Here is a 57,671-nt window from a genome sequence, read left to right as displayed (position 1 = left end):
CCGAGGTCTTCGGTGCATTGGACGGGCTCGCGCCGGGTCGTATCGACGCCGGCCTGGGACGGGCCAACGGCTCGCCGGCCGCCGATCGCGCGCTCGGGACCGACCGTCGCGTCGAGAACCCCGACGAGGACCACCGCGAGAAGATCGAGGCAGTCGTCTCCCATCTCTACGACGAGTTTTCCGACGGGCACCAGTACAGCGATCTGGAGATTCCACGTTCCGGCGAGGAGCCGCCCGTGCCGTGGGTACTCGGGTCGAGCCCGTCGAGTGCGGCGCTCGCGGGTGAACTCGGTTTGCGGTACTGTTTTGCGGCGTTCATCCGCCCGGGGTTTGCGACACAGGCCTTCGAGGCGTACCGCGAGCACTTCCAGCCCGCCGAAAGCGACGCTGGCCTGGACGAACCTGCGGGAATGGTCGCGATCAACGCCATCGCGGCCGAGACCGACGAGGCGGCGGCACGCAAGCGCGCAGTCGCCGAGGCATCATTCCAGCGGATGGCACGCGGCGTCGTCGGATCGACGCCAACCGTCGAGACGGCGATCAACGAGCTTGGGGGCGTCCCCGACCCGACGCCGGCCACACTCGACGACGGCGAGTGGCCCAGGGCGATCTCGGGGAGTCCGGAAACGCTCGCTGGATTGCTCGACCAGCTTGCCGATCGGGTCGGTGTCGAGGAGGTAATGATCCAGCAGGTCGTCGCCGATCACGACGACGCGTTGCGATCTCACGAGTTACTGGCTGAAGGTATTGGCCTCACGTCCAGGTGACACGGAACGGGACAGCGACCGCCGCTCGCCGACGACGTCGGGAGGCGACGAGCGCGAAGGCAGGTTAATGGGTGTCTGTCACGTACAACCAGTAATGACGACGGACGACGGCGTAGTCGATGCAGTCTTCGAACGGGCGGCCACGCCCATGGTCGTCCTCGACGCTGACGGGACCGTCAGGCGTCTCAACGATCGGGCGTGTCGGATCCTGGGGTACGACCGGGAAGCACTTTGCGGGGCCGACTGGTTCGAGACGATCGTGCCCGAAGACAGCGATATTGGCCTCGAGAGAGTGCTTGAGGCGGTGCGTGAGTCCGGGGACGGCGCATACGACGTCCACGAGAACACGATCGAAACCGCGGACGGCGAGATGCGTTGTATCAAGTGGCACGTCAGCGGCCTCCGGGACGACGGGGACAAGATCACGCAGCTGCTCGTCTCGGGGTCGGACGTGACCGACCGCGTCAAAACCGAGCGTCGACTACGCCGGTACGAACAGGCTATCGAGAGTTCGACGAACGTACTCGCGGCGATCGATCGGGAGTATACCTACCTGTTCACGAACGGCAACTACCGAGAGTTCCACGACCTCGGGGGGCAAGAACTCGCAGGGCAATCGATCGCGGACGTCCTCGGCCCTGATCAGTTTGCAGAGATCAAACCGCTCGTCGACCGGGCACTGGCAGGCGAAACCGTCGCCTACGAGACCGAGCGAGTCGGCCCCGACGGCGAGGGACGCGCGCTCGACGTCAGGTACTTCCCGCTGGTGAGCGAGGAAGACACGATCCAGGGCGTGGTCGCGTCGATGGAAGACATCACCGAGCGCAAGGAACGGGAACGACAGCGACAAGAGACGTTAGAGACTTTCGAGGACATCTTTCACGCGATCAATGACGCCGTGTTCGTCCACGACATGGACGGTCGATTCCTCGCGGTCAACGAGAGCGCCTGTGAGCAACTGGGCTACGAGAAGAGTGAGTTACTCAGGATGACACCGTGGGACATCGATACGGCTGACCGGACGGGAGCCATCGACGATCGGATCGAGACAATCTTCGAACAGGGGAGTTTGACGTTCGAGACCGTCCACGTCACGAAGACCGGCGAGCGGACTCCGGTCGACATCACGTCGAGTCTTGTCTCGTATTTCGGCGAGGAGGCGATCCTGAGTGTCGCACGGGATGTCACCGAGCGCAAGGAACGGGAACGACAGTTGACCCGAGAAGTCGACCGTCTCGAGGAGTTCGCGAGCGTCATCTCCCACGATCTGCGCAACCCGCTGACAGTCGCCCAGGGACGACTCCAGCTCCTCACCGACGAATACGACAATGACGACCACATTGGGGCGATCGAACGGTCGCTCGATCGCATGGAATCCATCATCGAGGACACGCTCGCCCTCGCCCGGGAGGGAAAGACCGTCGGGGAGACCGAACCGATCGACGTCGATTCGATGATCGATCAGTGCTGGGAGACCGTAGCGACCGGCCGCGCCTCGCTGTCCGGCCCGGAGTCATTACAGATTCGAGCCGATCGCGACCGCCTCCAGCACGTCTTCGAGAACCTGTTCCACAACGCGGTCGAGCACGGCGGAGCCGACGTTTCGGTCACCGTCGGGACGCTGGAATCTAGCGAGGGGTTCTTCGCCGAAGACGACGGGCCGGGTATCCCGGCTGACAATCGAGAGCAGGTGTTCGAACCGGGCTTTACGACGCGCGACGAGGGCACCGGGTTCGGACTGACGATCGTCAGGGAAATCGCCGACGCCCACGGCTGGACGGTACGGGCGACCGAAAGCGAGAGCGGCGGCGCGCGCTTCGAGTTTAGAGACGTCGAGATCGAACCGTGATCTGCACCTGGAGACAGGCCCCAGAATCGGCAGGAAGTTTGGGTAAGTGATGCAAGTGCCCATCCAATATTTCATTGACAGCGTCGAATATCGCGTGTATTATTGTCCGAATTCCCCAAAAACGTAAGAGGGGAGCCACCGAACAACCTGATAGCATGGAGCCAAACGTCGGGTTACTGGATCGAAATGTCCGTATCGCAATCGGCATCGTACTCGGGGTCGTCGGAGCTGCCGTATTTGTAGGTCCACTGTCAAGCCTGGGGACGGTCGTCGGCGCTGTCGCACTGGTTGCGGGCGTCGTCATGCTCGGAACTGGATTGACTCGATAGTGTCTCCTGTACCGGCCGCTCGGGGTCGATACCTGCGAACGGTAATTCCTGACCGCGGAGGATCCGGGAGACGAGTCAGTGGATTCACTGGGCGAAGCCTCTGGCTCACGTCGAAATAGTGGCCTGGCAGAGCGTCGACGGGCGTGAGGTTTTTCTCGCGGGGCCGTGAGACATCGATAGATGGACCTGAGGGCGATCCCGGGCGTCGGCGAGAAGACCGCCGAACGGCTGGCCGAGTTGGAAGATCCCGCCGACGCGATCGAAGCCGGTGACGTCGCGCGGGTCGCTCGCGCACCAGGGATCGGCGAGGGCCGGGCCGCCCGGATCATCCGGGCAGCGATTCGACGGCGTCACGACGACGAGGGGAAGTTCCTCGCGACAACGCGCGCCCAGGAAGTCTACCGGGAGATCCTCGGTCTGCTCGAAGACCGGACCGTCACCGACTACGCCGCTGCCCGCCTGCAGACGTTGTATCCCAGCGCCAGCGAGAGTCGGATCGAGGAGGTACGTCAGGTAAGCGAACGGGCGATGGAACGCGATCCCGACGATTCGGTCCTCGCCCCATTAGAGGGCGTCGCCCCACTCGAACGCCCGGGCGACGTTCGCGTCCGGGACCGCTGTCTCGCGACCACTGATGGCGAGACCTACGCCCTGGCACGGGAGGCGATCCCCGAGTTGAGCGTCGAGGTGATCGAAGACAGTCGCGACCTGGCGGAACTCGCCCGCGGGTATTCGACGGTCGTGGCATTGGATGACTCCTTTGTCGGGGTGGACGTCGAGGGCGACGTTCGCGTCGAACCCGACGCGCTCGAGGACCCGGCATCGATCGTCCCGGAGCGCCCCCTCGCCTTTTTTGCCCACAATCGCGAGCGATTGCTCGCTGCGATCGACGTCCATCGGGCGGCCGACCTTGGGGCGCCCTGTGAGCTAGACACGCTCGAAACCGCACTCGATCGGCTGGACGAGGAAGGGACACCGACCGGCGACGACGAACTGGGGCGACTCCAGACGGCCGTCGATGACCTCGATGCCGCGATGAGCGAGGCCGAATCGGTCGCCAACGACCGGCTCAGAGAGGCGATCGAGGCCCAGGACGTCACCATCGAGGGGGCTGACCTGCTGTCGCTCGTCGAACGCGGTGCGGGGGTCGACGAGGTGCTCTCCCGGGAACTGGCCGACGAGTACGACGACGCCGTCGAGGCGGCCCGCGAGCACGTGATCGACGTCCTCGCGTTGCGGGACGTGGCTGACATCGCGCGGCGGGCGTTCCCGGACGAACCCACGTTTCCCGTCGAGCGCGAGGAGAGCGTCGTTTCCCGCCTCCGTGAAGAACTCACGACCGCGCGTGATCGACGAGCCGAGCGGCTCAAGACCGACCTGGCCAACGACCTGGCGTCGATGCGCGAGCCTGCCGAGTCACTCGTCGACGGCGCGCTCGAACTGGATGTCGAACTGGCGATCGCTCGCTTTGCCGCTGACTTCGAAGCGACGCTGCCCGAGCTCGGCGGTGACGGGATCACGATCGAGGGGGGACGGTCGCCGCTGCTTGATGTCGGGATCGCGGACGTCGAACCTGTCGATTATGCCGTTGGGGGCGTACGGCTCCTCTCGGGTGTCAACAGCGGCGGGAAAACTTCGACGCTGGACCTGGTTGCCCTGGTCGTGATCCTTACGCACATGGGGCTGCCGGTACCCGCCGACCGGGCACGAGTCAGGCGATTCGACACGCTCCATTATCACGCCAAGACCCAGGGGACCCTGGATGCCGGGGCCTTCGAGAGCACGCTCCGGTCGTTCGGCGACCTCGTCACCGAGGCCGCCGACGAGCGAGAGACGCTCGTGCTGGTCGACGAGCTAGAGAGCATCACCGAACCAGGCGCGAGCGCGAAGATCATGGCTGGCATTCTCGAAGCCCTCGCTGAGCGCGACCAGACCGCCGTGTTCGTCTCTCACCTCGCCCGGGAGATTAGAGAGACCGCCGATCGCGAAATCGGCGTCGACGGTATTCAGGCACTCGGGCTGGAAGACGGCGAGTTGCAGGTCGATCGGACGCCGCGAAAAGACACGCTGGCCCGATCGACGCCGGAGTTGATCGTCGAGAAACTGGCCGATAGCGAGGGCGAGGGGTTCTACGCGGAACTGCTCCAGAAGTTCGAAGAGTGAGGGTCGTTCGAAGCCACTAGCGCGGGACGGCCCGCGTCGCGGCCGCCTTGAACGCCGCGACGACAGCGACGCCCGGCTCCAGCCCCAGGTTCGCGACACTGGTTTGCGTGACAGTCACCTCGAGGGCCAGATCGGGCGCGATGTCGACGGCCACGTCGGCGATGACCTCGCCCGAATCGATCGCGCTGACGGTCCCCGAAAAGCGGTTTCGAGCGCTCGTATCGGCGGCCGGCGGGGCCGTGTCCGGGCGGTGGAGCGTGATGGCGTCGGCCCGGAACAGCACGTCCACGTCCGTTGCGTCCTCGAACAGCAGCGCGCGAACCGTCCCGGCGGCCGTCTCGACGCTGGCGAGTTCGCCGTCACGGTCGAGGACGCGACCCGCGATCGCCACCTCCTCGGTCCGGGCAGTTCCCTCCATGGCGGCCTGTAACCGGGCAAACTGTCGCAGTAAGTCCCGAGCGTCTTCGGTGAGTTCGCTACCGCCGCCGTCGGCACCACCGCGACAGCGCTCGACCAGCGAGCCCACGGCGTCTTCGAGTTTCGTCACGCGATTGTGAGCCCGCGAGTACGAGCGCCCCAGCGCGTCGGCCGCGGCGTTCAGTGACGCCTGCTCGTCGATCGCCCGCAAGAGGGCGGCATCCTCGCCGTCGAAAGTAATCCCATCGATCTGCAGATGGGCCGAAAAGCCCGCGTCCATATCCTTGACTTCTCTGGGCCAGCCCAAAGCCCTGTCGACGCAGGACGTGGTGGGCGACTCTTGTGTTCGACACAACCGTTATGTCTCAGGGGACATATCGCTGTTATGTCTTCGATGAAACAACGCCGAGGAACGGAGGGGTCAGCGGATCAGGCGGCCGGCAGCCGGTTCTCCCGTCGTGCGTTCCTGGGCGCGGTCGGTGGGGCCGGACTGGCGGGGATCGCGGGGTACGGGCTCTACCAGGGCGGTGAATCGACCGCGCCGGTCTCGATCCTCGCGGCGGGGAGCCTCCAGCACGCCCTCGAAACCGAACTCCGGCCCGCCGTCGACGTCCCCGTTCACATCGAGTGTCACGGCTCGATGACCGTCGCCCGGCTGGTCGCTGAGGGCCAACGTGATCCCGACATCGTCGTCGTGGCGGACCCCGCGGTGTTCGAGGAGACACTCCCGGTGCCCTGGCACGTCGTCTTCGCGAGCAATGCCGTCGTGCTCGCTTACGACGCCAATTCACCCGGCGGGCGGCGGATCGAGGCGGCCGGCCCCGACCGGTGGTACGAACCGCTGCTCGCCGGTTCGGTCGACCTCGGACGGGTCGATCCCGATCTGGGGCCGCTGGGTTACCGGACGCTGTTCGCCCTGGAACTCGCTACCCGGCTGTACGACGACGCGTCGGACCTTCGTGAGCGGATTCCCCAGCGAAAGCAGACCTATCCCGCGACAGGACTGGTGGGTCAGTTCGAAACCGGCGGGCTCGACGCTGCCTTCGCCTACCGGAACATGGCCGTCGAGCGAGGCTATGACTTCCTCACCCTGCCCGATCGGATCAATCTCAGCGATCCCGACCACGTCGAGGAGTGGTATTCGACGACCACCTACCAACTCCCGAGCGGGCAGGTGGTCCGTGGCGGCCTGATCGGCTACGGCGCGACGCTCCGGTCGGATCGGGCGGCGAGTCTCGCCGTCTTTGATGCGCTCACGTCGGGGTCGTCCCTCCAGGGATCGGGTTTTCTGTTCCGCGATCGCTTCCCGACCGTCACGGGCGAGGTCCCAGATCGAGTTCGGCGGGTGCTCGGATCGGGGGTCGGGCGATCGCCCGACAGGACGGATACTGCCGAGCAAACGAACTGACCCATGGCTGGACGCACCATTCGGTCACGGATCGGCCCCCGCAACAGCGACTGGCTGACGGTGGCGCTCCTCGGCGGCGGGCTCCTGGTGGTCTATTACCTCCTCCCGCTCGTTGCCCTGCTGGTCTCGACGCCGCCGGACGCGCTCCTGGCGGGGCTGTCGGACCCGTCGGTCCGGGCGGCCGCGACGACGTCAGTGCTTGCCGCGACTATCACGACAGTCGTCGCCACGATCCTGGGCGTGCCCCTGGCGTACTGGCTGGCGCGGGCCGAGACTCGCTGGAAGAGCGTCGTTCTCGGGATCGTCGTCCTGCCGCTCGTGCTTCCCCCGGTGGTCGGCGGGATGGTCGTGCTCGCGGTTGTCGGCGAGGGGACGCCGCTGGGCGGAGCGGCCGCGGCGGCCGGCCTGCCGCTGACGCGCTCGCTCGCCGGCGTCGTCCTCGCCCAGACGTTCGTCGCGTCGCCGTTCGTCGTCGTCACGGCCAAGGCGGCCTTCGAGCGCGTCGATCGGTCGCTCGAACACGCTTCCCGGTCGCTCGGCAAGGACCGCCTGACGACGGCCCGGCGCGTGACCCTTCCCCTGGCCGGCCCGGGGATCGTCGCGGGCATGACGCTGACGTTCGCGCGGGCACTCGGCGAGTTCGGTGCAACTATGATGGTCGCCTACTACCCCCGGACGATGCCCGTCGAGATCTGGGCCTCCTTCCAGGCGCTCGGCCTCGAGGCGGCCTATCCCGTGGCGATTGTCCTGGTGGCCATCGCGCTGCTGGCCTTGCTCGTGCTCAATACCGTCGCGAGGAATCCCTGGCAATGACGCTGGCACTTACCGACCTGCGGGCGACCGTGGGCACCTTCGAACTCGGCCCAATTGGCCTGACCGTCGGCAGCGAGGTGCTGTCAGTGCTGGGTCCCTCGGGCAGCGGGAAGACCACACTGCTGCAGTCGATCGCCGGGATCGTCACGCCCGAGGCAGGAACGGTCGCCCTCGACGGCCGAGAACTGACGGACCGGCCACTCGAAGAGCGGGGCGTCGGGCTGGTCTTTCAGGACGGCGCGCTCTTTCCGCATATGACCGCTCACGAGAACGTCGCCTATGCCGCGGCCGACGACGACCGCGTGGCCGACCTCGCCGAACTGCTCGAACTCGATGGTGTCCTCGACCGGCGGCCACCCGACCTCTCGGGTGGCGAGGCCAAGCGGGTCGCACTCGCCCGGACGCTTGCGGCCGATCCCGATGCCTTGCTGCTCGACGAGCCGCTGGCGAGTCTGGACGCGCCGATCCGCCGGCGTCTCCGCTCGGAACTGCGGGACATCTTCGCCGACCTGGACGTGCCGGTGATCTACGTCACCCACGACCGGCGGGCGGCGATGGCACTCGGCGATCGCGTCGCGATCGTCCGGGACGGTGTCATCGAACAGGTCGACGATCCCGAGACGGTGATCGATCGCCCGGCCAGTCGGTTCGTCGCGCGCTTCACCGGGACCGACAATCGCCTCGACGGGACCGTGAGCGGGCAAACTGACCTGGGGGCCGTCGTCCGAGTCGGGGACCTCGAACTCCGGACTGACGTCCAGGCGTCATCCGGAACCGCTGTTACGGCGTGTGTCCATCCGTCGCGGATCGAACTGGGACGTGAAGCAGACGGAGACGAAAACGTCTTCGCCGGCAGGGTTCGGCGGCGTCTCTACGAGGGCGACGCCCACCGTGTCGCGGTCAAGCTGGCGGGTGTGGATGCGACGGTCACGGTGAGCGTTCGGCCACAATCGGGGACTGTTCCGGAAAACGGACGAGAAACGGCCGTCTGGATCCCGCCCGACGCGATCCACCTGCTTGACTGAACGGAGGGACGGACAGATGTTTTCGGGAGCGGTCTGACCCGTTTTGTCTGGCCGTTTGCCGGGTTCGAATGTTATCGATCGGGCTCAAGACTTATCTGAATCGATCGTCGGCCCGCACAGCGTCCGGATCGTCGTCCGAGTCCGTGATCCATCCATCCTCGACGGACTCGGGGACGTCGAACGCGCCGACGAACGGCTTGACGTCGAGCAATGGCGTCTCGTCGAGAACGTCGATTCCCCGCACGTCGATCGTGGCGTCAGTGACCGACTCGATCGCGACGACCGAGAGGCCGATCGGGTTGGGCCGGTTCGGGGCGCGGGTGGCGAACAGCCCGCGTTCGGCGTCGTCGAGGAACGGTTCAACGCGAAGTGGAGCGTCCGGCGGTGACTCGTGAAAGTGATAGACGAGGATGCAGTGCGAGAAGTCCGCCAGGTCAGCGAGGCCGTCTTCGTACGCGGCATCGAGCTCGACCCGGCCCGTGGCGTCGGTCCCTGCCGGCTGAATCGGCATCCCCTCGGGCGTCTCGTACGGTGAGTGGATCGTGCCGATCGGTTCGACGGTCAATTGATCGTCCGTCATAACTCATCGATCGACGTCCTGCCCGATCAATGGGCCGCTCCCTGCTTCGTGACGGGCTCTTTCCCGAGTTGGTGAAACAGCATGGAGATTTCTGATAGTGGTGCCAGTTGTTGTGCAAGACTGAGAGCGTATTTATCACAGTACGCTCATTTGTTCCCCGATCCGTTTTCCTGAGTCGGCTGGTAGAACGAACCTGCGAACCACGCGCTACAGGTTTTCACTAATCCACCGGCACCATGCATGAAAATCGTTCGCTCCGGACTGCTCAGCGATCGACTGGAGTGTTCCGGGTGGGATGTCATCCGCTGACTTCATTGGGATTGTCACAATACGCACCTCATCGGTGTCAGGCGACACGTAGCGGAGCTTCAGATGGCTACCAACCCGGCCTGTCCGGACGAATCCGTGGTCAATCAGCACAGACGCAATTTCACGCCCGGAGAACTGTGTCCGAACCATCTACTACATGAACTCGGGAAGTTCCGTATTACCAGGCTCAACGTCGTCAAGCCCCCACTCTTGGAGGTCTTCGTCGGTGACTGGCTCTTCGCCACCCTCATGGCACGCAAGTGCCTCGGCGAGCATCTGGAGTGCGTCTGATTTCGTCTCGCCGAAGGAGGCAACACCAGTTTCCAGATCACGGGCGGTAATCCGCCCATCATCTTCGTGGATGAACTCCACACCTTCTTCGGGAGACTCCTCACGTGTCGCACTTGCCATACGCCGACTAGGCGAACTGAGGGAATAAGTGTTCGGTTGGTGGACTGTGGTGACTGATCTAGCTGTTCAACTTGGAGGTGAGTCTGTACAAGATACCCGTCCTGAATCTTCCATTACTCCACCGATCAGGCTCCATACGAATTCTATGGCTTCACTACGTTCGGCAAGCGTCTCTGGACGACTTACAGATCCATCCCGCCGTTGACGTCGATGACCTCGCCGGTGATGAACGACGAGCGCTCGCTGGCGAGAAAGGCGACCACGTCGGCGACCTCCTCGACATCGCCGATCCGGCCAAGCGGCGTGTCCTCCTCGACCTGTTCGATGATCGAATCGGGAAGGTCTGTGACCATGCTCGTCTCGATGAATCCCGGTGCGACGCAGTTGGCTGTCGAGCCCTCACGAGCGAGTTCGTGCGCCAGCGTCCGCGTGAAGCCGAAGATGCCGGCCTTCGCCGTCGCGTAGTTGGCCTGGCCGAGGTTGCCCCCCTTCGCGACGATCGAGGAGATGTTGATCAGCCGGCCTGACTCGGCCTCGACGATGTCGTCGTAGAACGTCTGGGTGCAGTTGAACGCGCCGTCGAGGTGGACATCCAGGACGGCGCCCCACTGCTCGTGAGTCATCTCCTCGAAGAAGACGTCCTGGTTGATGCCGGCGTTGTTGACCAACACGTCAATCTCGCCGAACGCCTCCTGGACGTCCTCGGCCATCAGGTCGACCTGCTCGGGGTCGGTCACGTCGGCCTGGACGGCGATAGCCTCGCCGCCGGCCGCCTCGACGGCCTCGACGACCGCCTGTGCGGCCTCGTCGGAACTGTGATAGTTGACGGCGACCTCACAGCCGGCCGCGCCGAAGCGCTCTGCGATTCCACGGCCGATTCCCCGCGATGCGCCCGTAACGACGCAGGTTTTCGATTCCATACAATGACGTCGCCCCAGCGGGTGATAGGACTTGGCTGTAGCGCAATATTGGCCAAGGGCTGCGAGGTCGAGGAGTGACCGACGGGAACGAGGAGACATCGGTTTGAGCGAGCGGGAGCGACTGAAAGGAGCGACCCGCGAGCCGCGAGTTACTCTGGAACGCTAGCTATGAACTGTTTTGTAACACATTTTAGCGCGAATTGGCGATCCACGAAGGCATGGACCTCAGCCGCGCCCGACTGCAGTTCTCGTCGCTGTATACGATGCGGTTTGCGGGGAGTTTCGGTTTTATAACAGTCTTGACGCTGTTGCCCGACTACATCGACGCTCTCGGGGCGACCGGGATCACGATCGGGGTATTCGTGACAGCACTGGAACTCGCACGGACCATCGGGATCGTGCCGATCGCGTGGGCTGGGGACCGCTATAGCAAACGCACGATCTTGCTGGTTGGCTTGGTGACAAGCGTTCTCGCGTACGCGGCGTTCGCGGTCATCACCAGCATCGACGGATTCCTCGGCGCACGCCTGCTCCAGGGGCTAGGCATGACAGGTGTCGGGTTACTCGGCCTGGCAGTCATCGGGGATCTCGCTCCCGCGAGCGACCGTGCTAACTACATCGGCAAGTACAATGCGTTCCGGATGGCCGGCGGTGGACTGGCCCCGCTTGCCGCCGGTGGACTGTTCGCACTCACTGGCTTCTCGACGGTGTTCGTCCTGGTCGCGGTCATTATGGGTGCCGTCCTGGCGGCGATCGTCCTGAACGGGTTGCTCGGTGCCGCCGACGCGTTTCGCGAACCGGCGAGTATGGCGCTGTTTGCCGACGAGGGGAAAGGCGAGGGCATCGCCAGTTCGATCGGAATTCGCTCGCTGCTCTGGAAGCCCGGCAGCATCCTCGCGCCACTACTGGCTGGCTGATGGGTACCGCCGGGATCGAATGGGTGTTCTTCCTCGGCGGTGCGGCCGCCTTCACCCGCGTTGGTTCGTTCCTCGCTGCGTTGACGTATCAGCATGGTCGCGGTGCGTTCGCACCCTGGTGACCGCAATATTTCGGGCTGATGGCCCGGATATTATGGCGCTGAGGGTTGTTCGATCTGGACGCGAATCGTACCCTTTGAAAAGGAGCGTCGCAAACCCGAAGCCATGCTAGTTGCCTTCGACTTCGACGGGACCCTCTCGGGGGACGAGATGACGACGTTCCTGGCCGAACGTTGTGGCGTCGTCGAGCAGATGGACACCATCACCCAGCGCGCAATGGCCGGCGAGATCGAGTACGCACAGAGCCTCCGGGAGCGGTGTGGGCTGCTTGAGGGACTGGCCGACGAGGAGGCCGGGGCTGCCTTCGAGAAGGTCCACCTGCGGCCGGGTGCGGCCGACGTGATCGCGGCGTTGAACGACGCCGGGGTCACCACCGCGATCCTGACCGGCGGTTTTGATCGTGGGGTCGCGGCGGCACTTCAGAAGGCAGACGTCACCGTCGATCGCATCGTCGCCAATCGGTTGCCGGTCGCGGAGGCACAGCTCACCGGCGAGGTCGAGGGCCCGTTGATCGAAGGGACCAAGGACGACGCCCTGGCGGATCTGGCCGGCGAGTACGGTGTCGAAATGGACGAGACAGTCGCGGTCGGGGACGGGGCAAACGATTTGCCGATGCTCGAAGTTGCGGGGCTTGCCGTCGGCTTCGACCCGAAGGAGACGGTCGAGCCGGCCTGTGACGTTGTCGTCGAGTCGATGGCCGAACTGCAGGACGTCCTCGACGCCGAGGGCGTGCTCTGAAGGGGGCGACTGGTCGTATAGGGCCTCCGGAAAAGCTGGCCAATAGTATCCCTCGTGGCGATCAAGCGGACACAAGAGATTTTACCGCTGATGTTTGGGGGCAATCCATTAAGCAGCGGGACATCGTTACTCGGCTGTATTGTCTTTCACACGGCGCACATTCCACGATTGAACTTCGCCACTCGAGCAGACGTTCTTACCTGTGATCTGTGCTCTAGCGTCTCCAGATAGAACAAATTCAACGTCTATCTCGAATAGAGGATCTGAGGGACTATGTAAGTGGATTGTGGCATTTCGCACGTCGCCATTACAATCATCACTTACTACACTGCTCAAAGGCCCTCCAATTCCAATTGGTGAGGTGTATCCCGGCCAGAGATAAATCCCAGCCGTATGACCCTCTGCGTCATGACCTACCCCTCTTATAATCGCATTTCGACCGTCGGGGCTACCAGGGTCAGGTACATCCCCTGTTACGAATGCGGTTTCTGGCTGGATCGGGATTTCACCCTCATTCCGTACACTAAGTCGGAATTGGGTCACATACCCGTCTTCAACCAAGGATATATTTTCGACTGTGATGTCGTAGGTAAAATCGAGTGATTGTTCTTGAACTACCGAACCATCTTTGATGAGTGCGATTTCATATGCACCAGGCGAGGGGATCTCGCCTTCCTCTACGTCAGCCCCTCTATCATCCAGTATCTTCATCGTGACCTTCGTCGCACCAGTCGGAACTGAAGAACTGGCGTGGACTTGTCCCTCCGGCCCGATCAGATTGATTTTGTTGATACTGTGGTCATTGACTAGCCCAACAATCACATTGAGATTTCCATAGTGATCCTCGATCTGGCTTTCAATCTCCACGTTTTCAATCAAGTCTGCTGATTGCACCTTCTCATCAGTTGTTGTACTTCCACCAACTGTTTCATCACTACTAGTTGTCTCATTCCCTCCGCTACAACCAGCGAGTCCAGTGGCAAACAATCCCGATACTGCGGTAAGATACTTCCGTCGTGTTTGTTTATCAGTCATATTCTCTCGTATCTTCTCATCTTATTTAAATCCGGGTATGACACTCCCCGTGGCTAACCAACAGATTCGCACAGGTTGGCGTTTGTGTTGGTTAGCTCTCTAATCCCGGAGCTTCTTCCGGTATGGGTGGATATTCCGGTGAAAATAGATCCGCAGAGAGGGTAGCGAGAGTGTCAGTAGGACCCTTCTTGTGCTTTGATATCTTGGATGGCTCCGATGAGGTCCTCATGGGTCACTTTTCCTTCCCGCTCCATCGCTTCCCAAGCGGCTTCGTCGGCTACTCGCTGCATGTCAGCCGCCGTCAGCCCTTCGGAAGCATCTGCAATTTGATTGGATTGAATCGTTTCTCCCGCGACAGGGGCATCAAGGTGATTGTCGAGGATGGCTATACGGGAGGTTGCGTCCGGTGGAGGCACTTCGATTTTCTCTGAGAGGCGGCCACTACGTAGCATCGCGTCGTCAATTTGATCGGCTCGATTGGTCGCCCCAATAATGACGATATCGTGGTCTTGCTCGTTGATTTCGCTCACTTCTTCAAGGAACTGGTTGACCGTGTTCATCTGATCTTGGTGCTGTCCCTGACCACTCCGATTGGGAGTGAGCGCGTCGATCTCGTCGACGAAGACCAAGCAGGGTTGGTGCTCACGGGCCTCTTCGAACAACTGTGCAACGTTCTCGGTCCCTGCACCGATCCACCGCTCGATAATGTCCGACCCTTTCACTTGGATGTAGTTGATCCCGAGCTCTCCTGCAAGGGCTTTCGAGATGTACGTCTTCCCCGTCCCCGGCGGGCCGTATAGGAGGAGCCCATTTTCGACACTCAGCCCGTATCGCTCGTATTTTTCGGGGTTTTCGAGGGGCTCAATCACACGACTGCGGAGTTCACTCTTGAGTTCTTCCATCCCGCCGACGTCATCGAAGTTGGTTGACGGGGGTTCCCGGAGGTACTCGGTACTCGTCATGTCGGTATCGGACTCGTCACTCGTAGTAGAGCTCTTGTCTCTCGATCCGATCTTGGAACCTCCCGCATCCACATCGACACTGGGGTCCCAGTCATCATTGTACCCTGCGCCTCGTCGTTCTTCGTATTCCATTTCTTCCCCGTTTTCTTCGGTACTGGAACTATCGTCCGACCAACCGAGTAGATCGGATGTCCTCACCTGTTCTGGGATGATCTTGGCCGTCGGAAAGAGCAGTAGCCCACCTCCTGCGAGATAGTCGCCGACCGTCACGGCACCGAGAGCGACAGTCCCGATGAAAATCCCTGTCCAGAGAAGGGGGAGAGACGCCCCTACGGTTGACGCGAGCGCAGTAATCCCTTGGCTGGTTGCATAGATCACGCCACCTGCGAAAGCGAACTCGAACCAGTAGGGACCGATTGATCCGAGACGAACGAGATAGCCAAATGCGCGGATCAAGGAACCGACGATGAACAGACTAAGGCCTACCACCGCCAAGAGGGCAACCTTACCTGCGTAGACGATTGTCTCACCACTACGCCGTAACACGTAGCCGATCTTCTGACCTTGGTGGGTGGACCCTGCCCGTTGTTCCGATTTTGCTTTCATGGGATATGTACCTTCTTTGTGACAATCTATCCCGCCCTCCTATTTAAAACCAGATATTATATGTAATAGAGGTCTCAGTTTATCACTCTCAGAGTCCAGAACACTCACTCTAATCTTTCACAACGAGTCGGGCGATGCGACAGTCCACATGAAGACACTCCGATTCTTGCGATAGTGGCTGCCGGAACAGGTCGGTGAGGTCGACCAGCAGATCGGGACGTACATCGATGAGGGAGCAACCGATCTCGAACCGATCGAGATGGAGACATTTCGCTGAGTCCGTTTATCGGCCCCAGCCGGGACGACGACCAGGCGACAGTGCCAAAATGTTTCGACGACAATATCGATGCGATAGATGACCGAGTCCCCGACAGAATCCACTGCGGACGCATCGGAGACCGGAGAGCCGGCTGTCGCCATCCACGAAGACGTGACCTATGCCAGTCGAGACGCTGGCGACCTTCGTCTCGACCTGTTCGTCCCCGAGATCGCCGGGCGGCCACCCCTGGTCGTCTACGTCCACGGCGGCGGTTGGGTGTTCGAGACCCGCAAGAATGCGCCGGATCTGGAACGCTACGCCGCCGAGTGGGAGGTCGCAATCGCCAGCGTCAGCTACCGACTGGCCGAGATTCCGGATGGCCTGGAGATTCCGTTCGACATCGACCCCGAGAACACGACGCCGCGGGGCGTCTTCCCCGACCAGATCGTCGATGTCACAGCCGCGATCAGGTGGCTTCAGGCCCGGGCCACCGAATACGGTTTCGACCCCGATCGCATCGCGACGTGGGGAGCCTCGGCTGGCGGGCACCTCGCGCTGCTCGCGGGGCTGATTGACGATATCTCGGCCGTCGCGGGTAACGTCTACGCGCCCGAGCGTGTCGAAAAGACGGTCGCCCCCGAGCAGTCCGGCGCTGTCCAGGCTGTCGTCGACTGGTACGGGGTCACCGACCTGACCACCGTGCCCGAAGATCCCGAGGACATCGCCTCGTTGCTCGTGGGCGGCCAGATCTCGAAGCATCGGGATCGAGCACGACGGGCGAGTCCCGTCACCTACGTGGACGCGGACGCTCCACCGCTTTTCGTGATGCACGGCCGGGCCGACGAGGTGGTGTCGATCGAGCAGACCCGCTCGCTGGTCTCGAAACTGCGTGACGGAGACGTCCCGGTGACGAGTTACGAGCTACACGAGATGGGACACGTCTTCGGCGCGGACTCGGAACGGACAGCGATGGCACAACTCACCGGCGCGGATCGTCCCACCCAGAGCGTGACGGCGAGTGCCAGCAGCGAGCCGGGGGCGAGCAACGACGTGCTGCTCCCGGCCCACCCACCCGCTGGCCCCGACGCGATCGGGCAGTTCCTCGATCGGACGCTTTCCTGATCCAGCCACCCGATCTGGCGGGACACGACCGGGGATTGTGGCTGGCCCGTGTGAGGACCAACAGACGAGAGAGCCTACACTCGACGTCTGTCTCGGCGAAATACGTCCGGGGGCTCTGCGGGAGCCGTCGGCGATCACCGACGACGTCGAACGTCGTGGTCGCCTCGATATCGGCGGCCGAAGAGCCGATTCGGAGTTCGTATTCGCCGGGTTCGAGACTCGCGCCGCCGCCGACTCGAGTCAGGTGGCCGATCCCGTCACTCAAGCGTTCACGAGCGCGTTCTGCAGCGAGCGTGCCATCGTCGTCGAGTAATTGTGGGCGGTCTTCCGTCAGTGCCTGTGCGGGCAGCGACCCCAGTTGCGCGACTTTTTCAGCGACGGTCATTCGATCGAGCAGGTCCGCGACGCGCTGGTCTGTCGGGAGCGAGACATCGAGATACGGCGGGGCCTCCGTGTCTGTCATACCTGCCTTCTCGACAGCCAGATGCTTTGCTGTTCGGGATACTGTGAGGAACATGGGGGCCCGGGAAAAGAACCTTCATGATCCCCTGAGAAGGACTAATATGGCACCGTCAACACCCAGCGACTGGAACCTCCGGCGGTTCAACGCCGCGATGGCACTGCTTCACTTCCTGCAGGGCGCATTGATGGTGTATCTGAGTACGTCACGGGAGTGGACGATCAATTCCACGTACCTCGAATTTGACACCGCGACTGAAACACTGTCACCCGTCTTGACGTCGATCGGAACGATCGAACTCGCCTATCTGGCCGCCGGATTCCTGTTCATTTCTGCGATCGCCCACGCGCTGATCGCGACCGTGCTCTACGATCGATATGTCGCGTATCTCGACCAGGGGATGAACCCCTACCGCTGGTACGAGTATGCACTCAGCGCCTCGCTGATGATCGTCCTGATCGCGATGCTTGCCGGCGTCTGGGATCTGGGCACCCTGATCGCGCTGTTCGGCCTCGTTGCCGTGATGAACCTCTGTGGGCTACTGATGGAACGGTACAATCGACACACCGAGGAGACCGACTGGAGTGCCTTCATCGTCGGCTCGCTTGCCGGCCTAATCCCCTGGATCGCTATCGCCGTCACCATTGTCGGTACTTACTCCTTCGGGGAGGGGAGTCCACCCGACTTCGTGATTGTCATCTACGTCTCGCTTTTCGTCCTGTTCAACCTCTTCGCGATCAACATGCTTCTCCAGTACAAAGGCGTCTGGAAGTGGCAGGACTATCTCTTCGGTGAGGTCGCCTACATCGTGTTGAGTCTGGTCGCGAAGTCACTGCTGGCCTGGCAGGTCTACTTTGGCGCACTGAACTCGCCAGTGTGATTTTCTTTAGGCCAACCTAAAGCCTCAAGTGTCCGTGGACGAACGGGTGGCTAATGAGTGACGACAGGACTGGCGGGGACGGCTACACCTTTGGGGACGTCAGCGTCGTGATGGGGACGTACAACGAGCGCGAGGCGATCGCCACCGTGCTTGCGGATATCGACGCGGTGACCGACGAGCAGGCCGAAGTGGTCTGCATCGACAGTTCGAGCGACGGGACGGCAGATGTCGCCCGCGAGCACGGCGCGCGCGTGATCGAGCAGGAGCCACAGGGCTACGGCGTGGCCGTCCACGAGGCGATCACGACCCCCGACCGGCCAGTGATCGTCACGACCGACTGTGACGACACCTACCCGATGGAGCGCCTCCCGGACTTTCTGGACGCTATCAACGACGGCTACGACGTGGTCAGCGGTGACCGACTCTCGGGCGGGGCCGAGACGATGCCATGGTTCAACCGCCAGGGGAATCACGCCTTTGCGTGGCTGGCAAGCGCGCTGGTCGGCGAACGTGTCCACGACACGACCACGGGCATGCGAGCCTATCGTCGCGAGGTGATCGAGGCTATCGAGTGGACGGAAAACACCGGCCTCTCGGCGGAGTTGTTGGTCAGACCGTTGTTGCGGGGCTACCGCGTCACGGAGATCCCGATCGAGTACCGCGAGCGCGTCGGCGAGACGACACTGAATCCCGTGACTGGCGGGGCGGCGATCGCCAAGTCGGTCGTATCGGTCTCCCTCGCCGAGCGCTTCGGTCGCGGCTCGTCGACCGAACGGCCCGGCCCGAACCGGGCGACGGAGTGACCGCGGTCGGGACAGCAGACGACGGCAGCAATACATCTCGCCGGAGGGCGTTTATTCGGCGAGCGAGAACGGCACTCAATGCGTGAACTCGTCTTTGCCCTGGAATACGATCCAGGGTGTAATGCCGTCGCGGACACGCTTGCCCAGCATCCTGACGCACACATTCGGTCGCTGTCGCTGCACGCAACCAACGAGCGCCTCTGGCGGGTCGACCACGCCAGTGGGTCGCCTGACGCCCTCGACGCCATCGAGGACGCTTTTAAGTCGACGGACTACTACGCCGACTGCCTGGCGACTGACGACTGCGGAGCGACCCAGACGACGGACGTTCTCGACCGGAACGACGAGACGCTCGTGCTCTATTCGTACTGGGAGCGTGGCCCGGTCTGTGTTTCCGTCCCCCACCTCGCGCTGGATCACCTCGGTGACGGCCTGCTGTTCGATACGCGCCACGAGGGTCGCCATTATACCTGGCGGATTATCCACTCGGGGACCGGCGACGTGGGGGCCTTTTTCGACGCGCTGGAGGATGCGGTCGGTGACTGTGCCGAAATGGAGATGCTCCGGACCGGGACGACGGCCGAACCCGGGGCTGGCGTAGCCGAGGAATCGATGAGTCTCTCGGCCGAACAGGCCGCGGCGCTCCGGGCTGCTGTCGAACACGGCCACTACGAGCATCCGCGCGAGGTGGATGTCGCTGAACTGGCCACCCATCTCGACGTGCCCCGATCGACGCTGACGTATCGATTGCGACGTGCCGAGGAGCACCTTGCGAAAGCATACGTTGCCGATGAGACTCATCCGGACGCGTCTCCGACTGAATGAGGGCGGATCGCGTGGGGGTCCACTCACGGCAGCTAGATCTGACCCAGTGTTTCTGGTGGACCTGAGCGAACGGGGGCGATACCGACTCGGTCGCGTGTCCTACGCGGACTGGAATACGTCGACGAGTCGATCGACGTCCGGGATGTCGCCCTCGATCTGGACATCGCCATCGACGGCGACGGCGGGCGTGTGCATCACGCCGCGGTCGATGATTTCCATCTGTGCTTCGACTTTCTCGACGGTCGCATCGAACTCGCCACCGAGTTCATCGAGTGCTTTGTTGACGTTCTGTTCGGTCTTCTTACATCTGGCACAGCCAGGGCCGATGACTTCGATTTTCATAGGTTGTCGTGTGGATTGCGTGTTGGTTTGGTATCGATTCCTCAGACGAGCAGGCCCCAGATCAGGCCCGCGATGGTGGCTGCGACGGCGACGAGGCTGACATACAGCGCTGTTCGCTTTGCACCCATGGTTTTCCAGATCACGAGCATGTTCGGCAGCGACAGCGACGGGCCCGCAAGCAACAATGCGAGCGCGGGGCCCTCGGCCATCAGGCCGTTGGTGTAGCCAAACAGCGACCCGATGATCGGCACCTCAAGCAGCGTTGGCATGTACAAGATCGCGCCGATGACCGATCCGAGGCCGGTCGAGAGGACGGTCGTCTCGCCGAAGATCCCCTGAGTGAGTAGACCCGGGGCGACTTTGTGGGCGACGAACGTCTCGCCGCCCCGCGTGAGCATCTCTAGAGGCCCCATACCCTGGGCAATGGCCGCAATCGCGCCAATGAGGCCGATGACGAACGTCCCCGCGATCAACAGCGGGAAGATCGTCTTCGTGAAGAACCACGTCTCTTCGAGCCACTCGTCGATCGTCTCGCGATCGAACTCAGCCCAGAGGAGATAGCCGAGGACGCCAAACAGCGGCGCGAGCAGCGGCGCTTTGACTGCCCAGGTGAGCAGTCCCGTCGCGGCGATCAACAGGATCGCGACCTGGCTCCCGAAGAAGCCCCCCGTCACCCACAGTGGACGCTCGCGCTCTGTGATGTGTCCGCCGTCGGTCATGACAGGCTGTGCCTCGGCGCTCTCTTCTCCCTCGCTCTCCCCGAAGACCAGCGCCATCGTCAGGCCGATCACGCCGGCCATCGTCACCGCGAAGAAGGCCCGCGCACCGCCCAGCGGGAGGCTGAGGGCACTCGCGGTGAACACGACGGCGAGCACGTTGATCGCCGGGCCCGAGAACAGGAAGGCCGTCGCGGGGCCGATCCCCGCACCCTTCTTGTAGAGGCCGGCGAACATCGGCAAGATTGTGCAGCTACACACCGCCAGCGCGATGCCCGAAACCGAGGCGATCGAGTACGCCTGGATCTTCGGGGCATCCGCGCTCAGGTACTTCTTCACGAAGTGATCCGACAACACGGCCGAGATCCCGCCAGCGATGAAGAAAGCCGGCACCAGGCACGTGATGACGTGCAGCGTCAGGTACGACAACATCTCGTCGGTTCCGGCCCGGAGTAACTGGATGAGGAGTTCGACGACGGTCACTGACTCACCACCATTTCAAATGTATCTAAAACGCAGACGGATATATGTGTGTTGGTTTCAAAGATGATTGAAACGGTATCGGTGGTGGACGAGGCGGCATCACCTGGCCCCGAACCGAAGAACCGCGATTTCATCTGATCCGACGGCGATGGTCCCATCGCGGCAGCACTCACGACAGCCGGACGCGTTCGGCGACCGCCTGGACGCTCTCGTGATCCGCCCGGGAGCAGGCGATGACCCGGACATCCGAGAGTGTCGCCGGATCGTCTCGATCGATCGCGCAAGCGTCTCCAACTCTTCGAGACGCGTCTGGACGTCTTTGGGCTCGTCGAACGCCGAGTCCGCTATGAGTTCCTCGACGCGCTCGCCCAGCCGCTACAGCGTCTCGCTGTCGAACTCGTGTTTGGGTCTTCGGGGGTTGAACTCTCCGTCGCCGTGGTCTAGCCACCACGTGTACGCGTCGTGGTTGCCCTCGCCAACCGCCCACTCGTTGGTGAGGACGTTGCCCTCGCGGAACCACTCCTGGCTCTTGCCTTTCGCCTTCGCCCAGCGGTCGAGTCTCTCACGGACTTTCAACGCGGTAGGCCATCGTTTGGAATATTCCAACTAAGGCTTATCGAACTGTCTCCCCTATCAGGAGATAATGAACGATGCCGAGTCTGTGGGGCGACCGACCGCTGGAGAGGCCGCCACCGGACAGGCGGTTGCCGCCGAGTCAGCTGGCACAGTTACGGCTCGACTTGCCGTCCCGGAGATGGACTGTCCGTCGTGTGTGAGCAAAGTTGACGAGAGCCTCGAGCGCGTCGCGGGCGTCACCGAAGTGTCTCTCTCCCCCACCAAGGGGACTGCGACAGTGACGTTCGATCCCGAGCAAACCACCGAAGCCGACGTGATCGCGGCCATCGAGAGCGCAGGGTACGAAGTCCTCGACGACGGTCACGAGGACGACGAGACGGTCACCGGCGGCCCTGACGTTGCCCCGCCGACGGAGGTCTGGACGAGTCCGCGGGCGATCAAGACTTGGATCGGCGCAGTCGTTTTGGCGCTTGGGCTGGCCATCGAATTTATCGTTACCGGGGGCAACGTCGAAATCGCCGCTGTTCTGGACTATCCGATTGCTGTCGCTGATGGACTCTTCCTCGTCGCAATCGTCGTCAGCGGTGCGCCTGTCGTCCGCGGCGGGATCTATTCGGCGCGCAACCGGAGCCTCGATATCGACCTGCTGATGGGCGTGGCCATTCTCGCAGCGACGGGGATCGGCTACTTCGTCGAGGCGGCCACCCTGGCCGTCCTGTTCAGCATCGCCGAGCTCCTCGAAGACTACGCGATGGACCGGGCGCGGGATTCCCTGCGGGAGTTGATGGAACTATCGCCCGACGAGGCGAGAGTCAGGCGGGAGGCCGGAGCGACCGGCGGGAACGAGGCCTCCGAACGAGCGAGCGGTGAAACCGCGAGCAGAGACGGTGAAGAAGTAACCATCCCCGCCGAGGACGTCGAGATCGGTGAGACAGTACTGGTCCGGCCCGGCGAAAAGATCCCCTTGGACGGCACCGTCATCGAGGGCGAGAGTGCGGTCGACGAGTCGCCGATTACCGGCGAGAGTATGCCCGTCGAGAAGCGCGAGGGCGACGAGGTGTTCGCGGGGTCGATCACCGCCGAGGGCTACCTGGAGGTCGAGGTCACCTCGACGGCTGGCGACTCGACGCTCGCCCGGATCATCGAACTGGTCCAGGGGGCAGAGGAGAATCGGACCGACAAAGAGCAGTTCGTCGACCGTTTCGCCGGCTACTATACCCCCGTAGTCGTCGTGCTGGCGATGTTAACTGCGGCCGTCCCACCCCTTCTGATCGCCGGCAGTGCAACGCTCGGAATCGGGGGTTTCGAAGTCGTCCTTCCCGGCGGTTGGCGACCCTGGTTCGTCCGCGGGCTGACGCTGCTGGTGATCGCCTGCCCGTGTGCGTTCGTCATCTCGACGCCTGTCTCGGTCGTTTCGGGGATCACCAGCGCCGCGAAGAACGGCGTCCTGATCAAGGGCGGCAACCACCTCGAAGCGATGGGCGAGGTTGACGCCGTCGCGCTGGACAAGACCGGCACGCTCACGAAAGGCGAACTCACGGTCACGGACGTCATTCCGATCGGTGATCGCGACGAGAGTGACCTACTCCGGAACGCCGCGGCCCTGGAACGCCGGAGCGAACACCCGATCGCATCGGCGATCCGCGAGCGGGCAGCCGGGGCGGGAATCGACCCGCCCGAGCCGAGCGACTTCGAGAGTCTGACCGGCAAGGGCGTTCGCGCCGAAGTTGCGGGCGAGACTGCCTACGCGGGCACCCCGGCGCTGTTCGGGGAGCTGGGACTCGATCTCGCTGCACTCGGATTCGACGCGGGGGTCGACGAGCCCCAGACTGACGGCGGTAGTCTCCAGGGCCGGCCGCCGGAGGAATCGGTCGCCGAGCGGGTCGCCAGCCTCGAAGACGAAGGCAAGACGATCGTTGTCCTCGGCACCGCCGGCGAGGTGTGGGGCCTACTCGCGATCGCCGACGAGGTACGACCGGGTGCCCGCCGGGTAGTCCAGCGTCTGCACGAACTCGGTGTCGGCGAGGTCGTCATGCTGACGGGGGACAACGAGGGTACGGCCCGGGCCATCGCCGCGGCGGTCGGCGTCGATGACTACCGCGCCGAACTCCTTCCCGAAGAGAAGGTCGCGGCGATCGAGGCGCTACAGGACGAGTACGGCGAGGTGGCGATGGTCGGCGACGGGATCAACGACGCGCCGGCGCTGGCGACCGCCGACGTCAGCGTCGCCATGGGGGCCGCGGGAACGGATACCGCCTTAGAGACCGCCGACATCGCGCTTCTGGGCGACGACATTGGGAAGCTGCCTTATCTGTACTCGCTGTCGAACCGGGCCGTCGGCGTGATCAGACAGAACATCTGGACGAGCCTGGGCGTGAAGGCCCTCCTTGCGGTCGGCGTCCCGCTGGGGTACGTCAGTGTCGCGATCGCGGTCGTCGTCGGCGACATGGGCATGAGTCTCGGCGTGACGGGCAACGCGATGCGACTGGCTCGGATCGAACCCGACACGGAAGACACTGCCGTGGGCGGCGACACTACGTGACAATTGATTAAATATTAACGCGGTCAAAAGCTATCGAGGGCCGCGCTCTGACAGACCGAACGGAGACCCCTTTTGATGCCCGTTTCGTCGATAGATGACGAAACTGCAAGGGACGCGTTGCTCTGTTGGGGAGACACTCCGTTGCGATAGAGGGGTAGTACATAATCGTTTCGGGGTTGTGACCTGCTATCCCACACCCTCCTCTCGAATATCATTCCCGAACACCTGTGGTACCATGTATGTCAACGACAACTGAATCAGCAGCACAGACCCGGGATTATCCCGGAAACTGGCGGGCAGGCGTAGCTGGTGGCATCTTCGGCGCGATCCTGATGGGGGGACTGATACTCCTCATGAACGCACCGACGCTCAAGGTCGCAATTCCATCGCTGTATACGCTCACACCACCCCCGAACGCCGGGATCGGTCTCGTCGTGCACATTTCCCATGGGGCAGCCCTCGGAGTCGTTTTCGCGGCCGTTATCGGCTTCCTCGACACCAATTCGACGGCGGCGACTGTCGGTGCCGGAGCGGTCTGGGGAATCGTCACCTGGATCGGACTGGCGGCGCTGCTGATGCCTGTCTGGCTCACCGCGGTTGGTTCACCTGCTTCGCCCCCGTTCCCGAACTTCGCGACCCCGTCTCTGTTGTGGCATCTGGTCTATGGCCTCGGACTCGGTGTCGTCTACACACTCACGGCAGACGAAATCTAACCCCGTCCGGTTGTAGATTCATTTCGCACACTCGGCTCTCCGGACAGTATTTTGGTGTGCCACTCGGGCCCTATTGCTCTCTGAAAATCTCCCAGGTTGCGTCCATATCCGCGGCGGCAATCGATTCGACTTTCTCCTGTCTGAGTGTTGCAAACTGCTCGATAGCTTCTCCGACCCACGTCAGAAACACGGCGGTCAACCGCTCTCGAACCGTTTCCGGCGGTAGCGGTCGGTATACGTACACGTGCCCGCCTTGTTTGAGAATGCGTCGCTCGCGGTCTATCACACCGATCTCAGTGAGGTGTCTGAGATGTTCGGCAACGACACTCCGCTCGTGGTCTATTTGCTCTGCGAGTTCCCGGACGGTCATGTCTCCGCCCTCCATAATGCAGAGGCAGACTTCGAGTTCCGTCTCGGAAATATCGAAGACAAGGAATAAGAGTTCTTCCAGTGTCGGAGCGGCGACAGCGTCAGTCCTCTCGCGTCGGTCCATCTGCTGTTCACAGCACTGTACTGGACCGTTCCCGATGGCGACATTCCCGCAGGTCCCACACTCACGTACCTCGGCGGGCTGGCCGTTCATATTGTGTACTGCTGTCGGACCGTAAGGAAGATTGGGGTGGGTCCATTGCCATCACGGTCGTCGTTGCCGACATGGGAATGAGCCTCGGCGTCACGGGCAACGCGATGCGACTGGCCAGGATCGAACCCAACGGCGATCGTGCCGAGGACGGCTGAGATCAGCCGAACTGCTCGTTGAACGCGGCGATCCCGTCGTCGGTGCCCGCGATGACGAGTTCGTCACCCTCCTCGATGCGAGCGTTCGACCCCACGTCCGTCAGCACAGCCCCGTCCCGTTCGATCCCGACGACGGTACAGCCCGTCTCCGAGCGGACACGTGCCTCACCCAGCCGTTGCCCAACGAGACCGAGCGCCGGCGTGCGGACAACCTGGATCTGTGCCTCCAGTGAGAGGACTGCCTCGTCTTCGAGGATCGCCGAGGCGATCATCCGGCCGCTGACAGTCGCCAGCGCGAGGACGTAATCCGCACCGGCACGATACATCTTCTGGATGCTCCGTGACTCCTCGACGCGGGCGACGATCTCGGTGTCCGGACTCTGGTCTCTGATCACGAGCGTTGCGAACTCGGTCGTCGTATCGTCCGGGAGTGCGAGGATAACCGAGCGGGCGTCCTCGACGCCCGCCGCCCGCAGCGTCTCCGGGTCTGTGGCGTCACCGACGTGATCGACGCCCTCCATATCGACGGTGTCGACAACCGTGTATGGAACGCCGGCGTCCGCAAGGGACTCGGTGATCGTCTGCCCCACTTCGCCGTACCCGACGACGATCGTCTCCCCGTACCCGAAGGTCCGGACATCAGCGAGTGTCAGTTCCCTGAGTTCGTTGATGTCGCGTTCGTGGCCGGAGACCAGGAGCACTGTCCCGTTGGTCAGCGGCGCCTCGGGATCGGGCGGCGTCTGGAACTCGCCGTCGAACCACACGCCCAGGACGTTGACGCCGGTCTGTTCGCGGAGCCCGCTCTCGGCGAGCGTCGTCCCGACCAGCGGGCTGCCCCGCTGGAGCGGTAGTTCCACGATCTCGAAGTCCTCACCGATCTCGATGGCGTCACCCAGGTCGGTGTCGAGGCTGGTTGTCACCTTCGCGGCCAGGCTCTCCCCGAGCAGCGGCCGCGGGGACAGGACCTCGTCGGCGCCGGCCAGGCGGTGATACGGCCGGCTGTCCGGTTGCTCGAGGACGCTGATGATCGGCACGTCCTCGGCCACTTCGCCAGCCGCCAGGACGATGCTGGCGTCGACCTCGTCGGAGACATCCGCCACCAGCGCCCGCGCGTCGGCCAGGTTCGCCGCGGTGAGGCCGGTTGCCGTCTCCGGGTCTGCGTTGACAACGTGATACCCTTCCTCGGAGAGGGCGATCGCCTGCTCGCGATCCGGTTCGAGGATGAGATAGGGGACGTCCCAGGAATCGAGTTCGTCGATCAGCGCTTCGGCACGGGACGTGTACGTACAGATGATGACGTGATCGGCGAACCCGTCGGGGGCGCTCTCGGGCACGGTCGTCTCCAGCAGTTCCTCCAGTAGCGGGATCGCGAGCACCGGCAGGGCGGTGATGAGCAAAATGACGCCGGTAAGGTCCATGAAGATGACGAACCCGTTCATCACCGGGGTATGCCAGGGGGAGTCCGACCCATAGCCGGTCGTGGTGAACGTCTCGACGACGATCTGCAGCGACCTCAAGAAGGTTTTCGACTCCCCTTCGAAGACGGCCATTCCGCGCTGATAGAAGACGGCGAAGACGAGGATGACAACCGCCAGGATGAACGCGTACCCGACGGTTCGGCGCTGCCAGGGTTTCATGCAGAGAGCAACCCGCTGGAAGGCCAAGAAACCACCGTGGCCGGCTGAGCAGCTGGCCGACAGCGCTCGGTCGCCCAGGAGCGCCGGCCACCAGTCACTCGGTCGCCCAGGAGCGCCGGCCACCAGTCACTCGGTCGCCCAGGAGCGCCGGCCACCAGTCACTCGGTCGCCGGGTCGGCAGCAGACTCTCGGCCTGGCGCCCGGAGTCGGACAGTGACGACGCTGCCACGAGGGTCGTTCTCGTCGACGGTGAGCGTCCCATCCGAGTACTGCACGATCAAGTGCACCAGCCACAGGCCGATGCCCCGGCCGTGATACAGCGGCTCGATGTCGTGCTCGCCGGTGAGGACGTTTCGCTCCATCTCGGGGATCCCCGGGCCGTCGTCCGCAATGCTGATCTCGACGACGCCGTCGGCCGTTTCGATCGCGACCTGTATCGACGGCGTCTCCCGGTCGGAATGAGTGACAGCGTTTTCGAGCAGTTCCTCGATCGCCCGGCCGAGATGTGCCACCGCGACGACCGGCTGGGAGGCCGGGCAATCGAGAGTCAGATCGACGTTTGGGTGGCGCTCACACAGGTCGGTAACGGCGCTCTCGACGACGGTGACCGCGTCACGTTCGACGGTTGGCCGGGACTCGGCCAGGAAGGTCGTAATCTCGCGTTCCTTGGCAGTGGTGGCCTGGAGTTTCTCGCCGGTCTGGATGATGCGCTCGGCGCCCCATCGGGGGTCGTCGGTCTCTCCGTCTGCAATCGTTTCGGCGTTGCCCAGGATGACCGTCAGCGCATTGTTGAGATTGTGCCGCAGGACCCGATCAATCGTCCGGATCTGTGTCATTCGTGCCTGGCGATCGGACACGTCTCTGATGAGGGCGATGAAGCCGGCGATCTCCCCGTTTTCGTCCCGGCGATAGAAGATGTTCGTCTCTCCCGGGAACACCTGGCCGGACTGCTTCTCGTAGCGAATCGTCTCGACGAACGTCGGGTCCTCGGCGTGTTTGTCCAGCGAGTCACCGATCGCGTCGAACGCCGACTCGCTCTCGTAGAGGAACTCGGTCGACTTCCCCTCCATCTCGGCGAGTGTGTAGCCGAACAACTCGGTGAACGCCCGGTTACAGTCGACGATCCGGCGGTCGGGGTCGGCGACCAGAATGGCGTCTCTGATGCTGTCGAACAGGGACTCGTAGCGCTGTCTGCTCCGGCGGAGGTCCTCGACCATCTCCGTGCGTTTGGTGACGTCGCGAGCGATCGCGATCCGATAGATCTGGTCGTCGATATCGACTGTTGTGGCTGATATCTCGACCGAGAACGTGGTCCCGTCGGCCCGCACGTGTGTTGTCTCATAGTAGTCAAGCGTCTCACCCTCAGCCGACTCCATGAACTTCTCGAACGCTGTCGCGTCCTCGAATTCGGGATTTATCTCGGCGACGGACATCCCGATCAGCGTCGAGCGCTCGTAGCCAAGTGCCTCGCAGGCCGAGGCATTGACGTCCTCGATGATCCCCGTCTCCGGATCGATGACGAACACGCTGTCAGTGGCTTCATCGACCAGTCGGCGAAACAGCGTTGCCTCGTGTTCGCGCTCGCGTATCTCTACCGTCCCACGAGCCATGACGATCCCAAAGATAAGGAAGACGAGCAGTATCAACACCCGGATGTACAGTTCGTGGGCTGGGACATCGGTCACGAGCAGCGCCAAGAACGGTTCGTCGTAGAAAAAGAGAGCGTCGATAGCCGCATCGGCCACCCAGAGACCAAGCCCGAGGGCAGCGGCGACGGGCACAACCGTCCGGGACCGTTGCATGTTTCGTGGTATCGATCGACAGGGCCTTAACTGATCGGGCAGGTTCCGAGTGACACGCCCGAGTTCAGTGCTCGAGTGCCATTCATGCCGTCTCTTCGACTGGGAATTGAAGTTCCACAATACTTCCCTCCGGGTCGTTCTCTTCGAAGTCGAGTCGGCCGCCGGACTGGGTAACGATGTGTTTGACCAGCCAGAGCCCCAGTCCGGTCCCGTGGAGGAGTGGCGTGATATCGCGCTCACCGAGCAACACACTCCGCTCCATCTCGGGAATGCCGGGCCCGTGATCTTTGACTCGTATTGCTACCGAGTCAGCGTTGTCTTTGACGGTCACCGTCGCGTGCGGGGGCTCCCGGGTTTGATGTTTGATGGCGTTTTCCACCAGTTCGTAGATCGCTGCTTCGATCTCTGAGATTGCCTGTACAGTCACGGTCTCTGCCCCCTCAATGTGGACCTCACTGTCGGGATATTCCTCGCGTATCGAGGCGCGTATTCGTTCGAGAATGGGCAATAGGTCTATCGTCTGTGCGTGCTGGGGATCCGTCAGTAATTCGACGATCCGGCGCTCATTATGTGACAGATCAACGAGGTCACGGCCAGTATCGAGGATTCGCTGTGTGGCTTGCTCGTGATCCGCCTGGGGATTTTCCTGGATCCACTCGGCATTTCCCAGCACCACATTCATATTATTTCGAATATTGTGCCGAAGCACGCGGTCGAACACGCGAAGGTTATTTTCACGCTCATTTAGATCTGTCACGTCCCGACAGATAGCCACGGTGCCATCCAGCGACCCGTCGGTATCGTAATGCGGGTACCGGGTCGTCTTGAACACGCGTTCGCTCTTCTCCGGGAACGTCGTTCTGAGGTTGTACGTGTGGGGTCGTTCCGTATCGAGCACCCGCTGCTTCTGTTCGGCCACGATCCGTGCGGCATCGTCGTCCATGAAGGCGAACTCGTCATCCCCGAGCAAGGCGTCTCGCGGTTGATCCGCGTACTCGGCGACGGCGTCGTTGATAACCTGAAAAGCCCCATCACGATCCTGAAACATGACCGGGTCGTCGAGGCTTTGGACGATCTCGGCGAACAGCTCCCGTTCGGCCTCCGTCTCTCGTGCGTGCAGGAACAGCCCGATGTCGTCACCGAGATCGTCCAGCAATGCCATCTCTTCATCTCGGGGGTGTTCACCAGGCGGGAAGTGAACCGTCAAAATCCCGTACGATTCGCCCGCATGCGACAGTTCGACAGCGTAGCCCTCGTGTGCCGGTGCATCCTCGACATGCTGGTTAAAGCGTGAGCCAGTCACGTCGTCGATGTGCAACGCCCCATTCTCGGTCACCGCCTGGACGTACGCCGCGGTGTGGAACGATTCCACGGACTGGTGGTCCAGGTCCGAGTCCGTCTCGCAGCTGAAGGCTATCGATTGGGACTGGCGTTCCGAAAGGAACGTACACGCGAAGAGATCGCTGTCCGCGAGCCTCTCCATGATACGCGATAGAACCTCGGTTTTCCCGTCTTTCGAGACTAACAGCTGATTGACCTCGGAGAGAATCCGCCGGTATTCCGAGAGGCGCTCGATCCGAGCGAGTTGTTCTTCGCGCTCGGTGATGTCCCGCAGTGCCGCGACGACGCCCGTGATCTCGTCCCCTGACTCCTCACGCAAGGGGTAATAGTGAACGTCGAGGATCCGTGTTTCCCCATCGGTTGTTGTCTGTTCGCGCTCATATTGGAGCGATTCACCCGCCAAAACTCGCTCGAAGCGCGGGTCGATCTCCGAGTAGCTGTCCTCCCCAACAATATCACGGACGTGACGACCGCGGAGTTCCTCGTTCGGTTCTCCGACGAACTCGCGGTAGCGCTCGTTCGCGAACAGGATCTGTCGGTCCCGATCTATTGCTTTCAACATGTCCGTCGATTCTTCGACCGCGGCCTCGTATCGTTCGAGTTCGCGCTCTCGCTGTAGCCGGTCCGAGACATCCCGGATCAAGCCAATAAAGCCCTGGATCGTTCCGTCCCGATCCTGCAGATAGAAGACGCCAGTTTCGCCGGGAAAGACTGCCCCCGATTTCGTCTCATAGGAGACTATCTTCCTGAACGCAGGGTCACCGATGTAATTCTCGATCGCCTCGCCCATCTCCGCGAATTCAGCCTTGCTTTCGTAGACCGTGTGGGTGGGCTTCCCTTCGATTTCGGCGAGCGAGTAGCCGAACAGATCGGTAAACGCCTGGTTACAATCGACGATGGTTCGATCGGTATCGGAAACGAGAATAGCGTCGTTCACACTCTCGAACAGCGCCCGATAGCGGCGGCCCTCGGTTTGGGCCTCGATCGACTGGTTTCGGAGGCGGAGGAGGGCACGCACACGCCATTCTAACTCCTGTTGTTTGATCGGCAGGCTCGCGATTTCGTCGACTGAGGCCGGTGTGACCGTATCGATGAGTTGTTGCTGTTCGAATTCGATGAGGCTTTCATCGTACTCCGGGACTAACAACAGGTACGGAACGATAATCGGTTCGGCCTCCTCCTTGATACGCCCAAGCTCCTGACGATACTCCTGTAGTGCCCCTTTATCGAGAATACAGACGTCAAAATCGATCTCTGCCAGATCCTCCTCGAATGGAACACACGCCAGGGTTTCACGGGAGTCTATCCACGCGGCAAGCTGCTCGCGGTTGCCCGGATCCGACACGAGCGGCAGTACCCGAGGGGACTCCCGAATGGTCGTCTCAAACAGATCGCTCTCGCTCTCAGTCATTGGTCACCTGCGTTTCTCTCGATCGTGGGGAATGCAACGATGAAAACACTGCCCCGGGGCTCGTTTGCCTCGATCCGAACCGAACCATCGTACATCTCGGTCAGCTTATCGACTAAATACAGCCCCATCCCGGTGCCCTCGCTGTCTAAGCCTTTGACGTCACTATCGAAGAGGTCCTCCCGTCGCTCCGACGGAATGCCAGGGCCATTGTCCGCGATCTGAATACGAACTGAGCCGTCGCGTTCTTCCGCCTTAAGGGAAACTGTCGGCTCGTCCGAATCGTTGTGCTGGATGGCGTTGTTGATCAGGTTCCGAAAGACGGCCGAGAGCATCTCGTTGGCGTTGACAAAAGCGTCCGGCAGGTCCCCATCCACCGAAATCGTCGCGTGCTCGAACGTCTCCCGTCGTGTTTCGATGACGTGTCTGAGAAGCGGTTCGACCTCGACTGGTTCGAGGGAAGGCTCCGAATCCCCAAAGATCCCTTCGACGATCGTCTTGGCAACGTCAGTCAGCTCGACGACGTGTTCGCCAGCCGTCATTACTTTCTCCAGCATCGCCTCGCCCTCGTTGTCAACATGGGGCTCGACGAACTCCGTCCAGGCGAGCACTACGTGCATATCGTTTCGAATGTCGTGGCGCAACACCCGGTTGAGCAGGTCGAGTTGGGTCCGTTGCTCCTCGAGTTTGTCCGCGAGTTCGCGCAAGTCAGTAATCTCGTGACTTATCGCCACCAACCGTTGGACATCGCCGTTCGGGCCCGTGAGCGGTGCGATCGCCTGATCGACGATATATCGCGTGCCATCCTTGCGTTCGTTGGTCAGTTCGCCAGTCCAGATATCCCCGGACAGGACCGTTTCCCAGAGCTCTTCGAAAAAGGACTCGTCGTGGACGCCCGAATTCAGAATCCGTGGGTTCTCACCGAGCACCTCTTCGGCTGTATAGCCCGAGTGGTGTTCGAAGCCCTGGTTTACGTACTTGATTGTCCCCGCTGTATCCGTGATCATCACCCCATGGCCGGGGTGTTGGTCCAGGATCGTGTAGAGCTGTTCGTGTTTTGCATGCAACTGGGCCGCCTGTGTTCGGGCCCGCAGCACGGAATCGAGTCGCTGTCTGAGTTCGAATTGGGAGAGTGGCATCCCGAGCAGTTCGTCAACGAGCGGTTCGAGCTCCTGGTACTCAGTCTGCAGGGCGCGAAATATCGCTTCTGCTCGTTGGTCCGGGACGAGCAACACGACCGGGAGTGGAATCTGTGACTCGTGTTTTCGCTCTCGGAGTGTCTCCTGGTTGTCGAGGAGTGTCTGCCAATCCATAATACAACAATCGGACTCACCGCAGTGAATATCAGCCGGCGCGACCTCGTAGTCAGCTTGTTCTTCGAGCCAGTTTTTGAGTTGTCGGCGATCCCCGTCGCTCACCGTTTGGACCAGGACGGTGCCAACGCTCCCCTTTCGCTCCGGGAGCACGTCGAACGGGGATGTCTCAGTCCCCGTCATGGGCGCGGGCGTCGGATTGTGTTTCCTGTAACTGTGGTGTCCCCGTGAGGATGCCCTGCATGTTCTCCAGCGGTTCGCCCACCCGAAGCCCATACTGCGTGATTTCGAACTCGCGGAGACTCCGTTGGAAGTCGCCCGTCCGCATCTTCAACACGCCGATGACCTTGCCGAGTTCGCTCTCGGCTTCGACGTAGCGCAAAAACATGATGTTGTCCGCGAGGTTACTCACCGACTCTTCGGTGACGCGGAACTCGCCGGTGATGTTGGTGACTTCGTTCGTGATGAACGTCGAGACGCCCGCCGCTCGAAGATATCGCACGATCCGGAGCAAGACGTCTTCCGGGTCGGTTGTGAACCCACGCAGATTTCGTTTGAAGCCCTCCAACCCATCGAGCAGGACGATACTCACTCCGTCTTCTTCGACGGCGGCTTTGACCCGCGACGTGAACTCGTTTGCCGAGTACTCGTTGGGGGCGATCTCTTCGATGGCCAGGGTCCCCCGGTCCAGCATGTCGTCGATGGGAATGCTGATCGCACGCGAGCGTTGGCGGACGGTGCGGGGCGACTCCTCGAAGGAATACATCACACTCTGCTCGCCACGGCCGGCCGCCTCCTTGATGAACTGCAACGCCGTCGTGGTTTTGCCCGCGCCCGTGGGGCCACTGACGAACGTGACGGTGCCGGGGTCGAGTCCACCTTTGAGGAGTTCGTCCAGTTCGGGGATGCCCGCGGTGAGTTTCCGCACGGACTCCTCGCTAGTCTGGACCCGCTCGCTTTCCGGAGCGAGTTTCGGGTAGACGGTGATCCCCTCGTCCGTGATCTCGTAGGAATGGATGCCGGGCTGGTAGGATGAGCCACGGAACTTCGAGACGAACAGCGTCGAGTGGTCGATCTGGGTGTCCAGATTGATCACCGTATCCGTCAGGAACTGGAGGTCATCGTCAGAGAGCGAGTCCGAGGCCTGGGAGGTGAATACCACTGTCGCCCCACTCGCCCGGAGGAAATCGAGCAATCCCAAAATGTGCTTCCGGAACTGGCGTTCGTCGGTCGTCAGATAGCGGAATTCCGTGATCGGGTCGAGCAGTACGCGATCAGGGTCGAGGTCCTCGACGGTGCTGCGAAGTTCATCGATGAACGAGGGTTGCTCGACTTCAGCGTTCGAAAAGACCGAATAGTTCTCTCCTTCGGCGAAATCGTCGTGTGACGGCGAGAGGTCGAGGACATGGATCTCTGCTGGGTTGAGATCGAACGCTTCGAGCGTCTCAGTGACGTACTCGCCCGGCTCTCCGAGGTTGACGTAGAGTGACGTCTCCCCGGCGTCGACACCCGCTGAGAGGAAATGCAAGCCGAAAATCGTCTTGCCTGCCCCTGGCGGGCCTCGAACCAGGGCATTGTGGGTTTTCCGGAACCCACCACAGAGGATTTCGTCCAACCCTGGGATGCCAGTCGAGGCCCTGTCTGTACCCATACTTAGTCTAGGAGCGTTGCGGTGATAAATCATGTGTTAAATAATACCAACCATACTGTGTTAGTTCAGATCTCGCCGCCGTCCTCGTAGAATCCAGCCCTCCAAGAAAACGTGTGTAGAGCTGGTGGGTGTCTCGTTCTCGATAGGCAGAGCGATCGATCGGAATACGGAGAACCGTAATTCGATGAGTGTCGTGCTCTCGGATGCGGACGTCTCGACCGTCTAGTCTGCGTCTGCGACGACGGTCGCGAGGTCCCGCGTCGCGGCTGCCGGATCGTCGGCACCCGTGATTTCGGTGATAACGGCGACGCCGTCGGCACCCGCTTCGATCACCGCGCCCGCGTTCTCGGCGGTGATGCCGCCGATCCCAACGACCGGGATGTCGACGGCATCGACGATCTCGGCCACCCGGTCCGTTCCGATGGCGTATTCTTCGTCGTCGATATCGTCCTTCGAGCCGGTGGCGTAGATCGCCCCGACGCCAAGGTAGTCCGCGCCCGCTGCCGCCGCCTCGCGGGCGGCCTCGACGAAGCTCACCGATCGGCCGATGATCGCGTCCTCGCCGAGGAGTTGGCGGGCCTCCGGGACGGGCAGGTCCTCGTCGCCGAGATGGACGCCGTCCGCTTCGAGGGCGAGCGCCAGATCCACGCGGTCGTTGACGATGAACGTGACGCCTGCCTTGCGGGTGATTTCCCGGATCTCCTGGCCCATCTCGTAGCGCTCTCGTGCGCTTACGTCCTTTTCCCGGAGCTGGACCACGTCGACGCTGCCGTCGATAGCGTTCGCGACGACTTCGGGGGTGGTTCGGTCGCCCGACAGCGATTCCTGCGTGACGAGATAGACGTCCCAGTCAGTCATGGGCGTGGGTTGGTCGTTCGGCAGTGAGTGCATTGCGGTCGATCGTCACGCCTGACGAGCCGCCTCGTGAGCATGTTCGACCACCTGACGGAGGTCCTCCACCTCGGGCGCGTACACGAGATGTGTATTGCAGTCACAATCTGACGCCCCGATCCCCTCGATCGGTTCGCATTCGTCGGCGAGCGTCCGGGCGACAGGACACTCGACGTCCGCGTCTGGCGTCTTCACGATGTCGGCGATCCGCGTCGCGTCGTAGCCGAGTAGGTAATCGACGTGCCAGTGGCGGGTGTCTCGTTCGCCCGCCGCGAGTTCGCGATGGCGGTCGATCCGTGAGAATCCGCCCGCGCCGAACGCGCTGCCGGTGTAGGCGTACCCACCGGGATCGAGGGCGCGCTCGCCGGCCGCACCGAAGGTGATCGTCGCGTCCGTTTCGAGCGCAATCACGAGCGTGTATGTTCCTTCACCGTCGGTCATCGACCGGACTCCGCGTCGAGCGGGGAAAGCCCCGACGGTTGACTCCCAGGTCCACGCTGTCCACCCAGAGAAAGGCTTCGCACGGACTCTCTCCAATTCTTGTCACGGCTTGCGTGACGGATGAGATGGACGTCTCTTGCACTGACAGTGGGTCCATATTGGAGTCGGTGGAGCGATCAGTACAGATAGCAACGTACCACTTCTGGCTCGATGGCCAGCCGGAACACAGTGAAACTGTGACACAGATCAACTGTCCGGATTCATCCCCAATCGTTCCTTCACGATGGTGAACTTGTCCGTGAGTTCCCGATGGACGTCCTCGTCTCCAATAGACGGTTCAGAGTGCTCGATGAAGTACTCCATCTTCTCGATCAGGTTCTTTCGTAGTTCCTCCGACCCCTCCAAATCGTAGTAATCACTGTTATCGAGGATATCCACAGCTTTCACGACGACCGCAGGCCGTCCAAGTTCGAAGCATCTTTCATAGATATCGTAGTGTTGTTCGAGATAGTCGTCGATACTCTCGTCGAAACTAGTGGCTGCCACAATATTTCCAACGTCGTCTCCGAACTCCGAGCGAATCTCAACAGCAGTCACATCCGTATCCTCTATTAGATCGTAGAGGAAGCCGGAGATAACAATGGGCTTCTCGTATCCTCTGTCGTAAAGATCCATCCCGACTCGTGTACTATGGAGTATCACCGGTTTCGGATTATTCCCCGACGTTTCGAACGAATGGACTAAATACTGAATCGCTCGTTCGATTTCTTCATCTTCTTCAGTGCCTCTCATCCGTACGAGTTGGGAGAAGATACGCTAAAATGTTCTTTTTGAGTCGGCCTGTACGAATGGAGTATGCTGACGATCCGACGGTCTCGAGGCCACTCTTCGTCCATGTGAGGGAAGCTTCCTTGTTCTAACAGCTGATTCAGCTACCTCCACCTGCATAGAACACAAGGAGCATGTTGAATACACTCTCTCTATTTGCACTGCCTGCCGTAGCGATATCCAGTCCAATACGTTTCGGCCTCGGTTGCACCGGAGTGGATCAGCTGTCTACCTCTCTGACACCTGTCCGCCAATGCCAGGACCCACGATACCACCACGTCTCCGGTTACATCGAGAAATAGGTCGGCCTAAACCATCACGTTTGTCCACATCTGTTTTCAACGAGTGGGAACTCCCACATTCTCTTTTTGGTTAACCTAGCTTACACCTACTTAGGTGAGACTAAATGAGTGAAGTACTGGCCGACGTGGGGTCGGGCGAGTCCGTCCAGTTAGTGGACGTCCCGGACGAGAACACCCGGGCACGGCTGTTGCGCCTGGGGTTCCTGGATGGGAGCGTGGAGTGTCGCCACCACATTCGGAAAGGGCCGGTCATCGTTCGGCACAACGGGACCGAACTCGCACTAGGGGCCGCTCTTGCCGAGGAGATCGAGATCGAACGGCCCACCGCGGAGGCCAGTGACTGACCATGGACGGGTGTCACGACGCTGGCTGTGATGCGAGCGAGATCGACGCCGATTCGACGCTGGCGCTGGTCGGTTGTCCGAACGTCGGCAAGAGCGTCGTCTTCGGCGAACTCGCCGAGCAGTACGTCGACGTCTCCAATTACCCCGGCACGACCGTCGACACCACACTCGCCGAGTTTGGCGATTACCAGCTAACGGATACGCCAGGCGTCTACGGCATCTCCGCGTTCGACGAGGAGGAACGGGTCACCCGCGAAATCGTCCTCGAAGCCGACGCCGTGGTCAACGTCGTCGACGCGACCCACCTCGATCGGGACCTCTTCCTGACGCTCCAGCTACTCGATATGGGAATCCCGACCGTCGTCGCGCTGAACATGATGGACGAGGCAGAGGCGGGTGGGATCGACGTCGACGTCGAGGCGCTGGAAGAAGCCCTGGGCGTCCCGGTCGTCCCGACGGTCGCGATCGACGGCGAGGGTTTCGACGAACTCCGGGAGCGAGTCCCTGAGGCGACCGCCCCCGAATCAACCGACATCGAAGCGTACTACGAGGAACTCCCCGACGAACTCGAGGCGAGTCGCCGGGAGAAGACGCTCCTGGTCGAGGGCGACGAGGACCTCGCACGGGAAGCCGACGTCGGCGGCGTGATGGCCGACGGTGGCTCGCCGGCCCTGGTCGACCCCGGATTGCGCGAGGAAGTGTACGGACAGCGTCGCTCGCGCGTGCAGTCGATCGTCGACTCGGTCCAGAACGTGACCCGGACCGACGAGTCGATCGGCGACCGACTCAGCGATCTCATGATCAACCCACTGACCGGGACGCCGATTGCACTGGCGGTCCTGGGGCTGATCTACTACTTCATCGGCGATCTGGTCGCCCAGCGGTTGGTCGACAAACTCGAAGGGGAGATCCTGGCGGCTCACTACATCCCGGCCGTCGAATCGTTCGTCGGCGGCCTGTTGCCCGAAGCGGGCTGGATCGAGCCCATCGAGTTTCTGCTTATCAATGACAATCTCGGCTTGCTGACGGTCACCGTCCAGTACATCGTCGGGACGCTGCTCCCGCTCGTGATCGCGTTCTATCTCGCGATCGGCGTCCTCGAGGACTCGGGCGTCCTGCCGCGACTGGCCGTCCTGACCGACCGCGGACTCAACCGCATCGGCCTGAACGGCCGGGCGGTCGTCCCGATGATCGTCGGCGTTGGCTGTGTCACGATGGCGGTCATCACCACCCGGATGGTCGGCTCGAAGCGCGAACGGACCATCTCGACGGCACTGCTCGGGTTGGGGATCCCCTGTTCGGCCCAGCTTGGCGTCATCATGGGCCTGATGGCTGGCCTCGGGTTGATATACTGGTTCGGCTATCTCGGCATCCTCCTGGTCGTCCTCGGCGTCGCCGGTGTCTTCCTCGATCGGACGCTGCCCGGCGAGAGCGAGGCGCTGGTGACCGAACTCCCGCGGATGCGCATCCCCCGGCCCGGGAACATCCTGCGGAAGACGTACAACCGGGCGAAGATGTTCCTCCGGGAGGCAATTCCCCTGTTCGCCGTGACGGCCCTGGCGATCTCCGCGCTGGATTACGTCGGCGGGCTGGCCGCGATCCAGGACGGGCTCCGACCGCTGACCTCGCTGGTCGGCATGCCCACGGACTTCGGACAGATTCTCGTCCTCGGCCTCATTCGGCGGGACTTCGCCGCCGCCGGCATGACCGATATGGCACTCTCCAGTGCGCAGGTGTTCATCGGCCTCGTCGTGATCACGCTGTTCGTCCCTTGCATCCTCGCGATGGTGATGATCCTCAAGGAACGGGATGCAAAGAGCGCGATCCTGATGTGGCTGGGCTCGTGGGTCGTCGCCTTCGGCGTCGGTGGTCTGCTCGCGGCCGCCTTCGGGGTGATTGCCTGATGGAGTGTCCGACCTGTGACTACGAGTTCGACCCTGCGGCGGCCGGGATGCAGTGCCCGCGGTGTGGCGCGTCGATGAGTTGCTCGACGGCGACCTGTGCGGAGTGTGACGCCTGTGAGGGGCTGCTCGAACAGTTGCGCCGGACGGCGAGCGATCGACTGCGCGCGGACGGTGGCGATCGCGAGTAGCTGATCGCGCCACCCCAGCGTCTTTGTCGAACGCATACGCTTATTCCCATGGCTAGTCAAGCGTTCACGTATGGCTAGTGAGGAGGACGGTGAGATAGCCGTTCTCTACGTCGAGGACGACGCCGACCTCGCGTCGTTGACTGTCGACGCGCTCGAACGCGAGGACAACCGGATCACCGTCGCGACCGTCCCGGACGCCGAGGCCGGCCTGGACCAACTCGAAGCGACATCCTACGACTGTATCGTCAGCGATTACGAGATGCCCGGCCAGGACGGGATTGAATTTTTACGAACCGTCAGGGAGCGCTGGCCCGACCTCCCTTTTATTCTCTATACCGGCAGAGGATCCGAGGCAGTGGCCAGTGACGCGGTCTCGGCCGGCGTCACAGACTACCTGCAGAAAGAAACCGGGATAGACCAGTACACATTGCTTGCCAACCGCATCGACAACGCTGTTAAACACACACGAGCGACCAGCCGCCTCGAAACGTTGGAGCACCGCTACCGGTCGCTGTTCACCGAGATGAACGAGGGGGTGGTACTGCACGAACTCGTCTTCGAAGACGGAGAGCCGGTCGATTACCGACTGCTCGAAGTCAACGAGGCCTTTGAGGCCACGCTCGACCTGACGGCCGAAGATGTCGTCGGCAAGCCCGCGACTGACATCTACGAGTCAGACGAGCCCCCGTATCTCGACCGATGTGCAACCGTCGTCGAAACGGGCGACCCTATCGAGTTCGAGACGTACTATCCACCCCTGGAGAAGCACTTTCACGTCTCCGTGTTCTCACCCGAAGCCGGTCAGTTCGCGACCGTCTTTACCGACATCACCGAGCGCAAGCAACGCGAGCGTGACCTCGAGATGGCCGAGACGTTCTTCGAGCATACCCAGGACGGGGCGTTTCTCGTCGACGTGACTGACGACGGGTTCGTCATCGACCGGGTCAACCCGGCCTACGAAACCCAGAGTGGCATCGATGCCGAGGAGATCGAGGGACAGACGCCACGCGAGGCGGTCGGTGAGGACCAGGGGGCCAAAATTGCGGCCCGATATCGGGAGTGCCTCAAGCGTCGAGAACCCATCGAGTACGAAGAGGCGATATATCTGGACGGCGAGCGAACGGTCTGGTGGACACGGGTTGCCCCAGTCATCGTCGAGGATACCGTCGAGTATCTCGTCGGTTCGACGCGGGAGATATCGGCGCGCAAGCAGCGCGAGCAGGACCGCGAACGGCTCAAATCGGCGGTCGAGAACGCTGGGCACGCCGTCTACTTCACGGATCGGGATGGCACCATCAACTACGTCAACCCGGCGTTCGAGCGAATTACCGGCTACGATTCGGACGAGGCGATCGGCGAAAACCCCCAAATTCTCAAGTCAGGCGAGATGGCTGAGGCGTACTACGATGACATGTGGGAGACGCTGCTTTCCGGCGAGCGCTGGGAAGAGGAGATAATTAACGAGCGAAAGACCGGCGAACACTATACAGCCCATCAGACGATCGCACCGATCGAAGCCGACGGGGAGATCACCGGCTTCGTCGCGATCCAGGCGGATATCTCCGATCGGAAAGCCCGCGAACAGGAACTCGCCCGCCTGGCCGACCACCTCAAGCTCGTCGTCGAGGGGACCGACCTCGGCATCTGGGACTGGGACCTCCGGACCGACGAGGTCACGTTCAACGACCAGTGGGGGGAGATACTCGGCTACGACCGCGCAACCATCCAAGCCGACAGGGAGGGGTGGGAACAACTGGTGCATCCCGACGATTTGCCGGCCGTCGAGACCAAGATCGAGACCCATCTTGACGGTAAGACAGAGCGATACGAGGCCGAACATCGACTGCAGACGGCCGAGGGCGACTGGAAGTGGATCAGGACCGTCGGCGGGGTGGTCGAGCGCGATGACAGCGGCGAGCCAGTCCGCGTCGTCGGCGTGCACGTCGACATCTCCGAACAGAAGACGCGCGAACGGCAGCTCGAACGGAGTCGCGATCTCTTGGCACACTCCCAGCGATTGGCTAACGTCGGTGCCTGGGAGTATGACGTCGAATCGGGAACCGTGCGGACGACAACGCAGTTCAGTCAGCTGTTTGATCTCGACGTGGACAGCGAACCCACGCTTGAGGCCGTGACTGCGGTGTTTCACCCGGAGGACCGTGAGCGCGTCAAGACGGCGTTCGACCGCGCGCGGGAGTACGGCCTCGGCTTTGATTATCGCGTGCGGATCGACCGGGACGACGACCAACGGTGGGTCCGTATCGTCGGCGAACCACTGACCGACACAGGAGCGGTCACGGCCGTTCGCGGTGCCGTCCGTGACATCACTGCCGAATATCGGCACCGCCAGCATCTCGAAGCCAACGATCGCGCACTCCTGGACCTCCAAGACGTGCTCACGGACGCCGATCGATCGTTCGACGAAAAGATCGAAGCTATCATCGAGATCGGTCGTGAACGCGTCGGTCTGTCTGTCGGCTATCTCACCGCCATCGAAGACGGCGTCGTCGAACTCTCGACGCTTACCGGTGAGAGCGATCAACTCTCTGCTGGACAACAACTCCCGCTGGAAGACACGTTCTGTGAAACCGTCGTCGAACGGGAAGACGTTTTCAGCATTTACGACGCCCCTGGCCAGGGATTCGACGACGAACCCGCCTACCAACAGTTCGGGATTTCGGCATACGTCGGCGCGCCGCTGTTCGTGGACGGTGACCTGCAAGGCACGATCTGTTTTGTAGCCCAAGATGCCCGGGACGAACCGTTTTCGACGCTGGAACTCACCTTCGTCCGCAATCTCGTCCAGCAAGTCGGTGCCCTCTTTGCCGACCGACGTCGACGCCAGCAGTTGCGTTCACTCCACGAGGCCACGCGGTCGCTGTTCGACGTCGAATCCGCCAATGCCATTCCGGCCCAAACGATCGATGCGATCGAAGGCACTGCCGAGACCGTCCCGCTGGCGTTCTACCGGTGGGACGACGAAACCGGCACGCTGGAGCGCGTCGCTCGATCTGTGCCGACGTCCCAAAACTCCGTCTTCGAGGAAACTGTCGGTCCCGACGACGGCCCGATTTGGGAGGCGTTCGTTCGTGAGGACCCTGCTCTCGACGCGCTCGATCCGGGAGACCACGAGTCCGAACCATCGTCCCGACTACTCGCCGTCCCCATCGGCGACGTGGGAGTCCTTGCAGCCGATCGCCAGCATGGGCCAGAACAAACCGACTTCGCCCGGCAGTTCGTCGAAACGCTGGCCCGGAACGTCACTGCGGCTTACAAGAGCGTCGAACAGCGCGAACGACTCCAGGAGTATACGGCGCGACTGGAGCGCCAGAACGAACGGCTCGAACGACTCCGTCGGATCAACGCGATCATCAGAGACATCCAGCAAACGATCGTCGAAGCCACGACGCGCTCAGCGGTCGAAGACGCCGTCTGTCAGAACCTCGCGTCGATCGATCACTGGGAACTCGCCTGGATCGGTACCCCGTCCGTGACTGACCCGGGATTCGCACTCCGGGCCGCTTCGGACGACCGGGCGGAGGCATTCGCAACCATCGGCGACGATTCGGCGGACACGTCGATCGCGTCGCGCGCCATCGAGCAACAGCGTATCGTCGAAGTGCCGAACATCGTCTCAAGTGATACGAGTGGGCCATGGCGACGGACGGCCCTGGAGATGGGCTATCAGGCCGCTGTCGCCATCCCGATCAGTTACGGGACGCGCGAGTACGGCGTGCTGGAGATCTATGCCGATCAGCCTGGCGTCTTCGCCGACGAAGAACGGACCGTCCTGGCCGAACTCGGGACGACCATCGCCTACGCGATCACCAGCCTCGAACGCGATCGATCCCTCCAGTCGGGGGGTGGCGTCGAACTCGAACTCACGATCCCGTCCGGCGAGGAGTTCCTCCTCAGTCTCGGGTCGCTTACGGACTCGGAACTGACCGTCACGAGCGTCGTACAACGGTCGGACGGCAACTATCTGGCCTACGCAACGGCACCAGATATCGGGCCGGTAGCCGAGTCCCTTGCGGCCGAACCGATGGTCGAACGAGCGACGACGTTCGGGGCCGAGGGGGACGAGCAGATCGAACTCGCGTTCCGTGAGTCGACCATGCTTGCAATCCTCGGGACACACGGTGCTCGTCTGCACCGACTCGTCGCCGACGAGCGGACGAACCGACTGACGGTCTACGTGCCACGGACCGATCAGGTACGAGCGTTCGTCGAGGATCTCCAAGACACCTATGCGGATCTGACACTCCACGCCCAGCGAACGGTTGAGGCGGACCGGACGATGTCACTCGCGGGCGCGCTGGAAGGACTCACCGACCGACAGCAAGAGATCCTGACGATTGCCTACCGGCGCGGCTTTTTCGAGTGGCCTCGCGAGAGCAGTGGCGAGGAAATCGCTGATGCCATTGGCATTGCCCCCGCGACCTTCCACCAACACGTTCGCACTGTCCAGCGAAACGTCCTGCAGTTACTGTTCGAGTCCGTCGACTGACGATCGCCGATGGTCGTCTTTGACCGGACAGTCCCATCGAGCGTCTCGCGGTTCCGTCGGTTCAATCACCGATGGAAACAGACACACCCTAATAAATTTGGGTGCAATGGAGCCCCATTCACAAATAATCGGGTCAATTCGTATCTGCGGAGGGGTTGTTGAGTATTACCGTGACCACGGATGACACTCAGAGATCGAATTACCAACCGGCTCGACGGTGCTGCGGACGAACGATCGAAAAGCGACGTCGCTGACACCGACGTGGACGAACCTTCCGACGGCGAGACGACGGTCGATACGGAGGACATTGAGACCGACGACCCACAGCCGGAGACGACGGCCCAAGAACCGCACATTCCCAACCACGAGGGCAGTTCGACAGCGAAGCCGGTACAGTCCGATGGGGGCACGGTCCAACGCTCCGAACAGGCCGAGACAGCGGAGTCCAGCGAGTCGGTCGAGTGGAACGACGTCCCCGAAGACGCTGTCCCGACAGAGGACCGATCCGAACTCGAAGTCGTCATCGAGGACGATCCCGATCAGCTGTACGATACATCGGGATCGGCCCAGCGCGTCATCGACGAAAACCTCAACGTCGTCAAGCAGAACCGCGTGATGGAGGAGTGGACTGGTGTCGACACGGAGAATCGCGACACGCTGAAGTGCATGAACCAGATGTCGGGGAAGTTCTGCGGGAATAAAAACTGCACCATGCGCCAGCTCATGGAGCAGGGCAAACAGCGCGTCGAGGTCGAAGTCGAGAAGGAACTGCCCAACGGCCAGACCAAACAGACGTTACTCGTCTCCGAGCGGATCACCAACGACCAGGGTGACGTCGTCGGCATTACGGAGAGTTTCAAGGACATCTCGGACGTCAAGGCGGCCGCCGAAGAAGTGTCTAACTCGATGGCGGAACTCAGTCAGAACGCCGACGATGTCGCTTCGAGTTCCGACGAGATTTCCTCGACGGCCGAACGCATGGCCGAATCCATGGACGAAGTCAGCGGCGAGGTCGGCAACGTGAGCGCCTCTGTCGAGGAGGTCGCCTCGAGTGCCGAAGAAGTCGCCACTACGACCGAACAGGCCGAACGCCGCGCTCAGGACGGTTCCGAACGTGCAGAAGAGGCAATCGACGAGATGGAAGGCATCGACGCCGCGACAACCGACGTGACCGAGGACCTCGATGACCTCCAGGATCGCGTCGACGAGATCGACGAGATTGTCGAGGTGATCAACGACATCGCCGATCAGACCAACATGCTGGCCCTGAACGCCAACATTGAGGCCGCCCGTGCCGGCCAGGAGGGCGAAGGCTTTGCTGTCGTCGCCAACGAAGTCAAAAGTCTCGCCGAGGACGCCCAGGAGAACGCCGAAACTATCGAGCGAATGATCGCCGGCATCAAGGCGGACACCGACGAGACGGCCGAAAGTCTCGCCGAAGCCAACGAACAGGTCGACAGCGGAATCACGAAAGTCGAAGCGACGATGGACGCCCTCGAGGAAATCGTCGACGCGATCCAGGAGGCAACCAGCGGGGTCGGCGAGGTTGCCGAGGCGACTGACGACCAGGCCGCAAGCGCCGAAGAGGTCGCCTCACTGGTCGATCAGGTCGCCGAGCAGGCCCGTGAGGTGTCGAGCGAGGTCCAGAACATCTACGCCGCCAACGAGGAACAGGCCCAGATGGTCGACAATCTGGAGTCGGCCGTTGATCGCCTCGAACAGGGTGACTGATCGTGGCAGTCGAAGGCAGCGAAACACAAACCGAGACGGGCGAGGAGATACAGGTCCTGGAGTTCGATCTCGACGACCAGCGATACTGCGTCGAGATCGAATACATCGCGGAAATCGTCGACGAAAAGACGCTCACGCCAGTCCCGGACAGCAAACGGCACGTCCGGGGCGTGATGAACTTGCGTGAACAGACCACGACGATCATCGATCCGAAAGTCATCTTCGGGATGGACGATCACGAGGGCGGTCACCGGATCATCGTTTTCGAGAGCGACGGTGACGAGCAATCCGGCTGGTTGGTCGACGAAGTTGAGCAGGTGAGCACGTTCGAGCGCACGGCTGTCAAGCCACAGGAAGATGTCGAGTCGATCCGCGGCGTCGTCAGCCGCGAGGATGGCTTCTTGCTGTGGGTCGACCCGACCGTCATCAACGACCGTTGATTGGACGCGAATGCGCTCGCCCATCGGTTCCCGCGAATGATCCACCCGAGACGGCCCGACCCTTCTTGATGCCGGCCGACGTACGCGAGGTATGAGCAGAGCGACGAGTCCGACGACGACGCTGATCGGCGTGCTCGTGGTGGTCTTTCTCCTGCAGGTGTTGTTCTCCGTGTTTGGCGTCCCGGTCGGGTTCGCGGTCGCCTGGCCGTTGACCCATGAACCCTGGACACTCCTGACGAGCGTCCTCGCCCACGGAGGCCCACTACATCTCGCGACCAACGCATTCGGGCTGTTCGTCCTCGGACTCGTCCTCGAACGGCGGACGGAACCCTGGCGGTTCTACCTGTTTTTCCTCGCTGTCGGCGCGGTCGCCGGCGCGGCCGAGGTGACGGTCACGGAACTGCTCGGCGACAGCGTCTCGGTACTGGGTGCCAGCGGTGCGATCTTCGGTCTGTTTGGGTATCTCCTTGCCGGCAACCGCCTGACTGACGCCGTCGCCACCCGGATCACCATCAGTCCGCGGGTGGCGATCGTGGTCGTCCTCGGGGTCGCCCTCGCGATCACGTGGCTGACGCGGGGCCGTCGCGTGGCGTTGATCGCGCACTTTACCGGCCTCGTGTTGGGGTTGCTCGCCGGTCGGACGCATCTGCTCCGCAGCCACGGGAGGGCCACCGGGGCGGGCGAAACCGACCGACGACGCCTCTGATCAGAGGTCGCAGTCTTCAGGCACCGTTCGCTCGTGGAGCCGCGTGACGACCCTGTCAGCGACGGTCGCTAAGTGATCGACATCCTCGCGATTGTAGGAGACGAGGGTTTCCAGAGCGTCGTCGTCACCACGCTGGTAGTCGTACCACAACCGGACGGCATCCTTCCCGGAGAGATCCGGCCGATCGCGCTGGATGCCGACGTCTTTCTCGATCTGCTTCAGCCCGCCCGTCAGATCGAGTTGCCGACACGGGTACATCAGATCGAGGTGCGGTCGGTCGAGCACGCCATCGAGATCGAAGGACTGCTCCAAAAACGGGACGTCGAAGCGCTTGCCGTTGAAGGAAACGAGCAGGTCGGCGTCGCCAAAGACATCTCGGAGGCGCTCGGCGCAGAGATCGCGATCCTGGACGAACGTTTTCGTTTCGCCACCCTGCCGGACGCTGACGGTCGTCACGGCGTCGTGGCGCTGGTCTAAGCCCGTCGTCTCGATGTCGAAGAAGGCCGCCGTTTCTTGGAAGGACTCATAAAGCCGCCACTGGGCCTGGCTGGGGAACTGACGGCCGAAATAGTGGCTGTTCCGCTGGGCCAGGTGGTCACGAGCGTCGTCGATGAACGTCTCGATGCGCTCGGCGGTCGTTGTGCCGACGGCGTCCGGTTCGAAGTCGTCCCAGTGGGTGATCCCCTGCTGCCAGAGAGTACGCTCGGTCTGCTCGCCGACGCCCCTGACGGGGATGAAACTCTGCTCGATGCGCACGATGACTATTCTCGGTGGGGGACGGTCCTAAAGGTCGCGGTGTGTTCTGATGGAGGTGCTCTGGGACGGATTCGAAACGAATGAGACTGCCTTGAAAGCCCTCACCCGCTCGCGATCGCTGAGCGACATGTCCTCGCTTCGCTCGGACAGAGGTCGCTCAGCGACGCGCGAGACGGGTTCGCCCTTTCGATCCACCAGGATTCGGTTGGTTTGAGAGCAGAAACAGGCTCTTTGGCCGCTACTCATCTGTACCCGTCCCGTCAGTTCACACCCGTATTTGAGCTACCCACCGCTGAAGCGGTGGGATTCAGCGTGGACTCCCGTTCTGGCCGAAACGTCGGTAGGTGATTCATACTCACCGTTCACGTTCAACGTCCCGCTGTTCAAGCGCACGCCCAAGGGTGCGCCTCCGTCGTCCCCAGTTTGGTTACGACGGAGATACCGCAAACCGATGTTCTTCGCAGCGTTGTAGTCTGCGTGATTCTCGTAGCCGCATTTCAGGCACTCGAATTTTTCGCTGTCGCGGTTGTCTGGGTGGGTGAACCCACACGCCGAACATCGCCGCGACGTGTTCTCTGGTACGACCTGTTCCACGGTGATACTGTGTTGTTCGGCTTTGTACTGGACATACCCGTACAACCGATCGAACGCCCACTTGTGCCCCCACGACGCACCGGTGCGTTCCCGGATGTCGGTCAAGTCCTCGAACGCAATCACCGAACAGCCGTGGTCGTGGGCTTCCTGAACAAGCTCGTTGGCGATCCGGTGTAGTGTCAGGTTGAATCGGCCTTCTTCTTTCCGGCCGACCGCCTGCATATTCACGTGTGCCCACCGAGTGCCACACGCTTGCAGGTCGCCACGCCGCTTTTCATACTCTCTGCGCCAGTGGTCGAACTCGGCGCCCGTCCAGAACGTGCCTGTTGAGGTAACGGCAAGGTTGTTCACGCCAAGGTCAACCCCGAGAACCGTTCCGTTCTCGGTGGTCGCCTGTTCTGGCGTGTCAAACTCCACATCCGTCTTGGTGTGGATGTGAAGTTGCCACTCGCCGTGTTTCCGGTGTAACTCCGCCCCAGTCACCTCGTACTCGTCGGAAAACAGATACTCGGCGTGTGGCGTCCCATCCATATCTTCGGGAAGCCGGTAGTCGGCTTCGACCCGTCCGTCTGTGGTGGCAAGACTCACGTAATCGTCGTGGAACGTAGCCGTCCGGTGGTCATAGACGACGTGCGGGGCGGTCATAGACGGCTTGGACGCCTTCTTCCCCTGTTTCCAGCGTTCGACCACGCTTTTGCAGGCTTCGGCGGCCTTGTTCCGAGCGTTCTGGACAAGACCAGCGTTCAGTGGCGTCTGGTCACGTACGTCGTCGTAGGTTTCGTCTTGGAGCTGGCTTTTGCTCGTGGTTACGTATTCGGCTTGGAACGCATGGTCAACGACGTACTGTGCGGCGAACAGAAATTCGTCCACGGTGGTTTCGAGAAGTGCGGCGTCGTCACTGTCCACATCAAGCGTGACCGGGACAGCTCGCCGCACTTCCATAGATTAGATGTGTGGTTGGTGGTTTATGAACGTTAGGGAGTTGCCTTGCTACTGTAGTACGGTTTATGCCACGAAGCGTACGGATTCATCCCACGGCTAAAGCCGTGGGGTTTCTCCTGTATTTTCTCTAATTTACAACGATTCTTTCACAGCCTGGACGTACCTGTTCGATTCCCAACTCCGGTGTGGCGCGATGGTTTCGATCAAGACCCGGGCCTGCTCGGGACGGAGATGTCCTGCTCGGGCGTAGTCACGTACCAGTCGCGGTGTCGGAACCAATTGGACGCCGTCGAGGAGGGCGTGAATCCGTGCCAGGTTCCGGAACTCGTCGGTCACGATTGCGTCGGCTTCGAGTGCGTTTGCCAACACGATCCCGGCAGTCGCTCCCTCGTCGAGGCCGCGATCGGGTACTTTCTCGGGCGTGTCCGCTCGATCGAGCGGATCGGCGAGCGTGTAGTGCTCGCTCGCGGCGAGGACGTTTGTCGCTGCCGCGGCGTGGATGTCGTCGTACCCGGCCATCTCGCGTAGTTCGCGCTCGACCTGCAACGGGACCACCACCTCGGCCCCGGTCAGCAGATACTGCAATGGGTCCGGATCGACGGCCGTCTCGTAGTTCGCGTCGGCTTTCGGAATTGAGAAGATTTGCTTTCCAGCCGGCCCTCTGTGGGCTTCACTTTCACTTTGGCACAATGAACCTTATTAGTGAGCCGAATGACCGTGAAGGGGTAATGCTACCAACTGAACGGCGAGAGGTGAGGTGACGCGGGATGCGTGTTCTCGCCCGGTTACGGGCACGAGCCGACGCGGCATACGACAACGCGTATCACCACAAACTCCGCGGGCGACTCTGGAACGCACTCGACGGGACCGACTACGACGCGGTGCACGACGAGAATCAGCCCAAACCGTTCACCTATTCGAACCCATTCCCACCCGGGGATATGGACGAGGGGGACGAGCGAACCTTGCTGGTCGCCTCTCCCGAGGAGGAATTGCTGGCCCACGTCGCCGCCGATTTGCAGGACGATCCCGAGTTGAACATCGGCGAGATGCCCTTCACCGTCGAGGAGGTGACGGCGCTCTCGCCCGACGTGGGCGAACCCGGCACAAGCGGGACCATTTCGACTGGAACCGGCGTGCTGGTGCGAATCCCGCCCTGGCGCTTCGAGGAGTACGGGATCGACGTTGATCACGACGAGGCGGAGTTCTGGCGGCCAGAGCACACAATGGAACCGTTCCGGAATCAGATCGAGGCCAATCTGGACCAGAAACACGACCTGTTCTGTCCGGAGTACCTGGCCGGGCCGAGCGAGGTGAGCGGCGAGTTGTTCGACGGCTACGAGCTGCTCAAGACGTTTGCAATCCCGGTCGAGCCGACGACCGGCGAGACGGAGACGTGGGTGTTGAGCAAGTGGCGCTTGGACTATACCGTTCGAGACGACGATCATCGTCGCCATCTGAACCTGTTGCTGGATGTCGGGATCGGCGAGCGCAATAGCCTCGGGTTCGGGTTCGTGAACGTCGTTGAGAAGACGGAACCGGGCGAGACTGAGTTGGAGGGAACAGATGCTTTCGCCTGAAGAGTTCCGCGAGGAATACGACGACGATGAGTTAGCTGTTGAGCTACCGGACTCGCCGATATCGTCGCTCCGGAGCATCCAGTACCTCTATGGGAAACTCTACACGCTCGGGACGCTCGGTGGCGGTGACTATGCTCCGTACCTCACTCCGGACGCTGCTGGCGATCTCATAGACACCGACGACAGTCTGATCGTCATCCGGGTAGACGTTTCCAGTGACGAACCGTCACTGGCCGATGACGACCGAGGTCCGGTATGGGTGACGCGGTACAGCGATGATCTGGTCCAACACGTCGCTCACTGCAAGTATCCGGCCGCACGCGGGATCGATCACAGTGTCACGCATCAGGCCGGTCGAAACAGCGACCCTGAAAAACTCGCTCGCTATGCAAAAGAGCGACTGACGAAATGGGCCGACGACGACGAAGTCAAAGGCGTCGCTGACGAGCACGACGATGGCTGGATCATCGACGCGCTCGCCACGCTCGGAGACGACGATGACATCCTCGAATCGATCGAAAACGGTGTCACTGATGCCCTCGGCGGCGACTCGACGACGGCACTTCTGACGGTACAGATCAAAACCGAGCCGGGTGGTGAGTATCGCTGGCCCGGTGAGATAGACGGGTTTATGGAAGCGATGCGACGCCGGAAGCTCTCGAAACTCGTCACGAAGAACAAAGCCGACGATTCCTCCGGCGAAGCAACTGATCTGGTTACGGGAGATGGAACGCGCACTGTCGGGACGGCAGAAGATCCGCAGAATTACTTCCTCGGCAAGCAACTGGAGAAGTTCCCCGGACTCGACATCGAGGAGGCGTGGCGTTCACATCCCATTTCTGAAGATGCGGCGATCACGGTGATGAACGCCGAGACGTTCGTTGATGAGTGTGCGTATTCAACATTCGGGGCCAGGGTGTACTATCTGCCGTACTTCCAGGGCGTTCCGACGCCTGATAGCGCCCGGGAATTGTACGGGATGCTTTACTTCGCGGCAGAAGACGAAGATATGACGACAGTCGAGAGAGCGTATCAGGAGTTACGAGGGCGTGAGATCGAGTACGAGTTGCGATTCTACGTCTCTGCTGTCATGCCTCACCAGATGTCGCGATACGACGTGTTCGGCGAGACGATGAACGGCCGCCTGTTGTATCCGAAGACGCTAGCTGTAGAGCACAACAGGATTGTCGACCAGACGGCGGCGTTCCAGTCGAAAATCGACCGAACGGCCCCAATGCCGACTCACGACGACTGGGGCTTGCTCACTGGAGACGATAGACGATTACACGCTGTCTCGACTGGATGGTACTTCGGTGAGGCGTTCGCCGAACGGGACGACGACGAAGCAGCTGCCGACGATCCGCGAATCGAAGCGCTCGTCGCCGTGTTGAGCGGCGACTCGATTTCGGTCGAGACGTTACTCGGGGAATACGTCGATCGAATCGACACGGACGAAGACAACGAGAATGTCGACTCGTTCCCTTCGTTTCGCGTCGCCAGCCAGTTCGCACAATTATGTGCTTTGGCGACCGACGAACTCGACCTGCTCTCGACGGACGACCCCGGAAGGGAATCGATCACACGAGAACCGAACTACGAGGAATATTCCATGGAATCAGTAGAGGAAATCATGGCGACAGACGGAGGTCTCGCCGATGCGGAGAAGCTCGAGACGTTCATCGAAGACACTCCCGCGCTCGCCCACGATCCGGACGCATCGCTCAACGACCAGCGCCGCGGCGCATTCTTGCTCGGGGCACTGGTTGGAGATATCGGAAGCTATCAGGACTACCATGAGGATCGCTCGACCACACTTGTCGACCAGTATCCTGTGAAGTCGATCACTCGTGCACGGATCAAGAAGGTGACTCAAGAGACGATCGCGAAAACCCTCACATACACCCGGCAGGAGCAAAAGGAAGGGGGTGGACCACCAGGAACGAAGGCCGAACACATCGTTGAACGACTCCGAGAGACGATTCTGCGACCCGACCCTGACGAATGGGAGATCGAGACTGACGATCTCCGGTTCTACTACGCGCTCGGCGTGACGTACGGCATGAACGACCATCCTGACTGGAATCAGACTGAAACCGATACTGAGGAGGAAAACTAACATGACTGAAAGCACCGATATCGTGGAGAATCGATCCGAGATCGTCTTCCTGTACGACGCCGTCGACGCGAACCCCAACGGCAACCCGCTGAGTGGCGCGGATCGCCCGCGAATCGACCCACAGACACAGCAGGCGATCGTGACCGACGTTCGATTGAAACGGTATCTCCGCGATCAACTCGACGACGACTGCCACGGGGTCTACATCCGGAATGTCCAGGAAGAGGGACTCCAGTACACGCGAGAACAACTCCTCGAAGATCGATTGAAAGAAGTCGATCCCGACGACTACGATTTCGACGACGATGAGGAAGAAGCCGAGCGGTTTCGGGACGACATTTTCGGAACGTTCCTCGAGAACAGTGCCGACGTTCGATACTTCGGGGCGACGATGGCGACTGACGCGGGCGAGTACGAGGACTACCTGCCGGATCACTTTACTGGCCCAGTCCAGTTTTCCCCGGGAAAGACGATGCACGCCGTCAACGAGAACGAGGAATACGACAGCCTGACGAGCGTCATCGCCACTCAGGAGGGCAAAGAACAGGGGGGGTTCGATCTCGACGACCACCGGATCCAGTATGGACTCATTCGCTTCCACGGACTCGTCGACGAGCACGGTGCCGAGGACACGAAACTCACGCGAGACGACGTGAAACGGCTCGACACACTTTGCTGGCGAGCGATCAAGAATCAGACGATCAGCCGGAGCAAAGTCGGGCAGGAGCCTCGTCTATATTGCCGCGTCGAGTATACTGAGGAAAGTTTCCACGTCGGCGGTCTCGATAAGGATCTCGCATTCGACGAAGAATTATCAAAATCCGAAGAAGAACTCAGAAACGTACGTGACGTCGTCGTTTCCATCGACGAGTTCGTCGAACGACTCGGCAGGGCGAGCGAACAGATCGAACAGGTTCGTGTGGTCGCGAGCGACGTCTTAGAGTTCTCATACGACGGGGAGACAGGTGGCCCTGAACTTCTCTATGGGGCTCTCAAAGATGAACTCGGTACCAGCGCGGTTGACGAGGTGAACGTATACGACGAATACCGGAACACGCTGGCCGAAGCCAGCGAGTGACGATGGCTCGGCAATCGCTGGACGAGTCGGTGTCTGACGGGGATACGGAGCGGACAGTCCCCGAACAGTGTCTGTCACTCACCGTTCGTGGGCCGTGGGGACACTTCAGGCGCGTCGAAGGAAATATCGTCAAACAGACCTACCGAATCATTCCACGAACGACCATCGCGGGTCTCCTAGCGGCCGTACTCGGGATCGGGCGCGACGAGTACTACGACCTGTTCGGCCCGGGGGCGTCGTCGATCGCGATCGAGCCAGTCAGAGAGCTACGGACAGTGAACATGCCGATGAATACGCTCTCGACTGCCGCAGGAGACCTCTCCTCGTTGAATTCTCAGGGCAAGATTAGCGTGAAGCTACCCGATCCGACGAAGCTCCGCCAACAGCACAACTACGAAGTGTTGGTCGAACCGGCATACAGGATCGATGTTTCGCTACGTGACGGTGACCGGTTTGAGGAACTCAAATCGATGCTTGAAGCCGGGAAATCCCATTACGTCCCGAGCCTTGGTCTCTCGGAACATCTCGCCGAGATCGAATATCACGGTGTATTCGATGTCAATCCGATTGATAGGGGAATTGAACGAGTAAGAGCCGATTCCGCGGTCCCCGGGGGGTTCGACGACGTGATCATGGACGACGGTCACCGCTGTCAGATCGAGGAATCGCCGGCGTTCATGGCCACTGACGGGGGCGGAAGAACGACGACCGCGTTCACGACGTACGCATATAATCCGGATGCAGGCCCGCTTACCGTAACTGACACTGACGCCGCCCGGGTGGGCGATCGGACGGTGGTGTTCGTGTGACGTGAGCCGTCCATATTCTCATCCTCCGGAAGACGGACAGGAGGGAACGTACCTGCTCGACCACTTGGGGGATGTCACGTCCCGTGTCGAGTATGTCGTCCCAGAGGATGCGAAGACGTCCGATGACGAGTCACTACGCTCGATTGTCGAAACGTTGGCGTATCTTCATGATTTCGGAAAGGCAACGACGTACTTCCAGCGATACCTCGAAACAGGTAGATCGCCCGACGAGAATCGGTTGCGTCACCACGCGCCGCTCGGCTCGTTTGCTGCGTTTTACGCTCTCGACGCCCAGGGATTCGAGACCGAAACCTGTCTCGCCGGGTTTGTCGCCGTAGCGAAACACCACGGTCGCCTTCCAAACGTAGCCGAGTACGTCTTCGATCGCTCACACCGACAGGACGGCTCTGCTGACGGGCCTCACGCGGTGCTTGCAAAGCAGATCAAAGACATCGACGGCGAAGAATCCGGGCTATCTCATAAGGTATTTGACGAAGCGACGAACGGAGACGGCTCATGGGATGGGTTCCGAGATGGATTCATCGATCTCCTCGATAAGATAGAAGATACCGTTGCGACGCGCGGGATCGTTCCCGAGCCACGCGAAGACGCAGTTTCCGACATCTGTTACGGACTTGTCCTGCAATGTTGGGGCTCGCTCGTTCTCGCTGACAAAACGAGTGCGGCCGGTGCACCGAACGACGAGCAGACGTTCGCCGCCGAAACGCCGTCTACTGACCGTCTCGACGAATATGTCGAGCGACTCGAAGCAGATGTTCGACAGGATGAAGACGGGAGTCGTCCCGAACGACTGAATTACTATCGCTCACGTGCGCGAGAGAGTGTTCTAGAAGCCGTCTCGGAATTCGAAACTGGTCGGAGTGACGTGGCGACACTCACGCTTCCGACAGGGATGGGGAAGACACTCGCCGGACTCTCTGCTGCACAGAAACTCCGCGACGAGGATGAGAAGAGTCGCATCATCTACGCGCTCCCATTCACGAGCATCATCGATCAGGTCGTCGACGAACTCGAAACGATCTATCGGACGGATGGGACTGGACGGCTGCTAACCGCTCATCACCATCTTGCGGAGTCGACAATTCAGGACTCGACCGACGATGATGAGGCAGACCTCTCCGACGACGTTGCGGGAATGCTGGCTGAAAGTTGGCGGGCAGGCCTGACAGTCACGACGTTCGTCCAGTTGTTCGAGAGCCTAGCTGGACCGAAAAACAGGCAATCAATGAAACTTCCGGCCCTTCGGGATGCCGTTGTCGTCCTTGACGAACCACAGAGCCTCCCATTGGACTGGTGGAAACTTGTTCCACGGCTCATCGACATCCTCACCGAACAGTACGACGCGACGGTAATCGCGATGACTGCCACGCAACCACGATTGTTCGACGACGAAACTGAACTGGTAGACGATCCAGACCAATATTTCGAGAGCATCCGTCGTGTTTCCTACGAACTTGACGATTCGACCGAGCGGTATATCGAGTCCCAAAGCGAGCCGAAATCCTATGCAGCAGCCACGACCGAACTCGCTGAGGCGGTCGAATCGGGGCAGACCACGCTCGCTGTCTGTAACACGATCGACAGCGCACGAGAACTCACCGAACAAGTTGACTGCGACGGCTTCATCGATGTCGGTCGCCTGTATGACGACGAACTACAACAAAAAGGATCAGTCGACGACGTCGAACCGAAAGCCATCGCGGAACGCGTTGCGGCAACTGACGACGACGCATTGGTTCATCTGTCGACTCGACTTCGGCCAGCGGATCGACTCACGCTAATCGAGATCGCGAAAGAACTCACCGACGCGGATCATCCGACGCTGACGATATCGACGCAACTCGTCGAGGCTGGCGTCGATATCAGCTTCGATCGCGTCTTTCGGGACCTTGCGCCCATCGATAGCATCGTACAGGCCGCCGGTCGGTGTAATCGCTCCTTCGAACGTGAACAGGGAGTCGTCACTGTCTGGTGGCTTGATGCGCTGGACGATCAGTCGAAGACACCGGCGGAAGCCGTCTACAATCGTGACACGACACTGCTCCCGACAGTAGCCGATACACTCAGACAGGTTCGAGATGAATCTGGGTCGCTTACCGAGACGGACGTGGCTCGAACGGCCGTCGAACGGTACTTTGAGCGGCTACGGGAAGACAAGGATGTTGGCAAGCAAGTGTACGCTGACTGGGTTGACGATGCGAAAGCGGAGGAGCTGGGGAATATCTCTCTCATCAAAGAACAACTCTCAGCAGAGATTGTCGTGACGCGAACGCCAGCCGAGCGGGAGCGGACGGAAGCGATTCGAAACGCTGAACGAAACTTCGAGTTTGAGGTCTTGGGCCAGTTGCTTGAAGAGACGAAATCGCTGCGTCTCTCGGTCCCGTATTATTCGGAAGATAGCGATATTGCTGACGCGATAACGAATCTCCCGCCGCTCGTCGAGGATGAAGGCATATATGAGCTTGACGTCCAGCAAAATCCGTCGCACTTCGATCGAACGACTGGATTCGTCG

49 protein-coding genes and 1 pseudogene (2 of these 50 only partly in view) are annotated in these 57,671 nt (G+C 61.4%); 28 read left to right on the top strand and 22 right to left on the bottom strand.

The window, feature by feature from the left end; translation table 11 throughout:
• The 4 genes from HZR20_RS03845 to HZR20_RS03830 form a co-directional block, all read left to right on the top strand.
• Positions 1–767, top strand: the 3' portion of a protein-coding gene (locus HZR20_RS03845; RefSeq protein WP_181685272.1) for an MsnO8 family LLM class oxidoreductase. The gene continues 262 nt to the left of window position 1, outside the view; 767 of the gene's 1,029 nt are visible here — the last part of the coding sequence; its start codon lies beyond the left edge, outside the window; it ends in the stop codon at positions 765–767.
• Between the two features lie 94 nt (positions 768–861).
• Positions 862–2,616 carry a PAS domain S-box protein gene (locus tag HZR20_RS03840; RefSeq protein ID WP_181685271.1) on the top strand — a complete coding sequence of 585 codons (1,755 nt, stop codon included), beginning with the start codon at positions 862–864 and terminating at the stop codon, positions 2,614–2,616.
• A 155-nt stretch (positions 2,617–2,771) separates the two neighbouring features.
• The gene (locus HZR20_RS03835; protein ID WP_181685270.1) at positions 2,772–2,945 is read left to right on the top strand and encodes a YgaP family membrane protein; all 174 of its coding nucleotides are present in this window, start codon (positions 2,772–2,774) and stop codon (positions 2,943–2,945) included.
• A 180-nt stretch (positions 2,946–3,125) separates the two neighbouring features.
• Positions 3,126–5,108 carry a helix-hairpin-helix domain-containing protein gene (locus HZR20_RS03830; RefSeq protein ID WP_181685269.1) on the top strand — a complete coding sequence of 661 codons (1,983 nt, stop codon included), beginning with the start codon at positions 3,126–3,128 and terminating at the stop codon, positions 5,106–5,108.
• Between the two features lie 16 nt (positions 5,109–5,124).
• Here HZR20_RS03830 and HZR20_RS03825 read toward each other — a convergent pair whose 3' ends face one another.
• Positions 5,125–5,805 (bottom strand): TOBE domain-containing protein, encoded by a 681-nt coding sequence (locus tag HZR20_RS03825; protein ID WP_181685268.1) that lies wholly within the window; start codon positions 5,803–5,805, stop codon positions 5,125–5,127.
• 114 nt (positions 5,806–5,919) lie between these two features.
• Between HZR20_RS03825 and HZR20_RS03820 the strand changes: the two genes are divergently transcribed.
• From HZR20_RS03820 to HZR20_RS03810, 3 genes are read left to right on the top strand one after another with little or no spacing between them, the layout of a single operon-like run.
• Positions 5,920–6,933, top strand: a complete 1,014-nt coding sequence (locus HZR20_RS03820; RefSeq protein ID WP_220132639.1) for an extracellular solute-binding protein — start codon at positions 5,920–5,922, stop codon at positions 6,931–6,933.
• Between the two features lie 3 nt (positions 6,934–6,936).
• On the top strand, positions 6,937–7,746 hold the full coding sequence (locus HZR20_RS03815; protein ID WP_181685266.1) for a molybdate ABC transporter permease subunit: 810 nt from the start codon (positions 6,937–6,939) through the stop codon (positions 7,744–7,746).
• On the top strand, positions 7,743–8,771 hold the full coding sequence (locus HZR20_RS03810; protein ID WP_181685265.1) for an ABC transporter ATP-binding protein: 1,029 nt from the start codon (positions 7,743–7,745) through the stop codon (positions 8,769–8,771). Before HZR20_RS03815 ends, HZR20_RS03810 begins: the two co-directional genes overlap by 4 nt.
• 91 nt (positions 8,772–8,862) lie before the next feature.
• On the opposite strand, the gene tsaA is transcribed toward HZR20_RS03810, so the two are convergent.
• The 4 genes from tsaA to HZR20_RS03790 all read right to left on the bottom strand — a co-directional run bounded on the left by tsaA (position 8,863) and on the right by HZR20_RS03790 (position 10,991).
• Positions 8,863–9,351: a tRNA (N6-threonylcarbamoyladenosine(37)-N6)-methyltransferase TrmO gene (tsaA, locus tag HZR20_RS03805; protein ID WP_181685264.1), complete on the bottom strand. Its 489-nt coding sequence runs from the start codon at positions 9,349–9,351 to the stop codon at positions 8,863–8,865.
• A gap of 207 nt (positions 9,352–9,558) precedes the next feature.
• Positions 9,559–9,810 carry a type II toxin-antitoxin system HicA family toxin gene (locus tag HZR20_RS03800; protein ID WP_181685263.1) on the bottom strand — a complete coding sequence of 84 codons (252 nt, stop codon included), beginning with the start codon at positions 9,808–9,810 and terminating at the stop codon, positions 9,559–9,561.
• A gap of 3 nt (positions 9,811–9,813) precedes the next feature.
• Positions 9,814–10,071: a type II toxin-antitoxin system HicB family antitoxin gene (locus HZR20_RS03795; protein ID WP_181685262.1), complete on the bottom strand. Its 258-nt coding sequence runs from the start codon at positions 10,069–10,071 to the stop codon at positions 9,814–9,816.
• Positions 10,072–10,253: 182 nt separating this feature from the next.
• Positions 10,254–10,991, bottom strand: coding sequence for a beta-ketoacyl-ACP reductase (locus tag HZR20_RS03790; protein WP_181685261.1), 738 nt, complete (start codon positions 10,989–10,991; stop codon positions 10,254–10,256).
• Between the two features lie 218 nt (positions 10,992–11,209).
• Between HZR20_RS03790 and HZR20_RS03785 the strand changes: the two are divergent.
• Positions 11,210–12,030: pseudogene (locus tag HZR20_RS03785) on the top strand (MFS transporter).
• Between the two features lie 64 nt (positions 12,031–12,094).
• Entirely contained in the window at positions 12,095–12,766 is a 672-nt protein-coding gene (gene serB, locus HZR20_RS03780; RefSeq protein ID WP_309484898.1) for a phosphoserine phosphatase SerB, read from the top strand.
• A gap of 126 nt (positions 12,767–12,892) precedes the next feature.
• Here the strand turns inward: serB and HZR20_RS03775 are convergent, their stop codons facing one another.
• On the bottom strand, positions 12,893–13,801 hold the full coding sequence (locus tag HZR20_RS03775) for a hypothetical protein (protein WP_181685259.1): 909 nt from the start codon (positions 13,799–13,801) through the stop codon (positions 12,893–12,895).
• A 173-nt stretch (positions 13,802–13,974) separates the two neighbouring features.
• Entirely contained in the window at positions 13,975–15,369 is a 1,395-nt protein-coding gene (locus HZR20_RS03770; protein ID WP_220132638.1) for an ATP-binding protein, read from the bottom strand.
• A gap of 355 nt (positions 15,370–15,724) precedes the next feature.
• On the opposite strand from HZR20_RS03770, the gene HZR20_RS03765 reads away from it, so the two are divergent.
• From HZR20_RS03765 to HZR20_RS03745, 5 genes are all read left to right on the top strand, one after another.
• Positions 15,725–16,750: an alpha/beta hydrolase gene (locus HZR20_RS03765; RefSeq protein WP_181685257.1), complete on the top strand. Its 1,026-nt coding sequence runs from the start codon at positions 15,725–15,727 to the stop codon at positions 16,748–16,750.
• A 37-nt stretch (positions 16,751–16,787) separates the two neighbouring features.
• A complete protein-coding gene (locus HZR20_RS03760) occupies positions 16,788–17,063 on the top strand; it encodes a hypothetical protein (protein ID WP_181685256.1) in 276 nt (91 codons plus the stop codon).
• A 250-nt stretch (positions 17,064–17,313) separates the two neighbouring features.
• The gene (heR, locus tag HZR20_RS03755) at positions 17,314–18,090 is read left to right on the top strand and encodes a heliorhodopsin HeR (RefSeq protein ID WP_181685255.1); all 777 of its coding nucleotides are present in this window, start codon (positions 17,314–17,316) and stop codon (positions 18,088–18,090) included.
• A 53-nt stretch (positions 18,091–18,143) separates the two neighbouring features.
• Positions 18,144–18,893 carry a dolichyl-phosphate hexose transferase gene (locus HZR20_RS03750; protein ID WP_181685254.1) on the top strand — a complete coding sequence of 250 codons (750 nt, stop codon included), beginning with the start codon at positions 18,144–18,146 and terminating at the stop codon, positions 18,891–18,893.
• Between the two features lie 78 nt (positions 18,894–18,971).
• Complete coding sequence (locus tag HZR20_RS03745; RefSeq protein ID WP_181685253.1) at positions 18,972–19,718, top strand: helix-turn-helix domain-containing protein; 747 nt, start codon at positions 18,972–18,974, stop codon at positions 19,716–19,718.
• Positions 19,719–19,817: 99 nt separating this feature from the next.
• Here the strand turns inward: HZR20_RS03745 and HZR20_RS03740 are convergent, their stop codons facing one another.
• The 3 genes from HZR20_RS03740 to HZR20_RS03730 all read right to left on the bottom strand — a co-directional run bounded on the left by HZR20_RS03740 (position 19,818) and on the right by HZR20_RS03730 (position 21,835).
• The gene (locus HZR20_RS03740) at positions 19,818–20,060 is read right to left on the bottom strand and encodes a thioredoxin family protein (protein WP_181685252.1); all 243 of its coding nucleotides are present in this window, start codon (positions 20,058–20,060) and stop codon (positions 19,818–19,820) included.
• A gap of 41 nt (positions 20,061–20,101) precedes the next feature.
• Positions 20,102–21,259: a permease gene (locus HZR20_RS03735; protein WP_181685251.1), complete on the bottom strand. Its 1,158-nt coding sequence runs from the start codon at positions 21,257–21,259 to the stop codon at positions 20,102–20,104.
• Positions 21,260–21,634: 375 nt separating this feature from the next.
• Complete coding sequence (locus HZR20_RS03730) at positions 21,635–21,835, bottom strand: hypothetical protein (RefSeq protein ID WP_181685250.1); 201 nt, start codon at positions 21,833–21,835, stop codon at positions 21,635–21,637.
• 67 nt (positions 21,836–21,902) lie between these two features.
• Here HZR20_RS03730 and HZR20_RS03725 point away from each other — a divergent pair, with 67 nt between their 5' ends.
• The gene (locus tag HZR20_RS03725; protein WP_181685249.1) at positions 21,903–24,377 is read left to right on the top strand and encodes a heavy metal translocating P-type ATPase; all 2,475 of its coding nucleotides are present in this window, start codon (positions 21,903–21,905) and stop codon (positions 24,375–24,377) included.
• 239 nt (positions 24,378–24,616) lie between these two features.
• Positions 24,617–25,090, top strand: coding sequence for a DUF6789 family protein (locus HZR20_RS03720; protein ID WP_181685248.1), 474 nt, complete (start codon positions 24,617–24,619; stop codon positions 25,088–25,090).
• Between the two features lie 70 nt (positions 25,091–25,160).
• Here HZR20_RS03720 and HZR20_RS03715 read toward each other — a convergent pair whose 3' ends face one another.
• The 9 genes from HZR20_RS03715 to HZR20_RS03675 form a co-directional block, all read right to left on the bottom strand.
• A complete protein-coding gene (locus HZR20_RS03715; RefSeq protein WP_181685247.1) occupies positions 25,161–25,673 on the bottom strand; it encodes a helix-turn-helix domain-containing protein in 513 nt (170 codons plus the stop codon).
• Positions 25,674–25,830: 157 nt separating this feature from the next.
• The gene (locus HZR20_RS03710; RefSeq protein WP_181685246.1) at positions 25,831–27,465 is read right to left on the bottom strand and encodes a potassium channel family protein; all 1,635 of its coding nucleotides are present in this window, start codon (positions 27,463–27,465) and stop codon (positions 25,831–25,833) included.
• A gap of 158 nt (positions 27,466–27,623) precedes the next feature.
• Positions 27,624–29,267, bottom strand: coding sequence for a PAS domain-containing sensor histidine kinase (locus HZR20_RS03705; protein ID WP_181685245.1), 1,644 nt, complete (start codon positions 29,265–29,267; stop codon positions 27,624–27,626).
• A gap of 82 nt (positions 29,268–29,349) precedes the next feature.
• Positions 29,350–32,019, bottom strand: a complete 2,670-nt coding sequence (locus HZR20_RS03700; RefSeq protein ID WP_181685244.1) for a PAS domain S-box protein — start codon at positions 32,017–32,019, stop codon at positions 29,350–29,352.
• The gene (locus HZR20_RS03695) at positions 32,016–33,512 is read right to left on the bottom strand and encodes an ATP-binding protein (RefSeq protein ID WP_181685243.1); all 1,497 of its coding nucleotides are present in this window, start codon (positions 33,510–33,512) and stop codon (positions 32,016–32,018) included. The genes HZR20_RS03700 and HZR20_RS03695 overlap by 4 nt, the downstream gene beginning before the upstream one ends.
• Positions 33,499–34,980: an ATPase domain-containing protein gene (locus HZR20_RS03690; RefSeq protein ID WP_181685242.1), complete on the bottom strand. Its 1,482-nt coding sequence runs from the start codon at positions 34,978–34,980 to the stop codon at positions 33,499–33,501. The genes HZR20_RS03695 and HZR20_RS03690 overlap by 14 nt, the downstream gene beginning before the upstream one ends.
• A gap of 222 nt (positions 34,981–35,202) precedes the next feature.
• On the bottom strand, positions 35,203–35,838 hold the full coding sequence (gene thiE / locus HZR20_RS03685; protein ID WP_181685241.1) for a thiamine phosphate synthase: 636 nt from the start codon (positions 35,836–35,838) through the stop codon (positions 35,203–35,205).
• Positions 35,839–35,883: 45 nt separating this feature from the next.
• On the bottom strand, positions 35,884–36,312 hold the full coding sequence (locus tag HZR20_RS03680) for a GIY-YIG nuclease family protein (RefSeq protein ID WP_181685240.1): 429 nt from the start codon (positions 36,310–36,312) through the stop codon (positions 35,884–35,886).
• Positions 36,313–36,558: 246 nt separating this feature from the next.
• Complete coding sequence (locus HZR20_RS03675) at positions 36,559–37,104, bottom strand: hypothetical protein (protein ID WP_220132637.1); 546 nt, start codon at positions 37,102–37,104, stop codon at positions 36,559–36,561.
• Positions 37,105–37,546: 442 nt separating this feature from the next.
• Here HZR20_RS03675 and HZR20_RS03670 point away from each other — a divergent pair, with 442 nt between their 5' ends.
• From HZR20_RS03670 to HZR20_RS03640, 7 genes are all read left to right on the top strand, one after another.
• Positions 37,547–37,786, top strand: a complete 240-nt coding sequence (locus HZR20_RS03670; RefSeq protein ID WP_181685239.1) for a FeoA family protein — start codon at positions 37,547–37,549, stop codon at positions 37,784–37,786.
• A gap of 2 nt (positions 37,787–37,788) precedes the next feature.
• A complete protein-coding gene (feoB, locus tag HZR20_RS03665) occupies positions 37,789–39,690 on the top strand; it encodes a ferrous iron transport protein B (protein ID WP_181685238.1) in 1,902 nt (633 codons plus the stop codon).
• Complete coding sequence (locus HZR20_RS03660) at positions 39,690–39,878, top strand: hypothetical protein (protein WP_181685237.1); 189 nt, start codon at positions 39,690–39,692, stop codon at positions 39,876–39,878. The genes feoB and HZR20_RS03660 overlap by 1 nt, the downstream gene beginning before the upstream one ends.
• A gap of 70 nt (positions 39,879–39,948) precedes the next feature.
• The gene (locus HZR20_RS03655) at positions 39,949–44,385 is read left to right on the top strand and encodes a PAS domain S-box protein (protein ID WP_181685236.1); all 4,437 of its coding nucleotides are present in this window, start codon (positions 39,949–39,951) and stop codon (positions 44,383–44,385) included.
• 180 nt (positions 44,386–44,565) lie between these two features.
• Entirely contained in the window at positions 44,566–46,116 is a 1,551-nt protein-coding gene (locus tag HZR20_RS03650) for a methyl-accepting chemotaxis protein (protein WP_181685235.1), read from the top strand.
• A gap of 2 nt (positions 46,117–46,118) precedes the next feature.
• Positions 46,119–46,556, top strand: coding sequence for a chemotaxis protein CheW (locus tag HZR20_RS03645; RefSeq protein WP_181685234.1), 438 nt, complete (start codon positions 46,119–46,121; stop codon positions 46,554–46,556).
• Between the two features lie 91 nt (positions 46,557–46,647).
• Positions 46,648–47,262 carry a rhomboid family intramembrane serine protease gene (locus HZR20_RS03640; protein WP_181685233.1) on the top strand — a complete coding sequence of 205 codons (615 nt, stop codon included), beginning with the start codon at positions 46,648–46,650 and terminating at the stop codon, positions 47,260–47,262.
• On the opposite strand, the gene HZR20_RS03635 is transcribed toward HZR20_RS03640, so the two are convergent.
• The 3 genes from HZR20_RS03635 to HZR20_RS03625 all read right to left on the bottom strand — a co-directional run bounded on the left by HZR20_RS03635 (position 47,263) and on the right by HZR20_RS03625 (position 50,244).
• On the bottom strand, positions 47,263–48,018 hold the full coding sequence (locus HZR20_RS03635) for a ribonuclease H-like domain-containing protein (RefSeq protein ID WP_181685232.1): 756 nt from the start codon (positions 48,016–48,018) through the stop codon (positions 47,263–47,265).
• A gap of 282 nt (positions 48,019–48,300) precedes the next feature.
• Complete coding sequence (locus HZR20_RS03630) at positions 48,301–49,554, bottom strand: RNA-guided endonuclease InsQ/TnpB family protein (RefSeq protein ID WP_181685231.1); 1,254 nt, start codon at positions 49,552–49,554, stop codon at positions 48,301–48,303.
• A gap of 132 nt (positions 49,555–49,686) precedes the next feature.
• Complete coding sequence (locus HZR20_RS03625; RefSeq protein ID WP_181685230.1) at positions 49,687–50,244, bottom strand: hypothetical protein; 558 nt, start codon at positions 50,242–50,244, stop codon at positions 49,687–49,689.
• A 77-nt stretch (positions 50,245–50,321) separates the two neighbouring features.
• On the opposite strand from HZR20_RS03625, the gene cas6 reads away from it, so the two are divergent.
• The 5 genes in view from cas6 to HZR20_RS03600 are tightly spaced (at most 2 nt apart) and all read left to right on the top strand, a layout consistent with a single transcriptional unit that may run on beyond the window.
• Positions 50,322–51,134 (top strand): CRISPR-associated endoribonuclease Cas6, encoded by an 813-nt coding sequence (cas6, locus tag HZR20_RS03620; protein ID WP_181685229.1) that lies wholly within the window; start codon positions 50,322–50,324, stop codon positions 51,132–51,134.
• Positions 51,121–53,250 carry a type I-B CRISPR-associated protein Cas8b/Csh1 gene (gene cas8b, locus HZR20_RS03615; RefSeq protein WP_181685228.1) on the top strand — a complete coding sequence of 710 codons (2,130 nt, stop codon included), beginning with the start codon at positions 51,121–51,123 and terminating at the stop codon, positions 53,248–53,250. The genes cas6 and cas8b overlap by 14 nt, the downstream gene beginning before the upstream one ends.
• A 1-nt stretch (position 53,251) precedes the next feature.
• Positions 53,252–54,328 (top strand): type I-B CRISPR-associated protein Cas7/Csh2, encoded by a 1,077-nt coding sequence (cas7b, locus tag HZR20_RS03610; RefSeq protein ID WP_181685227.1) that lies wholly within the window; start codon positions 53,252–53,254, stop codon positions 54,326–54,328.
• A 2-nt stretch (positions 54,329–54,330) separates the two neighbouring features.
• Positions 54,331–55,137, top strand: coding sequence for a type I-B CRISPR-associated protein Cas5b (gene cas5b, locus HZR20_RS03605; protein ID WP_181685226.1), 807 nt, complete (start codon positions 54,331–54,333; stop codon positions 55,135–55,137).
• A gap of 1 nt (position 55,138) precedes the next feature.
• Positions 55,139–57,671, top strand: partial view of a CRISPR-associated endonuclease Cas3'' gene (locus HZR20_RS03600; RefSeq protein ID WP_181685225.1) — the 5' portion only. It continues 35 nt past the right edge of the window; the window shows 2,533 of its 2,568 coding nt (coding positions 1–2,533); the start codon lies at positions 55,139–55,141; the stop codon falls past the right edge of the window.

The organism is Halorhabdus salina (assembly GCF_013839425.1).
Lineage (GTDB): Archaea > Halobacteriota > Halobacteria > Halobacteriales > Haloarculaceae > Halorhabdus > Halorhabdus salina.
This window is presented reverse-complemented; position numbering and strand designations above follow the sequence as displayed.

Excerpts from the sequence above, each read along its gene's own strand:
- HZR20_RS03840 (WP_181685271.1), top strand. The coding sequence starts at position 862 with ATGACGACGGACGACGGCGTAGTCGATGCAGTCTTCGAACGGGCGGCC.
- HZR20_RS03835 (WP_181685270.1), top strand. The coding sequence starts at position 2,772 with ATGGAGCCAAACGTCGGGTTACTGGATCGAAATGTCCGTATCGCAATC.
- HZR20_RS03830 (WP_181685269.1), top strand. The coding sequence starts at position 3,126 with ATGGACCTGAGGGCGATCCCGGGCGTCGGCGAGAAGACCGCCGAACGG.
- HZR20_RS03825 (WP_181685268.1), bottom strand. The coding sequence starts at position 5,805 with ATGGACGCGGGCTTTTCGGCCCATCTGCAGATCGATGGGATTACTTTC.
- HZR20_RS03820 (WP_220132639.1), top strand. The coding sequence starts at position 5,920 with ATGAAACAACGCCGAGGAACGGAGGGGTCAGCGGATCAGGCGGCCGGC.
- HZR20_RS03815 (WP_181685266.1), top strand. The coding sequence starts at position 6,937 with ATGGCTGGACGCACCATTCGGTCACGGATCGGCCCCCGCAACAGCGAC.
- HZR20_RS03810 (WP_181685265.1), top strand. The coding sequence starts at position 7,743 with ATGACGCTGGCACTTACCGACCTGCGGGCGACCGTGGGCACCTTCGAA.
- tsaA (WP_181685264.1), bottom strand. The coding sequence starts at position 9,351 with ATGACGGACGATCAATTGACCGTCGAACCGATCGGCACGATCCACTCA.
- HZR20_RS03800 (WP_181685263.1), bottom strand. The coding sequence starts at position 9,810 with ATGGTTCGGACACAGTTCTCCGGGCGTGAAATTGCGTCTGTGCTGATT.
- HZR20_RS03795 (WP_181685262.1), bottom strand. The coding sequence starts at position 10,071 with ATGGCAAGTGCGACACGTGAGGAGTCTCCCGAAGAAGGTGTGGAGTTC.
- HZR20_RS03790 (WP_181685261.1), bottom strand. The coding sequence starts at position 10,991 with ATGGAATCGAAAACCTGCGTCGTTACGGGCGCATCGCGGGGAATCGGC.
- HZR20_RS03775 (WP_181685259.1), bottom strand. The coding sequence starts at position 13,801 with ATGACTGATAAACAAACACGACGGAAGTATCTTACCGCAGTATCGGGA.
- HZR20_RS03770 (WP_220132638.1), bottom strand. The coding sequence starts at position 15,369 with ATGAAAGCAAAATCGGAACAACGGGCAGGGTCCACCCACCAAGGTCAG.
- HZR20_RS03765 (WP_181685257.1), top strand. The coding sequence starts at position 15,725 with ATGACCGAGTCCCCGACAGAATCCACTGCGGACGCATCGGAGACCGGA.
- heR (WP_181685255.1), top strand. The coding sequence starts at position 17,314 with ATGGCACCGTCAACACCCAGCGACTGGAACCTCCGGCGGTTCAACGCC.
- HZR20_RS03750 (WP_181685254.1), top strand. The coding sequence starts at position 18,144 with ATGAGTGACGACAGGACTGGCGGGGACGGCTACACCTTTGGGGACGTC.
- HZR20_RS03745 (WP_181685253.1), top strand. The coding sequence starts at position 18,972 with ATGCGTGAACTCGTCTTTGCCCTGGAATACGATCCAGGGTGTAATGCC.
- HZR20_RS03740 (WP_181685252.1), bottom strand. The coding sequence starts at position 20,060 with ATGAAAATCGAAGTCATCGGCCCTGGCTGTGCCAGATGTAAGAAGACC.
- HZR20_RS03725 (WP_181685249.1), top strand. The coding sequence starts at position 21,903 with ATGAACGATGCCGAGTCTGTGGGGCGACCGACCGCTGGAGAGGCCGCC.
- HZR20_RS03720 (WP_181685248.1), top strand. The coding sequence starts at position 24,617 with ATGTCAACGACAACTGAATCAGCAGCACAGACCCGGGATTATCCCGGA.
- HZR20_RS03715 (WP_181685247.1), bottom strand. The coding sequence starts at position 25,673 with ATGAACGGCCAGCCCGCCGAGGTACGTGAGTGTGGGACCTGCGGGAAT.
- HZR20_RS03710 (WP_181685246.1), bottom strand. The coding sequence starts at position 27,465 with ATGAAACCCTGGCAGCGCCGAACCGTCGGGTACGCGTTCATCCTGGCG.
- HZR20_RS03705 (WP_181685245.1), bottom strand. The coding sequence starts at position 29,267 with ATGCAACGGTCCCGGACGGTTGTGCCCGTCGCCGCTGCCCTCGGGCTT.
- HZR20_RS03700 (WP_181685244.1), bottom strand. The coding sequence starts at position 32,019 with ATGACTGAGAGCGAGAGCGATCTGTTTGAGACGACCATTCGGGAGTCC.
- HZR20_RS03695 (WP_181685243.1), bottom strand. The coding sequence starts at position 33,512 with ATGACGGGGACTGAGACATCCCCGTTCGACGTGCTCCCGGAGCGAAAG.
- HZR20_RS03690 (WP_181685242.1), bottom strand. The coding sequence starts at position 34,980 with ATGGGTACAGACAGGGCCTCGACTGGCATCCCAGGGTTGGACGAAATC.
- thiE (WP_181685241.1), bottom strand. The coding sequence starts at position 35,838 with ATGACTGACTGGGACGTCTATCTCGTCACGCAGGAATCGCTGTCGGGC.
- HZR20_RS03680 (WP_181685240.1), bottom strand. The coding sequence starts at position 36,312 with ATGACCGACGGTGAAGGAACATACACGCTCGTGATTGCGCTCGAAACG.
- HZR20_RS03675 (WP_220132637.1), bottom strand. The coding sequence starts at position 37,104 with ATGAGAGGCACTGAAGAAGATGAAGAAATCGAACGAGCGATTCAGTAT.
- HZR20_RS03670 (WP_181685239.1), top strand. The coding sequence starts at position 37,547 with ATGAGTGAAGTACTGGCCGACGTGGGGTCGGGCGAGTCCGTCCAGTTA.
- feoB (WP_181685238.1), top strand. The coding sequence starts at position 37,789 with ATGGACGGGTGTCACGACGCTGGCTGTGATGCGAGCGAGATCGACGCC.
- HZR20_RS03660 (WP_181685237.1), top strand. The coding sequence starts at position 39,690 with ATGGAGTGTCCGACCTGTGACTACGAGTTCGACCCTGCGGCGGCCGGG.
- HZR20_RS03655 (WP_181685236.1), top strand. The coding sequence starts at position 39,949 with ATGGCTAGTGAGGAGGACGGTGAGATAGCCGTTCTCTACGTCGAGGAC.
- HZR20_RS03650 (WP_181685235.1), top strand. The coding sequence starts at position 44,566 with ATGACACTCAGAGATCGAATTACCAACCGGCTCGACGGTGCTGCGGAC.
- HZR20_RS03640 (WP_181685233.1), top strand. The coding sequence starts at position 46,648 with ATGAGCAGAGCGACGAGTCCGACGACGACGCTGATCGGCGTGCTCGTG.
- HZR20_RS03630 (WP_181685231.1), bottom strand. The coding sequence starts at position 49,554 with ATGGAAGTGCGGCGAGCTGTCCCGGTCACGCTTGATGTGGACAGTGAC.
- cas6 (WP_181685229.1), top strand. The coding sequence starts at position 50,322 with ATGCGTGTTCTCGCCCGGTTACGGGCACGAGCCGACGCGGCATACGAC.
- cas8b (WP_181685228.1), top strand. The coding sequence starts at position 51,121 with ATGCTTTCGCCTGAAGAGTTCCGCGAGGAATACGACGACGATGAGTTA.
- cas7b (WP_181685227.1), top strand. The coding sequence starts at position 53,252 with ATGACTGAAAGCACCGATATCGTGGAGAATCGATCCGAGATCGTCTTC.
- cas5b (WP_181685226.1), top strand. The coding sequence starts at position 54,331 with ATGGCTCGGCAATCGCTGGACGAGTCGGTGTCTGACGGGGATACGGAG.